The organism is Streptomyces sp. NPDC051364, assembly GCF_040682115.1.
Lineage (GTDB): Bacteria > Actinomycetota > Actinomycetes > Streptomycetales > Streptomycetaceae > Streptomyces.
The window spans coordinates 1-54,958 of sequence record NZ_JBFBAH010000035.1 but is presented as its reverse complement, the minus strand read 5'-3'; the positions used below and the strand labels follow the sequence as shown (position 1 = coordinate 54,958).

At 70.6% G+C, this 54,958-nt stretch carries 51 protein-coding genes and 22 pseudogenes (1 of these 73 cut by a window edge); 38 read left to right on the top strand and 35 right to left on the bottom strand.

Annotation, left to right across the window (positions count from 1 at the left end; translation table 11 throughout):
- The 4 genes and pseudogenes from AB0M76_RS37530 to AB0M76_RS37515 form a co-directional block, all read right to left on the bottom strand.
- Positions 1–254, bottom strand: the start of a protein-coding gene (locus tag AB0M76_RS37530) for an iron-containing redox enzyme family protein (protein ID WP_365957209.1). The gene continues 775 nt to the left of window position 1, outside the view; 254 of the gene's 1,029 nt are visible here — the first part of the coding sequence; its start codon is at positions 252–254; its stop codon lies beyond the left edge, outside the window.
- A complete protein-coding gene (locus AB0M76_RS37525) occupies positions 254–511 on the bottom strand; it encodes a CDGSH iron-sulfur domain-containing protein (RefSeq protein WP_365957208.1) in 258 nt (85 codons plus the stop codon). The genes AB0M76_RS37530 and AB0M76_RS37525 overlap by 1 nt, the downstream gene beginning before the upstream one ends.
- Before the next feature lie 356 nt (positions 512–867).
- Positions 868–1,440 carry a hypothetical protein gene (locus AB0M76_RS37520; RefSeq protein WP_365957207.1) on the bottom strand — a complete coding sequence of 191 codons (573 nt, stop codon included), beginning with the start codon at positions 1,438–1,440 and terminating at the stop codon, positions 868–870.
- 106 nt (positions 1,441–1,546) lie between these two features.
- A pseudogene (locus AB0M76_RS37515) lies at positions 1,547–2,054 on the bottom strand (hypothetical protein).
- 40 nt (positions 2,055–2,094) lie between these two features.
- Between AB0M76_RS37515 and AB0M76_RS37510 the strand changes: the two are divergent.
- A pseudogene (locus tag AB0M76_RS37510) lies at positions 2,095–2,433 on the top strand (hemerythrin domain-containing protein); the annotation flags it as partial.
- Positions 2,434–2,756: 323 nt separating this feature from the next.
- On the top strand, positions 2,757–2,918 hold the full coding sequence (locus AB0M76_RS37505; protein ID WP_365957206.1) for a hypothetical protein: 162 nt from the start codon (positions 2,757–2,759) through the stop codon (positions 2,916–2,918).
- 4 nt (positions 2,919–2,922) lie between these two features.
- Here the strand turns inward: AB0M76_RS37505 and AB0M76_RS37500 are convergent, their stop codons facing one another.
- The 8 genes and pseudogenes from AB0M76_RS37500 to AB0M76_RS37465 all read right to left on the bottom strand — a co-directional run bounded on the left by AB0M76_RS37500 (position 2,923) and on the right by AB0M76_RS37465 (position 10,796).
- Entirely contained in the window at positions 2,923–3,912 is a 990-nt protein-coding gene (locus AB0M76_RS37500; RefSeq protein WP_365957227.1) for an NAD-dependent epimerase/dehydratase family protein, read from the bottom strand.
- Positions 3,913–4,018: 106 nt separating this feature from the next.
- Positions 4,019–4,699, bottom strand: a complete 681-nt coding sequence (locus AB0M76_RS37495) for an HAD family hydrolase (RefSeq protein ID WP_365957205.1) — start codon at positions 4,697–4,699, stop codon at positions 4,019–4,021.
- Between the two features lie 167 nt (positions 4,700–4,866).
- On the bottom strand, positions 4,867–5,109 hold the full coding sequence (locus tag AB0M76_RS37490) for an RHS repeat-associated core domain-containing protein (protein WP_365957204.1): 243 nt from the start codon (positions 5,107–5,109) through the stop codon (positions 4,867–4,869).
- A 188-nt stretch (positions 5,110–5,297) separates the two neighbouring features.
- Positions 5,298–5,615 (bottom strand): STAS domain-containing protein, encoded by a 318-nt coding sequence (locus tag AB0M76_RS37485; protein ID WP_365957203.1) that lies wholly within the window; start codon positions 5,613–5,615, stop codon positions 5,298–5,300.
- Positions 5,616–5,720: 105 nt separating this feature from the next.
- A complete protein-coding gene (locus tag AB0M76_RS37480) occupies positions 5,721–6,245 on the bottom strand; it encodes a histidine phosphatase family protein (RefSeq protein ID WP_365957202.1) in 525 nt (174 codons plus the stop codon).
- A 382-nt stretch (positions 6,246–6,627) separates the two neighbouring features.
- Entirely contained in the window at positions 6,628–7,665 is a 1,038-nt protein-coding gene (locus AB0M76_RS37475; RefSeq protein WP_365957201.1) for a DNA topoisomerase IB, read from the bottom strand.
- Between the two features lie 36 nt (positions 7,666–7,701).
- Entirely contained in the window at positions 7,702–8,346 is a 645-nt protein-coding gene (locus AB0M76_RS37470; RefSeq protein WP_365957200.1) for a GPR1/FUN34/YaaH family transporter, read from the bottom strand.
- A 10-nt stretch (positions 8,347–8,356) separates the two neighbouring features.
- Positions 8,357–10,796: pseudogene (locus AB0M76_RS37465) on the bottom strand (nitrate reductase).
- Between the two features lie 117 nt (positions 10,797–10,913).
- Between AB0M76_RS37465 and AB0M76_RS37460 the strand changes: the two are divergent.
- The 7 genes and pseudogenes from AB0M76_RS37460 to AB0M76_RS37430 all read left to right on the top strand — a co-directional run bounded on the left by AB0M76_RS37460 (position 10,914) and on the right by AB0M76_RS37430 (position 15,629).
- Entirely contained in the window at positions 10,914–11,375 is a 462-nt protein-coding gene (locus AB0M76_RS37460) for a hypothetical protein (RefSeq protein ID WP_365957199.1), read from the top strand.
- A gap of 120 nt (positions 11,376–11,495) precedes the next feature.
- Positions 11,496–12,182, top strand: a complete 687-nt coding sequence (locus AB0M76_RS37455; RefSeq protein ID WP_365957198.1) for a HemK2/MTQ2 family protein methyltransferase — start codon at positions 11,496–11,498, stop codon at positions 12,180–12,182.
- Between the two features lie 47 nt (positions 12,183–12,229).
- Positions 12,230–12,370: pseudogene (locus AB0M76_RS37450) on the top strand (CDGSH iron-sulfur domain-containing protein); the annotation flags it as partial.
- Positions 12,371–12,425: 55 nt separating this feature from the next.
- A pseudogene (locus AB0M76_RS37445) lies at positions 12,426–13,448 on the top strand (iron-containing redox enzyme family protein).
- A 485-nt stretch (positions 13,449–13,933) separates the two neighbouring features.
- On the top strand, positions 13,934–14,602 hold the full coding sequence (locus AB0M76_RS37440; RefSeq protein WP_365957197.1) for a hypothetical protein: 669 nt from the start codon (positions 13,934–13,936) through the stop codon (positions 14,600–14,602).
- On the top strand, positions 14,599–14,853 hold the full coding sequence (locus AB0M76_RS37435; protein ID WP_365957196.1) for a hypothetical protein: 255 nt from the start codon (positions 14,599–14,601) through the stop codon (positions 14,851–14,853). The genes AB0M76_RS37440 and AB0M76_RS37435 overlap by 4 nt, the downstream gene beginning before the upstream one ends.
- Positions 14,850–15,629: a metallophosphoesterase gene (locus AB0M76_RS37430; protein ID WP_365957195.1), complete on the top strand. Its 780-nt coding sequence runs from the start codon at positions 14,850–14,852 to the stop codon at positions 15,627–15,629. The genes AB0M76_RS37435 and AB0M76_RS37430 overlap by 4 nt, the downstream gene beginning before the upstream one ends.
- A 457-nt stretch (positions 15,630–16,086) precedes the next feature.
- Here AB0M76_RS37430 and AB0M76_RS37425 read toward each other — a convergent pair.
- Positions 16,087–16,173: pseudogene (locus AB0M76_RS37425) on the bottom strand (transcriptional repressor); the annotation flags it as partial.
- A 1,737-nt stretch (positions 16,174–17,910) separates the two neighbouring features.
- On the opposite strand from AB0M76_RS37425, the gene AB0M76_RS37420 reads away from it, so the two are divergent.
- Positions 17,911–18,144 carry a DUF6479 family protein gene (locus AB0M76_RS37420; protein WP_365957194.1) on the top strand — a complete coding sequence of 78 codons (234 nt, stop codon included), beginning with the start codon at positions 17,911–17,913 and terminating at the stop codon, positions 18,142–18,144.
- A gap of 732 nt (positions 18,145–18,876) precedes the next feature.
- A pseudogene (locus AB0M76_RS37415) lies at positions 18,877–19,119 on the top strand (phosphoribosyltransferase); the annotation flags it as partial.
- A gap of 293 nt (positions 19,120–19,412) precedes the next feature.
- On the opposite strand, the gene AB0M76_RS37410 reads toward AB0M76_RS37415, so the two are convergent.
- The 4 genes and pseudogenes from AB0M76_RS37410 to AB0M76_RS37395 form a co-directional block, all read right to left on the bottom strand.
- Positions 19,413–19,739 (bottom strand): hypothetical protein, encoded by a 327-nt coding sequence (locus tag AB0M76_RS37410; protein ID WP_365957193.1) that lies wholly within the window; start codon positions 19,737–19,739, stop codon positions 19,413–19,415.
- Between the two features lie 216 nt (positions 19,740–19,955).
- Positions 19,956–20,279: a plasmid stabilization protein gene (locus AB0M76_RS37405; RefSeq protein WP_365957192.1), complete on the bottom strand. Its 324-nt coding sequence runs from the start codon at positions 20,277–20,279 to the stop codon at positions 19,956–19,958.
- A gap of 89 nt (positions 20,280–20,368) precedes the next feature.
- The gene (locus AB0M76_RS37400; RefSeq protein ID WP_365957191.1) at positions 20,369–21,073 is read right to left on the bottom strand and encodes a UdgX family uracil-DNA binding protein; all 705 of its coding nucleotides are present in this window, start codon (positions 21,071–21,073) and stop codon (positions 20,369–20,371) included.
- 717 nt (positions 21,074–21,790) lie between these two features.
- Positions 21,791–22,203 (bottom strand): annotated as a pseudogene (locus tag AB0M76_RS37395) (SRPBCC family protein).
- A 290-nt stretch (positions 22,204–22,493) separates the two neighbouring features.
- Between AB0M76_RS37395 and AB0M76_RS37390 the strand changes: the two are divergent.
- Positions 22,494–23,726 (top strand): cytochrome P450, encoded by a 1,233-nt coding sequence (locus tag AB0M76_RS37390; RefSeq protein ID WP_365957190.1) that lies wholly within the window; start codon positions 22,494–22,496, stop codon positions 23,724–23,726.
- A 59-nt stretch (positions 23,727–23,785) separates the two neighbouring features.
- Here AB0M76_RS37390 and AB0M76_RS37385 read toward each other — a convergent pair whose 3' ends face one another.
- The 8 genes and pseudogenes from AB0M76_RS37385 to AB0M76_RS37350 form a co-directional block, all read right to left on the bottom strand.
- Positions 23,786–24,283, bottom strand: coding sequence for a PP2C family protein-serine/threonine phosphatase (locus tag AB0M76_RS37385; protein ID WP_365957189.1), 498 nt, complete (start codon positions 24,281–24,283; stop codon positions 23,786–23,788).
- Positions 24,217–25,254: a hypothetical protein gene (locus AB0M76_RS37380; RefSeq protein ID WP_365957188.1), complete on the bottom strand. Its 1,038-nt coding sequence runs from the start codon at positions 25,252–25,254 to the stop codon at positions 24,217–24,219. Before AB0M76_RS37380 ends, AB0M76_RS37385 begins: the two co-directional genes overlap by 67 nt.
- Before the next feature lie 914 nt (positions 25,255–26,168).
- Positions 26,169–26,306, bottom strand: a complete 138-nt coding sequence (locus AB0M76_RS37375; protein WP_365957226.1) for a hypothetical protein — start codon at positions 26,304–26,306, stop codon at positions 26,169–26,171.
- A gap of 148 nt (positions 26,307–26,454) precedes the next feature.
- A pseudogene (locus tag AB0M76_RS37370) lies at positions 26,455–26,778 on the bottom strand (glutathione-dependent formaldehyde dehydrogenase); the annotation flags it as partial.
- 294 nt (positions 26,779–27,072) lie between these two features.
- A complete protein-coding gene (locus AB0M76_RS37365; RefSeq protein WP_365957187.1) occupies positions 27,073–28,119 on the bottom strand; it encodes a YihY/virulence factor BrkB family protein in 1,047 nt (348 codons plus the stop codon).
- Between the two features lie 146 nt (positions 28,120–28,265).
- Positions 28,266–29,546: a peptide ligase PGM1-related protein gene (locus AB0M76_RS37360; RefSeq protein ID WP_365957186.1), complete on the bottom strand. Its 1,281-nt coding sequence runs from the start codon at positions 29,544–29,546 to the stop codon at positions 28,266–28,268.
- 88 nt (positions 29,547–29,634) lie between these two features.
- Positions 29,635–29,880, bottom strand: coding sequence for a hypothetical protein (locus AB0M76_RS37355; RefSeq protein WP_365957225.1), 246 nt, complete (start codon positions 29,878–29,880; stop codon positions 29,635–29,637).
- A gap of 220 nt (positions 29,881–30,100) precedes the next feature.
- Positions 30,101–30,334, bottom strand: a complete 234-nt coding sequence (locus AB0M76_RS37350; RefSeq protein ID WP_365957185.1) for a hypothetical protein — start codon at positions 30,332–30,334, stop codon at positions 30,101–30,103.
- 322 nt (positions 30,335–30,656) lie between these two features.
- On the opposite strand from AB0M76_RS37350, the gene AB0M76_RS37345 reads away from it, so the two are divergent.
- From AB0M76_RS37345 to AB0M76_RS37310, 8 genes and pseudogenes are all read left to right on the top strand, one after another.
- On the top strand, positions 30,657–31,733 hold the full coding sequence (locus tag AB0M76_RS37345) for a mechanosensitive ion channel domain-containing protein (RefSeq protein ID WP_365957184.1): 1,077 nt from the start codon (positions 30,657–30,659) through the stop codon (positions 31,731–31,733).
- A 106-nt stretch (positions 31,734–31,839) separates the two neighbouring features.
- Positions 31,840–33,223: pseudogene (locus AB0M76_RS37340) on the top strand (FMN-binding glutamate synthase family protein).
- Between the two features lie 23 nt (positions 33,224–33,246).
- The gene (locus AB0M76_RS37335; RefSeq protein WP_365957228.1) at positions 33,247–33,426 is read left to right on the top strand and encodes a hypothetical protein; all 180 of its coding nucleotides are present in this window, start codon (positions 33,247–33,249) and stop codon (positions 33,424–33,426) included.
- A pseudogene (locus tag AB0M76_RS37330) lies at positions 33,339–33,620 on the top strand (thiamine pyrophosphate-dependent enzyme); the annotation flags it as partial. The gene AB0M76_RS37335 and the pseudogene AB0M76_RS37330, both read left to right, overlap by 88 nt.
- Positions 33,621–33,767: 147 nt before the next feature.
- Positions 33,768–33,929 (top strand): hydrophobic protein, encoded by a 162-nt coding sequence (locus tag AB0M76_RS37325; RefSeq protein ID WP_365957183.1) that lies wholly within the window; start codon positions 33,768–33,770, stop codon positions 33,927–33,929.
- Positions 33,930–34,045: 116 nt separating this feature from the next.
- Positions 34,046–34,402, top strand: coding sequence for a PRC-barrel domain-containing protein (locus AB0M76_RS37320; RefSeq protein ID WP_365957182.1), 357 nt, complete (start codon positions 34,046–34,048; stop codon positions 34,400–34,402).
- 404 nt (positions 34,403–34,806) lie between these two features.
- Positions 34,807–34,938 (top strand): annotated as a pseudogene (locus AB0M76_RS37315) (flavoprotein); the annotation flags it as partial.
- Positions 34,939–35,355: 417 nt separating this feature from the next.
- A complete protein-coding gene (locus AB0M76_RS37310) occupies positions 35,356–35,541 on the top strand; it encodes a hypothetical protein (RefSeq protein ID WP_365957181.1) in 186 nt (61 codons plus the stop codon).
- Positions 35,542–35,909: 368 nt separating this feature from the next.
- Here AB0M76_RS37310 and AB0M76_RS37305 read toward each other — a convergent pair whose 3' ends face one another.
- The gene (locus AB0M76_RS37305) at positions 35,910–36,080 is read right to left on the bottom strand and encodes a hypothetical protein (RefSeq protein WP_365957180.1); all 171 of its coding nucleotides are present in this window, start codon (positions 36,078–36,080) and stop codon (positions 35,910–35,912) included.
- Between the two features lie 440 nt (positions 36,081–36,520).
- Between AB0M76_RS37305 and AB0M76_RS37300 the strand changes: the two are divergent.
- Positions 36,521–36,712: pseudogene (locus AB0M76_RS37300) on the top strand (hypothetical protein); the annotation flags it as partial.
- Positions 36,713–36,853: 141 nt separating this feature from the next.
- Here AB0M76_RS37300 and AB0M76_RS37295 read toward each other — a convergent pair.
- Positions 36,854–37,159 (bottom strand): annotated as a pseudogene (locus tag AB0M76_RS37295) (STAS domain-containing protein); the annotation flags it as partial.
- 233 nt (positions 37,160–37,392) lie between these two features.
- Between AB0M76_RS37295 and AB0M76_RS37290 the strand changes: the two are divergent.
- The 5 genes from AB0M76_RS37290 to AB0M76_RS37270 all read left to right on the top strand — a co-directional run bounded on the left by AB0M76_RS37290 (position 37,393) and on the right by AB0M76_RS37270 (position 40,383).
- The gene (locus tag AB0M76_RS37290) at positions 37,393–37,668 is read left to right on the top strand and encodes an isoamylase early set domain-containing protein (RefSeq protein WP_365957179.1); all 276 of its coding nucleotides are present in this window, start codon (positions 37,393–37,395) and stop codon (positions 37,666–37,668) included.
- A gap of 441 nt (positions 37,669–38,109) precedes the next feature.
- A complete protein-coding gene (locus AB0M76_RS37285; protein ID WP_365957178.1) occupies positions 38,110–38,562 on the top strand; it encodes a phosphatase PAP2 family protein in 453 nt (150 codons plus the stop codon).
- Positions 38,563–38,685: 123 nt separating this feature from the next.
- Positions 38,686–39,162, top strand: a complete 477-nt coding sequence (locus AB0M76_RS37280; RefSeq protein ID WP_365957177.1) for a hemerythrin domain-containing protein — start codon at positions 38,686–38,688, stop codon at positions 39,160–39,162.
- A 71-nt stretch (positions 39,163–39,233) separates the two neighbouring features.
- Positions 39,234–39,599 (top strand): hypothetical protein, encoded by a 366-nt coding sequence (locus AB0M76_RS37275; RefSeq protein ID WP_365957176.1) that lies wholly within the window; start codon positions 39,234–39,236, stop codon positions 39,597–39,599.
- A gap of 82 nt (positions 39,600–39,681) precedes the next feature.
- Positions 39,682–40,383, top strand: coding sequence for a DUF6766 family protein (locus tag AB0M76_RS37270; protein WP_365957175.1), 702 nt, complete (start codon positions 39,682–39,684; stop codon positions 40,381–40,383).
- 13 nt (positions 40,384–40,396) lie between these two features.
- On the opposite strand, the gene AB0M76_RS37265 is transcribed toward AB0M76_RS37270, so the two are convergent.
- Positions 40,397–40,522: a hypothetical protein gene (locus AB0M76_RS37265; RefSeq protein ID WP_365957174.1), complete on the bottom strand. Its 126-nt coding sequence runs from the start codon at positions 40,520–40,522 to the stop codon at positions 40,397–40,399.
- A gap of 350 nt (positions 40,523–40,872) precedes the next feature.
- Between AB0M76_RS37265 and AB0M76_RS37260 the strand changes: the two genes are divergently transcribed.
- Complete coding sequence (locus tag AB0M76_RS37260; protein ID WP_365957173.1) at positions 40,873–41,094, top strand: hypothetical protein; 222 nt, start codon at positions 40,873–40,875, stop codon at positions 41,092–41,094.
- A gap of 191 nt (positions 41,095–41,285) precedes the next feature.
- On the opposite strand, the gene AB0M76_RS37255 is transcribed toward AB0M76_RS37260, so the two are convergent.
- On the bottom strand, positions 41,286–41,447 hold the full coding sequence (locus AB0M76_RS37255) for a hydrophobic protein (RefSeq protein WP_365957172.1): 162 nt from the start codon (positions 41,445–41,447) through the stop codon (positions 41,286–41,288).
- 154 nt (positions 41,448–41,601) lie between these two features.
- Between AB0M76_RS37255 and AB0M76_RS37250 the strand changes: the two genes are divergently transcribed.
- A complete protein-coding gene (locus AB0M76_RS37250) occupies positions 41,602–42,228 on the top strand; it encodes an NAD(P)H-dependent oxidoreductase (protein WP_365957171.1) in 627 nt (208 codons plus the stop codon).
- A gap of 230 nt (positions 42,229–42,458) precedes the next feature.
- Here the strand turns inward: AB0M76_RS37250 and AB0M76_RS37245 are convergent.
- Positions 42,459–42,762, bottom strand: a pseudogene (locus tag AB0M76_RS37245) (hypothetical protein).
- A 182-nt stretch (positions 42,763–42,944) separates the two neighbouring features.
- Between AB0M76_RS37245 and AB0M76_RS37240 the strand changes: the two are divergent.
- Positions 42,945–43,331, top strand: a pseudogene (locus AB0M76_RS37240) (transposase); the annotation flags it as partial.
- An 8-nt stretch (positions 43,332–43,339) separates the two neighbouring features.
- On the opposite strand, the pseudogene AB0M76_RS37235 reads toward AB0M76_RS37240, so the two are convergent.
- Positions 43,340–43,778, bottom strand: a pseudogene (locus AB0M76_RS37235) (helix-turn-helix domain-containing protein); the annotation flags it as partial.
- An 88-nt stretch (positions 43,779–43,866) separates the two neighbouring features.
- Here AB0M76_RS37235 and AB0M76_RS37230 point away from each other — a divergent pair.
- The 7 genes and pseudogenes from AB0M76_RS37230 to AB0M76_RS37200 all read left to right on the top strand — a co-directional run.
- A pseudogene (locus AB0M76_RS37230) lies at positions 43,867–44,115 on the top strand (aldo/keto reductase); the annotation flags it as partial.
- An 84-nt stretch (positions 44,116–44,199) separates the two neighbouring features.
- A pseudogene (locus AB0M76_RS37225) lies at positions 44,200–45,046 on the top strand (aldo/keto reductase); the annotation flags it as partial.
- 62 nt (positions 45,047–45,108) lie between these two features.
- Positions 45,109–45,725: pseudogene (locus AB0M76_RS37220) on the top strand (NAD(P)H-dependent oxidoreductase).
- 35 nt (positions 45,726–45,760) lie between these two features.
- Entirely contained in the window at positions 45,761–46,654 is an 894-nt protein-coding gene (locus AB0M76_RS37215; RefSeq protein WP_365957170.1) for a glucose 1-dehydrogenase, read from the top strand.
- On the top strand, positions 46,651–47,652 hold the full coding sequence (locus AB0M76_RS37210) for a PHP domain-containing protein (RefSeq protein WP_365957169.1): 1,002 nt from the start codon (positions 46,651–46,653) through the stop codon (positions 47,650–47,652). Before AB0M76_RS37215 ends, AB0M76_RS37210 begins: the two co-directional genes overlap by 4 nt.
- A gap of 151 nt (positions 47,653–47,803) precedes the next feature.
- The gene (locus AB0M76_RS37205; RefSeq protein ID WP_365957168.1) at positions 47,804–48,364 is read left to right on the top strand and encodes a hemerythrin domain-containing protein; all 561 of its coding nucleotides are present in this window, start codon (positions 47,804–47,806) and stop codon (positions 48,362–48,364) included.
- 194 nt (positions 48,365–48,558) lie between these two features.
- Complete coding sequence (locus AB0M76_RS37200; RefSeq protein WP_365957167.1) at positions 48,559–49,062, top strand: hypothetical protein; 504 nt, start codon at positions 48,559–48,561, stop codon at positions 49,060–49,062.
- 593 nt (positions 49,063–49,655) lie between these two features.
- Here AB0M76_RS37200 and AB0M76_RS37195 read toward each other — a convergent pair.
- The 3 genes from AB0M76_RS37195 to AB0M76_RS37185 form a co-directional block, all read right to left on the bottom strand.
- Positions 49,656–51,125, bottom strand: a complete 1,470-nt coding sequence (locus tag AB0M76_RS37195; RefSeq protein ID WP_365957166.1) for an ornithine decarboxylase — start codon at positions 51,123–51,125, stop codon at positions 49,656–49,658.
- Between the two features lie 272 nt (positions 51,126–51,397).
- Complete coding sequence (locus tag AB0M76_RS37190) at positions 51,398–52,582, bottom strand: zinc-dependent alcohol dehydrogenase (protein ID WP_365957165.1); 1,185 nt, start codon at positions 52,580–52,582, stop codon at positions 51,398–51,400.
- Positions 52,583–52,832: 250 nt separating this feature from the next.
- Positions 52,833–53,246, bottom strand: coding sequence for a CBS domain-containing protein (locus AB0M76_RS37185; protein WP_365957164.1), 414 nt, complete (start codon positions 53,244–53,246; stop codon positions 52,833–52,835).
- Positions 53,247–53,448: 202 nt separating this feature from the next.
- Between AB0M76_RS37185 and AB0M76_RS37180 the strand changes: the two genes are divergently transcribed.
- Positions 53,449–53,844 (top strand): hypothetical protein, encoded by a 396-nt coding sequence (locus tag AB0M76_RS37180; RefSeq protein WP_365957163.1) that lies wholly within the window; start codon positions 53,449–53,451, stop codon positions 53,842–53,844.
- Positions 53,841–54,230 (top strand): annotated as a pseudogene (locus AB0M76_RS37175) (endonuclease); the annotation flags it as partial. The gene AB0M76_RS37180 and the pseudogene AB0M76_RS37175, both read left to right, overlap by 4 nt.
- A 240-nt stretch (positions 54,231–54,470) precedes the next feature.
- On the opposite strand, the pseudogene AB0M76_RS37170 reads toward AB0M76_RS37175, so the two are convergent.
- Positions 54,471–54,809, bottom strand: a pseudogene (locus AB0M76_RS37170) (IS5 family transposase); the annotation flags it as partial.
- Positions 54,810–54,958 lie beyond the last annotated feature (149 nt).

The window sequence follows — 54,958 nt, the reverse complement described above, 5'->3', positions numbered from 1 at the left end:
CGCAGCAGGTCCGGGTCCCATTCCCGTTCGTCGTCCACGCCGTCGAAGCCGCGGTAGTGCAGCTCGTACAGCAGGTAGAGGGCGAGCTGGAGGTCCTCGCCCCACGGGTCGGCCCTCAGTACGGACCCCGGGGTGCAGTCCGGTGGGCTGTCCGATCGCAGGGCCTCGGTCACGGCCCGGGACAGCTCCCCACGCCCATCGACGAGGCGGGGGCCGGCAGCGGTCGACGTCGCGGTCCGGCTGGGAAGGGCCATCACGGATTCCTGTCCTCGGGCGGTGGGTCGGCCCGCTCGCGCCGACGGTGGCTGGTGTCGCACCAGGGAGGGGTACGGGTGCGGCGACAGGTGCAGATCGCGACCACGAAGCGTTCGGACCGGGCGACCGTTCCGTCGTCCAGAACGATCTCGACCGGACCCTCGACCAGGACCGGACCCTGCGGGACCACGGACACCCGGCGGGCGTGCGCCGCTGCGCAGGCCCGGCGGCGGCTGCTGTCAGAAGTATCGGGCACGGATCACCACCAGCTCTTCACGCTCCTCGGCTTCGGCCGCCAGGCCCCTCCGCTCCAGCAGGCCCGTCGCGAAGGCAGGACGGATCCCCACGGCACGGAGGCCCTGGCCGTCACTTCTGCGGCCAGACGCATTCCGGTCAGCCGGTCGACGCTCTGCCGGGCCCCGCACATTTCTGAGTGCACCGGGTCAGGACGCATGAGCACCTGGGCGAGCAGACGCGTGTCCGCCTGTGGCCGGTAGACGCCCGGCAGGGCGAGCAGGCCGTCAGGCAGTGCGCCCAGAGGAGTACCGGACATCGCGCACCTCCGCTCGGCGATTGAATGTGGCCCGTGCCGGCCCTGATCTGCAAGGCGTTTCAGAAGGCGCCACGGGGCAGGGAACGGACCTTTGCGGGGCCGGCCGTCCTGGCGGGGCCGGCGTGGCCGGGCACGAAGGCCCGTGCGGCGCACCGTATGCGCAGCTCTTCGAGCACCTCGCCCTGTTCCTCCGCCCGCGCCAGAAGCCACGCGAGCTGCGAGGTGTCGATGCGGCCGTCGTTTTCCGCAAGGGTGCGCAAGGTGAGCCAGCAGGACCGCTTGCCCTGCACGCCCAGCCGCATGGCCTCGAGTTCGAGGACGTCGCTGAGCGGGGAACGGAAGAACAGGCGTCCGTTGAGCTTGAGCCGTCCCGCCTTCTCCCCCAGCCAGCCCAGAGCAGCCCTGGAGCGGCGTTCGGACACGTCCAGGCTGCGCATGATCTCCTTCAGGGATTCGCGGTCCTGGGCGACCTCCCGCGCCAGGCGCTCCAGCTGGGGGCCGAAGGGCCTGCCGTGGTGGCTCTTGGCTGCCCGGTTCAGGAGCTCTACTCCGGTGCTGGAACCCGCCAGGTGGTCGTTGAGGTAGAGACCGAGCAGGTATTGGGCATCGTCGTGTGCCGATGGCGTGCGCATGACCGCACCTCCTGTGGGTCGGGTACCGGGAGGTTCCTCCCCCTGCGGCTACCCCCGCCCCGCCGTCCCACTCACGCGCGCCGCCCACCCCGTCGGGGCGGCTGAGTCAGCCCGTCGGCGCGGTGCCGGCAGCGGGCAGCCGCTGCACGAGCTCCGGGCGGTGCAGTTCGGCGACCGGGGCGAGGAGGTCCGGGTGTCGCAGCAGTACGGCCGCGTGGCGGTCGTACTCCCCGGGTTCGGTCGGGCGGCGGAATCCCGCCGCCATGGCACCGGTGTTCGGTCGACGCCAGGGCTTGCGCTGCGTACGCGGCAAGGGTCGGGGTGCTGCTCAGCAGGCAGGCCGCCCAGCTGGCGACGACCTCGTCGACCCAGGTGCGCCAGGCGTTCTCGGGCGCATCCCCACCCGGGGCCGCGGTGGCCGCGTCCGCTCCGGTGATCCAGTCGAGCCGGTCCGAGCCGCCCGGTCCCGAGAGCGCGACGAGCTGCGCGTCGAGGTCCGTCGGATAGCGCAGCCACGCCGCGACCGTGACGGCCTGCTGTGCCTGTGCTTCCGCCAGAGCGCGCTGGAATGCGCCGCCGGAGGGGTAGGCACGGTCCCATGACGGCCCCCTCAATCGGTGGTTGCGCCTTCTCGGTCCGCAGGATGCCGGGCCGTCGCGGAGGGAGCCGGCGGACCACGCCACCGCCGAGCAGACCATGAAGGACCCGGAGGGCTGCGACGCCGACGATCCTCGGTTCGACGCGCTGATGGGCAAACTCATCACCGTCATCCGGGAGCGCCTGACCGACGAGGAGAACGACTTGTTCCCCCGGCTCCGCGCCGCCTGCCCGCCCGAGGCTCGCCGAGCTCGGCGACGAGGTGCGCACCGCCAAGAAGACCGCGCCGACCCGTCCGCCCCCGACGAGCCGCCGGCCAACAAGCTCCTCGCGCCCGGAATGGGCCTCGCCGGCCGCCTCCGCGGCATGATGAGCGGCCGCGGCAAGGACTCCTGAACCCGACGGACCGGATCAGGCTTCCGTCTCCGTCACTGGGTTCGCTTCGCGTCCTGAGGCTCTCGCCGCCCATTGTCCGGCGGTACGTGGACGTCCAGGACGCACACGCCGTCACGGCGCGCGGGACGCAGGGCGGACACAAGCTCGGCCAGCGGCTCGGGGTGATCCCCGCCCATGGGCGGGGGCGGCGGTCTCCGCGAGCCGGTCGAGTCCCCCGTCTGTGTCCTCGCCCGACACCTTCATGAGCTGGTCTCGCGTGAACGCGTGTCGGACGCCCGTGCGGAAACGATCCGGAGGAGCACATCTCGGCCCTACGGAAGTACGTGGGAGCCGGCTTCGACGAGGCGTACGTCGGCCAGATCGGCCCCGCCAACGAGGGCTTCTTCGCCCAGTACCGCGACAAGATCCTTCCCGCGCTGACCGGCTGCCGGGCCCCGCAACGTGGCCGGGGACCGTCGCCCCTTCGTGACGGCTCGGGCTCGTGACAGCTCAGGCCGCCAAGGGCGCCGTGGCCATTCCGGCACCTTCACGCAGGCCGGCGAGGAATTCCTCGACGGCCTCGACGGATGTGTGCCGGGGCTCCCACTCGAGTACCTCGCGGGCTCGGGAGGAATCCATCAGGGGCAACCGCAGCACCGCGTCGAAGAGGTCGGGGGACGCCGGCACGAAGTGCAGGTGCCATGCGGTGGCGAGCGCCGCCCGTACCGGAGCCGTCGGCATGCGCAGGGGCCGTGCGTCGAGGATGGCCGCCAGGACCGGGGCGTCGAGGGGTGGTTCGGAGGCGAGGTTGAAGGCCCCGTGGACGGGGCGGACGGCCGCCGCCACGTACGCGGCCGCGGCATCGTCGGTGTGCAGGGCCTGGAAGCGCAGGCCCTGCAGGTCGGGCACGGCGGGGATCAGGCCGGGCCGGACGAGTCGGCCCGGGAGCAGCCGTCCGGCGAAGATGCGGCGCTGCTCGGACGCGGCCTCCCTCTTGAACAGGAATCCGGGACGCATCCGCACCACCCGGACGCCGGGGTGGGTCCTCTCGAAGATGTCGAGAAGTCGTTCGACGTACGCCTTCTCCCGGCAGTACGCGGCTTGCGGCCAGCCGTGCGTGGGCCAGGACTCGTCGACCCTGCGGTCCTTTGGACCAGGCGAGTACGCGCCGACCGAAGAGGCCTGGATGAGGGCGGGTACGCCTGCGGCGACGACTGCGTCGAAGACGCGGATGCTCCCGAGGACGTTGGTCCGCCACGTCTCGGCGGGATCGCGCGCGGGCTGGAACTTCCAGGCCAGGTGGATCACGGCGTCGGCACCAACGAAGTACGGGGCGAGTTCGCCTCCGCCGGGCTCGATGTCCACGGAACGCCAGTCGGTCTTGTCGGGCCGCCAGGCGGGGAGCCTGCGGGCCAGACCCAGGACGGACCCCACGGAGGGGTCGGCCGCCAGGGCCCGCACCACGCTCGTTCCCACGTTGCCGGTGGCACCTACGACCACGATGCGGGGGCGAGGGACGGGGCGGGAGCTGGCGCCGGAGCTGGAGCTCTCCGAGCTGCGCTCGGCGCGTGGGATCTGCGTCATCGGGCGGAATCCTTTCCGGGGATCACCGGTCCGCGCCCTGCGGCGCGTCGGCGAAGGGGCTGCGGTCCAGCCGGACGAGCAGATCGGCCGGGTCGCCGTATACCGCACGGGCTCCGGCCTCCTCGAGGTCGTGCCGGGGGATCCCGCCGCAGAGCAGGCCCACGCACGTGACCCCGGGCCGGGCGGCGGCCTTCATGTCCCATACGGTGTCGCCGACGAACACGGCGCGGTGCGCGGGCGCATCGGCGAGTTCGAGGGCGTGGTGGACGGGGTCGGGCGCCGGCTTGCCCTCCTCCACGTCGTCGGAGCTCGCGGTGGCGGTAGGGGCGTCGTCGGCGTCGATGGCCCGCCTGAGAGCCTTCGGCTCGCCACTTCCCGCGGAGGTGACGAGGACGACCCGCCAGCCCCTCCGGTCGAGCAGGCCCAGTAGTTCGTCCGCCGAGTCGAGCCGGGGCAGCCGGTCGAAGAAGGTGCCGTAGAGGGTCTCGTGCGCGGCGCTGAGCGCGTCGTCCTCGCTGCGGTCGCGGCCGTCGCCGAGCAAACGGGCGAGCAGGTCCTCCCCCGGCAGGCCGAGCGCCCGATGGATGGCGTGCACGGACACGTCGTGGCCGGCCTGTCGAAAAGCCTCCCACCAGGACGTGACGTGCAGGTGATTGGTGTCGGTGAGGGTGCCATCGACGTCGAACAGCGCGGCGCGGTTCATACGCCGCCTCCTCGGCTCGAGAGGATCGGAGATCCGGATCCCGGCGGGGAGCCGGATCTCGTATGAACGTCAGCGGGGACCCGGTGCGGGCCGTGGCAACGGCGCAGCCGCTGCGGGATGTGTCGGATGTGTCATACGCCGCGCCTACCCGCCTCACTCCGCGGCACTCACGGCGCTCTCCGGACGTTCCACTGCTGGGGGTCGCCCGCGTCGATGATGGGGTCAGGGCTGATGAAGCGGCCCGTGGCGGGGTCGTATTCGCGGGCGCCGAGGAGAGTGAAGCCGGTGGCCTTCTCCTTGGTGCCGCCGACGAAGCCCTTGTCGCCGGCCCAGGCGCCGGGGGCGGGCTGGGTGCCGCTTAGCGGTGGGCCCGGGTCGATGAGAGGGGTACCGCTCCGCAGCCCCGTCAAGCGAGGCTGGTGACGTTGAGAAGGTCACCGCCGCTGTCACCGAGGCGCGCGAGAAGCTCGACAAGGCTGTCATCCACAACAACGCCGCTGCCAACAGAAACCGGCGCTGGCCCAGAAGGTCTTCGACCTCACCGGATGAAACCGTAGCGGATTCCCGCCGGCCCCATATCGGCACCATGTTCAATGGCCTATCTATCGGTCAGTGCCAACAGCCGCAGCATCTGGTGGCTGGGCGCGGCCAGCCGCAGGACATGCCCCGAGTCCTCCGCTTGGCAGCGGGCGACCAGGAGAGCACCCAGGCCCGCCGAGTCGCAGAAGGACGAGTTCCTCAGGTCGACGTCGATGACGGCGCCACGCGGAGCCCGTGAGACGGCTTGGAACAAGGCGGTTCGCAGTTCGTCCGCGTGATCGAGGTCCATGTCGCCCCTCACGGCCACCAGGCAGGCTTCGGGGGCGGGGTCAGCGGACCCTGTTTCCGGGTCGTCGTCCTTGAGTTCGGCGGTCATGACGCACCTCCTCGTGCAGGAGGCGCCTGCCCGTTCGTCGGGGCCGTATGCGCGTCCCCGCTCTGCCTGCCCGCCCGCTCCGGCATCGGCCTCCAGGGCCGGCGGTCAGTCGCCCGGAGCCCAGAAGGCCACTAGCCGTCCGGCGCCGGGCGCGACCTCATGCCATTTTCCCGCAAGGGCCACGACCACGACGGCCGAGGTGGGGAATCCGTCATGGATCCGGCGCAGGAGGCGTTTGGGTCCCGTCCCGCACAAGGCGACGGCCAGCTCGTGGATGCCTGCGTTGTGACCCACCATCAGCAGGTCCGTGACGGCCTCGCTGGTCTCGGCCAGTACGGCCAGCAGGGCGTCGGTTTCCGCGTTGTACAGCCGGTCCTCATAAACGACGGGCGGCGGTGCGGTCAGCCGGGACGCCGCCAGCTGCCACGTCTGCCGTGTCCGCAGCGCCGACGAGCACAGCGCCAAGTCGAGGGGGTAGCCGGAGTCCTCGAGCCACTGACCCGCCTGCGGGGCCTCGTGCCTGCCCCGGTCGGCCAGTGCGCGGTCGAAGTCGGCGGCTGCAGCGTCCTTGGGGACGGACTTGGCATGCCGCACGAGCACGATCCGGCGTTCGCCTTGCGTCGCAGTCACGATCTTCTCCTCCACGCTCACACGAGGTTGTGAGGGCGTCTGCCGTCCTGCCGGTTACCTGGAGCGACCCCGCGGGCCTTGGGTTCGGCCTCCGTCTCGCCGGTCCGGCGTGCGGCCGGCGAGCCTTTCGTCCAGCCACCTACCCATATCGGGCCGCCACAGTCCGCACGGCGAGGGCCGACCGGTCGGCTCTCCGGAGGGCCCGCCCGCGCTCCCTCTCCGAATCGTGAGGTTGTCCCGCTCGGGCCCGGGTGGCCGCTCGATGACCCGAACCTTCCGCATCAAGGGACGCCCCGGCCAGCCGTCTCCCTGATCGAGGCGCCCTGCCCCCGGCGGGTCAGCGGCGGCTCACACGCCAGGGCCGCTGTCGGCTGTCGACCGTTTACGCGCCCCGCCCCGCATCGCCCTCGGTGAGCAGTTTGCGTACGGCTTTCTCCACCTCGCCGTGGGTCGCCGGGCGGCCGTCGTCGGCGTCCTCGCCGAGCCGGTCCAGAGCCGGTTTCACCGTCACGCCGTCCTCGTAGAGCTCCACGACTCGCGGATTGACGTAGGAGCTGCGGCACACGGCGGGCGTGTTCCCCAGGTACGAGCTCCCCTCGCGGACCGCCCGGGCCTCCGCCTCCTTGCGACGGCCCGGCGACCCGTCGGCCACGCCGGTGGAGACAGCCAGAGCCACGGCGGCCAGGACAGTCCCGTGCCAGGTCCGAAAGTCCTTCGCGGTGAGGTCCGTACCCGACTTGCGGCGCAGGTAATCGTTTACGTCATCAGCCTGGACCTCATGCCACGCCCTGCCCTCCCAGTACACGGACAGCTGCCGCCCGTCGTCCCGGCGCCAGAGCAGGGCCCGTACGACGGCGTAGGCGGCCGGGTCCACCACCGAGCACGTCTGCTCCTGGCCGGACTTCCCCCGGTAGCCGAAGCAGATCTCGCCCCGTTTGCATGTGGCGTGCTCGCGCAGCAGGGTGGTCAGACCGAACGCCTGGTGGTCGCGCCGGTACGAGACACCACCGATCCGAAAGAAGCCCAGGTCCAGCAAGCGGACGATGCAGGCCAACACCCTGTCCCGGGTCAGCCCGCGGCCACTCAGGTCCTCCTCGACGGCCCTGCGCAGCACCGGGAGCCGCGCGGCGGCCTCCTGGACGTGCCCGTGCTTGGCCTCCTCCTGCCGCTCCCGGAAGAGGTCGTGGTACCGGTACTGACGCCTCCCCGCCTCATCGACGCCTACGGCCTGAATGTGACCGCCCGGCCAGGGGCAGATCCACACATCGGACCAGGCGGGCGGGGTGGCCAGCTTCCGGATACGTGCGAGCTCCGCCTCCCCGGCGACCGGGCGGCCGCCCTCGTCCAGGTAACGGAAGCCCCGCCCGTGCCGCACCCGGCGGTATCCCGGGCGGTCGAACCGGCTCGTTCTCAGCCGCATGTCCCACCTCGTCTCACCCCCTCCGGCTCACGAACGTCAGAGCTCCGGGCGGACCCCCGGTTCAGCGCCGTTCTCCACCGCGCGGGCACCGCCGGCATGGCGGCCCAGGGGCAGCACCGGGCGGCCGCGGCCATCCTCGAGGGCGAAGGCCGCGGCGGCGTACAGGGCCAGGGCGGTGAGCACGACTCCGATCACCCCGGCCGCGTCCTCCCAGCCGATGTCGTGGGTCAGCTGGTGGATTCCCGCGACGGCCAGGCGCAGCGCGGCGCAGCCGATGACGGCGGAGGCGACGAGTTTCCCCGTGCCGGCCGCGGCGAGCGGGACCAGCAAGGCCGTCGCCGCGACGAGGAGGAACAGCCCGAGTACGTGAGAGACCTGGTGGGCGGAGCCGGCGGCCAGCAGCAGACCCTGGACCAGCCATCCTGCGGCCAGCACGGCCATGGCCGTTGCGAAGGCGGTGTCCCGGCAGCGGAATCCGATGATCGCCGCGAGGAGTTGCAGCGGGAAGGCGAAGGTGAACAGGACCAGCCCGGCCGCGTTCTGCTCCTCGACGGGTATCCAGCCGAGCTGCATGCCGGCGGTGACGAGGGCGCCGCCGGCGAGGCCGAGGAACCCTAGCGGTACGGGTGTACCCAGGGGGCGCAGTACGGTCGCCGTCATCTGCGGCGCGCCTTCAGTCATGACGGGCTCCTCACTGTTCTCCGGCCTGAGGTCCGGCCGGGGCCGAGGCGGCTTCGGTGGGTGCGGGAGCCGGGCCGGGCCGGTGTTCGATCAGGCGGATACGCGCGGCTCCTGCCTTGAAGAGCGGCTGTTTGGAGGCGGGATCCCAGTCGGTGGGCGTGAGTTCGTTGGCGGCCCTCCGGTGGCCGTCCGCGGTGCCGGTGTCCCAGTAGCCGTAGTGGAAGGGAAGGAACAGCCCTCCTTCTCGGATCCCGGTGATGCGTGCACGGGCGCGGACGGCGCCGCGCCGGGTGGAGACCTCGGCGAGGTCTCCCTCGTCAATGCCGGCGGCCGCTGCGTCGGCCACCGAGACTTCGATCCACATGTCGGGGGCGGCGGCCTGCAGTTCGGGCACCCGTCCCGTGCGGGTGCGGGTGTGGAACTGGTAGAAGGTGCGCCCGGTGGTCAACCACAGCGGATACGTCCCGTCGGGCGGTTCGCGAGGGGGAACGTAATCGGCGGTACGCAGGACGGCTTTGCCGTCGGGGTTCAGTGCCCGGTATTCGGTCTCGTCCAGCGGCGTGCCGGTGAGCAGGTCGCGTCCGTAGCTTTCGCAGTCGGACGGCGTGCTGCGGAAGTCACCTCGGGCATACAGGCGTTCGGTGCCCAGGGGGTGTTCGGCGGTGCAGGGCCACTGGATCCCGCCGCGCTCGCGCAGGAGGGCGTAGCTCAGGCCGCTGTAGTCACACGGGCGGCCCCGACTGCACTCCTTCCAGCCTTCGAAGACCTCCTCAGGGCCGTGCCAGGGAACGAGGGGTCCACCCGTCTCGTCGCGCAGATCCATCCGCTGGGCGAAGTCCAGAAAGATGTCGAGGTCCGGTCGAGCCTCGCCGGGCGGGTCGACCGCCTTGAGGGAGAGGTGGACGGTGCGGTCGGCGTTGGTGAAGGTGCCGGTCTTCTCACCCCAACCGGCGGCGGGCAGCACCACATCGGCGAACTCGGTCGTCTCCATCGGGAAGAGGTCCTGCACGACGAGGAAGAGCCGGTCCTGCCCGAGCACGGAGCGGATGCGCTCCAGCTCGGGCAGGGAGACGGCCGGGTTGGTGCCGGAGACCCACAGCATGTGCAGGGATCCCTCTTCCTCGTAGCGGATCATCTGCATGAGGTGGGTGGGCGGCCCCGTCGTGCGGGATGCGGTCGGGAGTGACGTTCCAGACCTTCGCGAGTTCCTCGACATGGCTGTCGTTGGCCCAGTTACGGAAGCCCGGCAGGTCCCCGTCGGCTCCGCACTCGCGGGTGTTCTGGGCGGTGGGCTGGCCGTTCATCTGCAGGACGCCGCAGCCGGGCCTCCCGAGCATGCCGCGGATCAGGTGCAGGTTGTTGACCTGGACGGCGGCCGCCGTGGCCTGGTGGGACTGGTAGAAACCCTGCAGGACCGTGGACAGCAGTCGGCCGGCCTGGCCGAGCAGACGCGCGGCCGCGCGGATCTGCTCGGCTGGTACACCGGTGACCGCCGCGGCGGCCTCGGCCGGGAAGCCTGCGAGGTGACGTTCGAGACGGTCGAAACCGGTGACATGGGCCTCGATGTACGAGGAGTCGGTCCAGCCGCCCGCGATCACCTCGTGCAGCAGGCCGTTCATGAGCGCGAGGTTGGTGCCGGGCTTCGGCTGAAGATGGATCGTCGCCACCTCGGACACCGGCCCCGGCCGGGGATCCACGCACAGCAGGACGGGCGGCTCGGGACCGGCGATGCGGTCCAGGATCCGGCTCCACAGGACGCCCTGGGTCTCGGCCATGTTGTGCCCGAAGAGGGCGACGGTGTCGGCGTGGTCGATGTCAGCGTACGAGCCGGGCTGGCCGTCGCAGCCGAACGACTCCTTGAGCGCCTCGGCGGCCGTTGCCGTACACAGCCGGGTGTTGCCGTCGAGGTGTTTGGTCCCCAGGCCACCGCGCGCGATGAGGGCCAGCGCGTAGTACTCCTCCAGGAACAACTGGCCGCTGGTGTAGAAGCCGATCGAGGCCGGGCCGTGATCGTCGAGGAGGCGGCGGGTGCGGTCGGCGATCCGAGCCATGGCGGTCTCCCAGTCCGTCTGCCGCAGTGCGCCGCCCTCCCTGATCAGGGGGCGGGTCAGGCGTTCCGGGGAAGCGAGCGCCTGCCAGCCGTACAGATCCTTGACGTCGAGCCGACCGCGATTGACCCGGTCTGCCGCGAGGCCCCGTACGCCCACCAGCCGGCCGTCCTTGACGGCCAGCTCCATCGCATCACCGTTGGAATGCAGGTTCGAGGCCGTGGGAAACCACTGGTCGACCTCCGCGGGGGTCAGGCCTTCGGCCAGGAAGCAGTCGACCCTCTCCGGCCACTGCTCACCCGCCCCGTACGGCGTACGACTCCCCCACGGCTCGGCGATCCGGTCCGGGGCCCCGGACGGTAGACAGCGACGATGCGTTCGATCACGGGGACGATCTGACATACCCAGCGACTGCCCCGTCCAGACTCTGGCACGCCCGGTGGCGGCCACATCTGTGAAAGCGACGGCCGAGAGCCCACGAGGCCGAGGAGCTCCGCCCCAGCGCATCAACACGGCACCGTGTCCGCCCGTGCAGACACTGGTATCGCGGTGGACGACAGGCTGCATCCGCGCCTTCCGTGCCCAAGGGGCAAACGTGAGATCAACACGGTGATCTACCGGCTCGACGGTGCTCTGGACGAGCCACGATTCATCGTCTACGACCTGCGGTTCGCTACGCCGGACGGTGCCCGTAACAACGAGACCGTGCTGATCTTCTGGCTCCCCGACCGTGCCACAGCCCAGCACAAGGCGGCGAATCGCGTGGGCTACGAAATTTCACTGACCCTGTCGACAGCGTCCGCGTACACGTCCAAGCCGCCGAGGTGTCCGACGCCGCGTACGAGGAACTCGTATCGCGAGCATCCTGACAGGCCTCCGCCCCCGCGATCGCGCACGGCAGGCGGCGATCTGATCATCACTTGGGCAGCGGAGCGAAGCGCCCAGGCCGACGACTGCGTCCCACGACGGAGGAAGCGGTAGTCGGGAACCGTCCGCGTGTGGCCATGTGCACCGCCACCGATACCGGGTAGGCGCAGCCCAGAATTGCGTCGTTCCCCGTCCCCCTTCGGCCGAGAGGGGGCAGCTGACCGAGGAGGTACAGTGCCGAGCACCGCTCCGACATTCCGCACCGGCGCACCCGGGCTGATCGCGCCGCCCGGCGTGTACCGCCCGCAGGCCGACACCCTGCTGCTCGCGGACGCCCTCGCCCACGAACCGATCGGGGCGGATTCGCAGGTCATGGAGATCGGGACGGGTACCGGGGCTCTTGCGCTGGACGCTGCGGCCAGAGGTGCTCAGGTGACCGCGGTCGACGTCTCATGGCCCGCCGTACTCGCCGCCCGCCTGAACGGCTTGCGCAAGCGCCTGCCGCTGCGCGTGCTGCACGGGGACTTCGCCACCCGCACCACGGGCCACCGGTTCGACCTGGTCATCACCAACCCGCCGTACGTCCCTTCGCCCGACGCCCGGCTGCCCGCGCACGGGCCGCAGCGGGCATGGGACGCCGGCACCGACGGACGACGCGTCATCGACCGCATCTGCACGGCCGCCCCAACCCTGCTGCGCCCAGGCGGGGTCCTCCTCATGGTGCACTCGGGGATGTGCGGAGCGGAGACCACCCTGCAGCTCCTGGCGCTGCGGGGACTGCCCGCACGGATCACGATGCGGGCGTCGGTGCCCTGGGGGCCGGTACTGCGCTCCCGAAGCGCCTGGCTGCAGAACCAGGGCCTGGTGGACGAGGGCGACGAGTACGAGGAGCTGGTGATCATCCGTGCCCGGTACCTCTGACCCCACAGCCGAGCCCACCCTTTCCCGCGTGCGGCCCCGCGCGACGCGTGTCCGTGGCTCCCTCGGGGCCGGTCCTGGTGGAGGGCCCCGTCGAAATCCTCGTGGACGACGGGACCGTGGTCCACTCGGACCGGTTCGTGGTTGCCGTGTGCACCTGTCGCCGCACCCGTACCTACCCCTGGTGCGACACCAGCCACCGCCCCCGCGAACGCCCGAAGCCCCCACGCACAAGAGAAGCGCGCCATGACGCTGCGAGCCGCCCCCGTCGCGGGCACGGCAGCCGGACCCGCCCTGGTGGAGGGGCGGGGCACTCTTTCCTCCGCCGTGGTCGAAGCCCTCGGTACCGGACGGGCACCCGTCTATGCCACCACGGCGGTTCTGCGGGCCGACCCGTGGGGCGAGGACCTGCAACTCGCCCTCTACCTCCTCTACGAACTGCACTACCGCGGGTTCGAAGGCGTCGCGGACGACCTCTCATGGGACCCGGACCTGCTTCGCGTGCGCCGAGCCGTGGAGACCCGGTTCCTGCACGCCCTGCGGACCGATCTGGCCGGTGGCCCCCGTTCCGTCGAGGAGGCGTTCGCCCGCTGCTCGTCGAACCGGTGGACCTCGGCGGAAGCCAGCCACCCCCTGGAGACCAAGGGCCAGCTGCGGCAACTGCGCGAGTACGCGGTACCGCGCTCCCTGTACCACCTCAAGGAGGCCGACCCGACCCGCACGCGTGGGTCATCCCCCGCCTGACCGGCCGCGCCAAGGCCGCGATGGTCGCCATCGAGTACGACGAGTTCGGCGCCGGCCGCCCCGAGCGGGTCCATGCCCGGCTCTTCGCCGACCTGATGACCGACCTCGGGCTGGATCCCACGTACGGCCGCTACCTGGACCGGGCCCCGGCGCCACTGCTGGCCACCGTGAACCTGATGTCGCTCCTCGGACTGCACCGGGCGCTGCGCGGAGCGCTCGTCGGGCACTTCGCCTGCGTCGAGGTCACCTCCTCCCCCGGCTCCCGCCGCCTCGCCGCCGCGATGGGGCGCTGCGGAGCCGGGCCGGCCGCCGAACACTGCTACGCAGGAGCACGTCGAAGCCGACGCCGTCCACGAACAGGTCGTCCGCCACGAGGTCATCGGAGGCCTCCTCGCCGACGAGCCCAGCCTGGAACCGGACATCGCCTTCGGCTGCGCGGCGACCGTCTTCTTGGAGGACCGCCTGACCACCCACATCCGCACGGCCTGGCAAGCGGGTCGATCGGCACTGCGCGCCGAGCCGTGACCACGGCCCGGTCGACCTAGACGGCAACCCTGTGTGTTCGCGGCTGCACGGCTCCAGGGCGGACCCGGTCACGGGCTTGGAGCGTGTATGGCACTGCCCGAACGCGGGCAGGCGCACATCATGGTTCCGGCATCCGGCGACCGGACCGAGCACAAGGGCCGAGATGTGCGGAAGCCGCTCCCCGATCGAAGCCGAAGGAAAAGCAGATGAGCGCCACAGGTCATGACCGGGAAGACACGTCGGCGGTGGAGAGGCAAATGCACCGGGGCGGTATCGAGGACGAACACGGGCGCGAACCGGCAGACCCTCCCGCGTCGGAACCCCTGGACCCGGAGCGCGAGCAGACCGGCCGGAGGCGACCGACCCGAAGGCGGGCGCGACGCCACGGACCGAAGACTCATCGGAGAGGGGATGAGCGGAAGACGATCGTCACCGCGCTTCCATGCCCTGCAAGTTGGTCCGCCGCATAGACGGTGAGGCACTCCATGAACCGTCTCAGCCTCGACACTCCAGGGGAAGACTCCCGACCGGAGCACCCGGGCCTGAGCCCCGCAGGACCGGACGACGACCAGCTGCCGAAGGATCACACCCAGGCGATCCTGGAGACCACCAAGCACGTCGCGGCGCTGCTGAAACGCTCCGGGCAGCCCTTCGCGCTCGCCGGCAGCGTTGCCGCGTTCGCCCATGGGCTGCCGGCCCACTTCCAGCACGACACGGACTTCTGTGTGCGGCCCGAGGACGCCGACGCGGCGATCAAGTCCCTGGAGGACGGGGGCATTGCGATGCGCCGCGCTCCGGAGGACTGGCTGGTCAAGGGCCGCTCGGGCGGGGAGCAGATCGACCTGATCTTCGAACTGGCCCGGCGTCCCGTGAATACGGAGCTCCTGGAACGGGCGAGCGTCAAGGCGGTGGACTCGGTGTGGATGCCGGTCCTCGCCCCCACCGACCTCATGGAGAGCCGCCTCACCGCGCTCTGTGAGCACTACTGCGACTTCGGCGACCTGCTGCCCATGGCCCGGATGCTGCGGGAGCAGATCGACTGGAAGCGGCTGGACCGGGACCACCGGTCCGCCCCACTGCCCGACGCATTTCTCCACCTGCTCCAACGACTCCACGTCATCGAACGCGAGGAAAGCACGGAGGAGGGGCCATGACAGCCACCGAGAGCATCGAGTACCGCATCGAGCACCTGCGCGACCGGCTGGCCCGCGAGGACATCGCCGAACTCGGCGTACGGATCGACACGCACGGCGCGCGGACCGTCGTCCGGGGCCGCGTAGCCGACGAGAAGTGTCTCGAGGCCGTCCTGCGGGTCACCGGTGAAGAGCTGGCGGGCACAGACTGGTACGCGGACCTCACGGTGAGCCACCACGGCGCGCCCGACCACCCAGAGGAGCTGTCGTGATCCGCGTGGCGGCAGTGGGTGACATCCACCTGGGACCGGACAGCGCCGGACTGCTGCGACCCGCCTTCGACACCCTCGGCGACTGCGCCGACCTTCTGCTCCTGGCCGGGGACCTGACCCGGCACGGCACCGCGCGGGAGGCCGGGGTGGTGGCGGGTGAGGTGGCCGGGCTGGCGGTGCCCGTGGTCGCGGTACTCGGAAACCACGACTACCAGAGCGACCAGGAAGGGGCCGTCACCCGGCAGCTCACCGGCGCGGGCGTGCACGTGCTGGAAGGCAACGGCGTGGTCCTCGATCTCGGCGGGACCAGGGTCGGTGTAGCGGGAACGAAGGGCTTCTGCGGAGGTTTCGCCGGCCGCAGCGGCAGCGAGTTCGGCGAACCGGAGATGAAGGCGTTCATCCGCCACGGCCGCACCCGCGCCGAAGGACTCGCGAGGGCGCTTCGCGAACTCCACGACGGGGGCAGCACGCTGCGCATCGCCCTCACGCACTACGCGCCCGTACCTGACACTCTCGCCGGCGAGCCACCCGAGATCTACCCCTTCCTCGGCAGCTACCACCTGGCAGAGGCGATCGACTCGGCCGGAGCGGACCTCGCCGTGCACGGGCACGCCCACCTCGGCACCGAGCACGGCATGACGGCAGGCGGTGTCCACGTCCGCAACGTGGCGATGCCCGTGATCGACCGGGCCTTCGCCGTGTACCACCTGTCCCCGGAACGGGCGGACAGCAGGGCGGACGGCGGTTCACGGAGCATGTGGACGAACGCGCCGTGAGCGGCACGTCGAACATGACCTACGTGCCGGCTCGGCCCTCGCACAGGTCGCGGACGTCCGTGGCGCCCGCCTGCTCGAGACCACCGGCCCACAAGGTGTTCGCCCGTGACGGACAGCAGCCGCAGGCGCAGCGGATTCAGCGAACCGGAGAGGAAGGCGTTCAGCCGCTACAGCCGCATCTGCGCCCGCCGAAGCGCTCGCGAGGGCACTGCGTGAACTCCTGACGGAAAAGCACGCTGCACATCGCGCTACGCACCCGTCTGCGAGGCACATCCCGGCCGCGGACGCCAGCCAACGACCCATGCCACCGCCTCAGACTTGACTCCGAGACCGCTGACAGGCCGCAAACGAAGGCGTGTACCTGCAACAGCGCGGATCCCCCTAATCCAAACCCGTCGGAGCCACGCACACCCCCACGGCAGTCGAAGGCTGATCCGCATAAGACCTCCACTGCGGGCACTGTGAAGCCGAACCACTCCTCCGCCGCGAGTCCGGCCAACGGGTCACCGGTCGGGCGGACGTCGCGTATACGGCCACAGCCGGAGCCTGAGACTGGTGCCGCGGTCGCGGTCGGCCGCTCACCGGGCCAACCGCGACACCACCACCGCGCCCGCACCCCGCGCACGGACCGGGGCGGGGGCCTGCACCCCGCGAGCGCAGGCGTGGGTCCGGGCAAGGCGGGTAGGCGCGGACGCCCTACTCGTGCTGGACATGACCGCGCCCCGTTCCGCCACACGGCCGGTCTCGAACCGTAAGGCGAATCCGCACGCACCCCGCCCGCCCCGACGACGAAGGCCGATAGGCCCTGCTGCCGGCTGCGGGTGCGGACCGACCGGGCACCGGGCAGCCGTGGCGGCCCGGCGCTCCGCCCCCGGCGCCGACCCGGACACCCCGGGCGCGGACATCCGCATCGGGTACGCCCGCTGCTCGCCCCTCGGACAGCGCCCGCCCACGGAAACAGGGGCCGGCCGCGGGTCATCACCGACGGCATGCTGCACACCGTGCTCGTGACGCTGGGGGCTTGGCCCTTGCGTTTTCCGGTGGCAATGATCAGGTCGGGCTGGATCTGCCCGACGGACTCGCCGTTCGCGCGGCGCCGAGCATCTACCACGCGCGCCGAACACGAGAAGAAGACTCAGGCGTACCCCGACGCTGTCGAGGCGGCTCACGCCGACTTTGCAGCCCTCCAGTCCGCCGCCGACGCCCCCGGCCCCGCTCAACCCGCATCCTCACACCGGACGTCGAGCCGTGACGACCGCCCGCACTCCAAGATCGTCCCGTGGCGGGCTTCTGGCACATCTGGGTCATGCCCCCTCAACGGATGGCGGCGGCTTGGGCTTTCACCCATCTGACCAGCGGGAGAGAGCTGACAGACCGGGGTGCGAGCCTGCCCTGAGGACGCCGTGCCGCTCGGGCCCGTGCATGGGGGCCACGGCCGGGCCGGCGACGGCTCACCGCGATGGATTCCCGGGCACGAGGGCTCTACCGTGGGACAGCGGGTTGGAGCGGCCATGCGCATCACGTCGTCCTCGGCCTGCCCGTCCTGGTCACCGAACCCGCCGACGACGCCGCCGTGCGGCCACCTCGCCGGCCGGGACAGCGGTCGTGACGGCGCACTCGCGCCTGTTCCGGCGAAATGAAATGACCGGATCTGGTGGGACGGACCGAATGTCGCCCTTCGGGTGAATGCGCAGCATGCTCCGCCGTTCCCGGGCCGGGCGCCGCTGGGGACGCGTCCGGGGCCTGGAGCTGCGGCAGCGCTCCCTCGGCTTCGCCGCGCTCGGATTCCTCACGCTGGTCCCCCTGCTGATCGTCGTATCGACAGCGGATACTCGCGGGGGACAAGGGCTCGCGCAATGGCCGGGAGACGGGCTCGGCGTATCGCCGGCTGCCCGAACGGAGACCGAGGCGGGTCTTCGCCTGCCCGGCCAGGCATGGCGAACCACGACGGCGTTCGGTTTGGCCCTGCTCGCCGTGTTCGGCCTGTCCTTCGGCACCATGCTGCAAAGCGGCTACGAGAGCGTGTGGGGGCTGTCCGTCCGGCTTGTGGTCCCGGTGGCGTCACGCACTGTGGCTCGGCGTGCTGGTCGGGGTCCTCTGCCTGTCGGCGGTCTCGCCGCCGTGGCGTGTTCCCCAGTCCGCGGGTTCGTCACTGCGCCGCCGTCCGTCACCGCCGCCGGTGTGACATCGCGCGCTCGAGGGGCTCGCCGATGAGGAGGGGATGGGGACCGGGCGCAGATTCAGGACGTGCAAGGCGCTCGAAACCGGGTAGCCGCACCACATGATCACCTCATTTTCCCTCGCAGCTTCGGGCTTGTCCCCCCTGCCCCTGATCGCTGCCGGCGTTATCGTGGCAGCGCTCCTGATCGCAGCGGTCTGGTACGGGAGCCAGCGCACCGCGCGGCGCAGCGACCCCGGGGCTCGGCCGGCCGACCAGAGCCCACAGGCGCGGGCCCGGCAGGACTCCTGGCAGACACCCGAAGACGACCCTGGCCAGCACTACCCCCGTCCGTGACCGCTCTGCAGCCGATCAGCGGAATGACACGCAGGGCCTGTTCGAGCGCCAGGTCTGGCTCCCCGCCCGGAGTGGCATCGCGGCAGCGGTCCGCACCATCAGCTGGGGCGTGACACCCGCCGCCTCGGCCGGGTTCAGGAGGATGCGGCGGGCGGTTTCGGCGGTAGAGAGCACGCCATCACCACGCCGGTCGCGCGCCCGAGCACGACCCGGGTGGTGACAGCGGCCGCGGCGGCGGCCGCGCCGACCGGAGGGCCGTGGGTGTCGGTGTCCGGTTCATCCGTCTGCCCCTCGGGCCGGTGTGGGTGAAGCCGCTGCCTAACACCTGCCTCCACGGCAGCCAACAGGACGGTCCCCCAATCTGAGGGGCTGGAACCCTGCCAGTTGACCCTCCCGGGTGACGCTCCCGCCCTGCAGCCGTGCGGTGCGCCGACTGAGCGGCTGACTTCCCACTCCCCCGCGCACGCCTGGGGAAGGGGCGGAAGGAGCGGGTGGTGACCTCACAAGCCGTGCCGTTCCGTACCGGTCGGCGGATCATCGCCGCCATCGCCGAGAACCTGGTGCTTCCTCCGCGGCTTGGCAGTGGTGACCTTCGCCCACGGCAGCGGCAATTCGCGGCACAGCCCGCGCAAGAAGCCCAGCCCCCGGTGCGGGCACCGGTCCTCATGATCGCGGGAGGCGCCGAGGAGGCCTGGCCCACCAGGATGCGATCCGTTCCCGAGGGGACTCCCGATGCTGTTCTACGACCACCGGCAGGCGGGTGAGCAGCAGCTCACCCTCCGGCTCCTCGAACGGGTGGGTGACGGCGACCTCACCGACACGGTCGACCCGGCACTGCCGCGCGGCGGGGTGCCGGTCGCCGCAGAGGTTGCCCGCGCCCTGCACGTGCCACTGGACGTGCTCGTGGCCCGCAAGATCGGCGTACCCGGCCATCCGGAAGTCGGCATCGGAGCGATAGCGGGAGAGGATCCTCCCTCTACGACGTGCCTCGTACCACTCTCCGACGGACCGGAACGGATCAGGCCGGTGCAGGCACACGACGTCGGATCCGCCCTGATCGTTTCCGCGGCTTCGGGGAAGAGACCGGTACGGCCAGGATCAGGCGGGCGGGACGGCCGGCGCGCGGGGACGCCGGTGACGAGCCCGTCGTCGACCAAGACCACCGTCCGCCCCTGATGTCGGGCGCGGGGCGTCCACTGCGGTAGAGCTCTTCCCGGCAGTGCAGTTCGGCCCTCTCCCGGGCCACGTCGGAGGCGAGGTCCCCTCGGTCAGGCCGAGCATCCCCAAAACGCTCGTAGCGCGTGGAGCCCTGTCGCCGCCTCGCGCACCAGGGCGACGTCCTCACCGGGAGGGTCGAGGTCGAACACCAACCGATCGGGGTAATCGGGCCGGTCGGCCTTGGACAGCAAGCGGTGGGGGTTATGCACGCCTGGTCGGCGAGGTGGAGCAGGGTGGCGGTGTCGTCGCAGGCCACATAGGTGACGGTGCCGCCCTCCTTGGGCAGCTCGGCGCGGTGGATCCAGTCGGGGCATGGTCCGGAAGGTTCTTCTGCATGAGGACGGGCCGTCGATGCCGTCCGGGTGCCGTTCCAGCATCCTCGGGGCGGCTGGGGGGACGGCCCGCCCGCCGGACGTCATCACGGTGGTCCGCGTCGGCTGCCGGTGCTGCATGGGCAAAGGCGGCCGCGCCGGGCGAGGCCGCCCCTACAGGGCACCGTTCGGGCGAGCCCGTCATCGTCACCGATGACGGCCTCGAGAGCCACGACATCACCTCGCGTGGTGACGGGGGTTCCCGCCGCCCTGGCGGCGGGTTCAGTGGCCGAGGGCCCGCTTGAGTTCGGCCTTGTCCATCTTGGAACGGCCCTCGATGCCCCGGTGCTTCGCCTCGTTGTACAGCTGGTCCTTCGTCGGACCCTGCGAGCCGCTGTGGGAGCGCTGGCCACCGCGCTTTGAGGACGACATGTCCTGCGTGGAGGACCGGCTCGCCGTCTTCGACTCCCCGGAGCGGGCGCGTTCCTTGTTTACGGTGCGCGCGGCGATCTCCTTCGCCCGCTTGGTGCTCTCACCGCGATCCTCGGCGCTCTCCTTGATGTGCTCGTACTGGCGTTCACGCTTGGGACTCGAACCACGAGGCATGGTCACTCCTCAACTCGCGTGCGGACGGGATGGGTGCGATCCCGCGGTACGCAGTGCGCCTGCCCGGGTGACGGCGGCTCATTCACAACTCACTCCAGTGCGGTGGCGGCCACGGACAGGTCCGCGACAAGACCCGAAAAGGCGGACTCCCGGTCGCCGGACCGCAGGACGGCCGACGGATGGATCGTCGCCAGCAGTTGCCCGGTCCCCGCGACCGCCTCCCCGCCGTCCAGGGCGGCCACCGGTGGCATCGGCAGCAATAGGCCGCGCTGCTCTCCCACGCGGAACGAGGAGCCGAGCAGCGCCTTGCCTGCCGTGCCTCCCAGCACGACCAGCACCTCAGGTCCCACCAGCCTCAGTTCCTCCATCAACCAGGGCCGACAGGCGGACATCTCGCGCAGGCTGGGAGCCTTGTGGATGCGGGGCTTGCCCCGTGGGGCCGACGTGAACTTGAAGTGCTTGACCGCGTTGGTGAGGTAAGCGTCCTCGTCCCCGAGCCCTGCCTCCTCGAGCGCCTTGCGCAGCAAGCGCCCCGCCGGGCCCACGAACGGCTCACCCTGCACGTCCTCCTGGTCGCCGGGCTGCTCACCCACCAGCATCAGCCGTGCGAGGGCCGGACCCTTGCCGAACACCGTCTGCGTGGCATCCCGGAACAGCGGGCACCCCCGGCAGTCGACCGCGGCCCGCCGCAACCCCGCCAACCCGCCGCGCGACGGCAAGTAGGGGGTCGCGTCGTACTCCCGTCCGGCCTCCCGCTCGCCCGCCACGGCAGCGGCTTCCGTGCGCGCCTTCATCGCCCGCCTCCGAAACTCTGTCCGGTTCCTGCGCTCCGGTCCGCCCTGCCTTCGACACGACGGGGCGGCAGTCGGCGTCTGCCCGGCACTCACGGCCCCAAACCGACGGGCCGACGGGCCCTGTGCGGCCCCTGTGCGGCCCCTGTGCCGAGCATCAGCGGCGAGGTGTCATCCGGCGGGGCAAGGGCTCGCGCGTGCAGGGCGTGCCGCAACACGTCGGGCCCGGCCTCCCGACCGGTACGCGTCGCGGGCCGCGTGAAAAGGAGGACCGGCGGGGGCGCAGTCTCCCGCCGCCCGAACCATCGCGGATCGTCGCGACGTAGGCGGCACGCTCAGCGGCCCAGGTGTGGACGGCAGCCAGGATGTCGTCGAGGTCCAGAACGAGGGAGTCGACGGCCGGGGGGATGAGCGCCAGGATCCGGCCGAGCCTCTCCCTGCGTCCCGGCATCCCGGCATCCCGGCATCCCGGCATCCCGGCAGCGCGGAAACGAAACCGTGCCCGTCGGGACCCAGAGTGACGATCGCGACGGGTCCCAGGAACTGCCAGGGCGGTACAGGGCTTCCGGCTTCCCCCCGCTGGGGGCGGCAGTCCTGGAGCGAGTCCGAAGACCCGAGTCAGAACACGGCGCGCACCGTGGACATGTCAGGGCGCAACGCCAACACCACACCGAGGCACCGACTGCACGCCGCGCCACGCAGCGGCTGCGCCTCCGCAGGTCAGCCCGCCGCGCCGTCGACGCGTAGGCGCACCTGCTGCTCCAGTCGCTCAAGGCTGCGGTCGAGGGCTTCGTTCACGGCCTGTTCTCCGGGGTCGTTCTCCTCGGCGAAGAACGAGAGGTGTGCGGTGACCTCGGTGGACCACCGTCAAGACCGGCCACCTGGAGCCAGCCAGTGTAGCCGCCGCCCTCCCTGGTGCCCCATTCGAGCCGCATCTGATCCTTCCGTGCGCGCAGTACGGCAGCCTTGTCATCCGCCGCACCGTCCTCGTGCACGGTCACGGCCGGCAACTCCTGCGCATGCACGTGCAGTCCGCCGGGGAGCCACTGACCCATCTGGTCGACGTTGCCGGCCTGGTCGAAGACGTGCTCGGGGAGGGCGGGCATCGTGCGGGATCGCTCGTATTCGGTCATCGGATCTTCACGCCTCTCGTCCGCACCGACTTGTTCGCCACCAGCGCCTGCCCAGCCTGACGGAGATCACGCGGACCGGGGCGGGCCGGGCGGCGGCCACCGATCGCGGCGCGGCCCGAGCCCGACCACGCCCGCGACGAGCGGAACGGGACTGATCAGCTCCACTGGGGGTAGCCGCCCTCTCTCCGCGGCTGAGGGGCCCTCCCGCGTGAGGGTGAAGGGCCGGGGCGAGCCGGGTGGCGACAGGCCGAGGGGCGTGTGCGGGACAACCAACCGGGTACGCGAGTTTCATGTTCTCTTTCAGTGACAGCACGCTCAGTCTCCTGACCCGCGGCTACGCCTGGCTGCCCGACCGGATGCGCACCGCTTCGGACGGCACCTTCAGGACTCGCCTGCTGGGCAGGCCGACGATCGCCCTGCAGGGCCCGGAAGCCGCCGCCTTCTTCTACGACGAACGCCACGTCCTACGCACCGCGGCCCTCCCGGATCCCGTCCTCGACACCCTGTTCGGACAGGGCGCCGTCCACACCCTGGACGGTGAGGCCCACCGGGTCCGCAAGGCGATGTTCATCGCCCTCCTCAAGGACGAGAAGGGCATCGCCACGCTCGGCGGCCACGTCAGCCGGCGGTGGCGCGAAGCGGTGGCCGGATGGCAGCGGGGCCGGGTGGTGCTCTTCGACGAGACCGCCAGGGTCCTCGCCCTGGCCGTGGGTGACTGGGCGGGACTCCCGCTGTCCGACGCGGAGGCCTCCCAGATGGCACGCGACTGCACGGCCATGGTCGACGGGTTCGCCACTCCCTGGCCCCGGCACCTGCGCGCACGCCGCGCCCGGGCCCGCCAGGAGAAGGCCCTCGCCGCGCTGGTCACTCGAGTCCGCGGCACCCAGGAGGCCGACACCAAGGCTTCCGCCCTGGAGACGGTGGCCTGGCACCGCGACGTGGACGGCGCCCTCCTGGACCCGCACACCGCAGCGGTGGAACTGCTGAACATCATCCGGCCCACGATCGCCATCGCCTGGTTCGCCGCGTTCGTCGCCCACGCCCTGCACCGGTGGCCCCACCACCGTGAACTCCTGCGTTCGGATCCCGAGGGGACCTACGCCGAAGCGTTCGCCCACGAGGTGCGCCGCTTCTACCCCTTCGCCCCCTTCGTCGGCGGCCTCGCCACCCGCGACCTGACCTGGCGGGGCGAAGACGTCCGCAAGGACACCCTGATCCTGCTCGACCTCTACGGGCAGAACCACGACCCGGCCCTGTGGGACCACCCCTACCGCTTCGACCCGCACCGCTTCACCAGCCCGAACGGCGCGGACGACCCGCTCGCCAACCTGATCCCCCAGGGCGGCGGCGACGCCGCCCGCGGCCACCGCTGCCCCGGCGAAGACATCACCGTGACGGCCCTGTCGGCAATCACCGCCGAACTCGCACAGCTCGACTACGACGTCCCCGACCAGGACCTCACCATCCCCCTGACCCGCGTCCCCACCGCGCCCCGCAGCGGCTTCGTACTGATCCGGTCGTGAAAGGTCTCGCTGCCGGCGAGGTTGAAGCCGGCCGTGCTCGCCTGCCCGGGTCTGCGCTGTCACTCCAAACGCAGAACGACGAGGCAGGTGTCGTCCTCGTGGTCCTCGACCGCGTAGCGGCTCATGATGCGATCGAGAGCCTCCTGGGCGGCGAGCCCGCCGCAGGTTTCGAATGCGGCCGGCAGGGCGTCGATGCCGTCCGTGATGTCCTCGCCCCGTCGCTCGACCATGCCGTCCGTGTACAGGAGCAACAGGTCGTGGGGCCGGAGCTGCACGTCCGCCGTGGCGTATGCGTGGCCCGGCATCAGCCCGAAGAGGGGTCCCCGGTGCTCGGTGCCGAGGACCGACGCCTGTCCGTCCCGCAGGAGGAGCGGCGCCGGGTGGCCCGCACACGCCCAGCGCAGCGTGCGCTCCGCGTCGATGTGCCCGATGATCCCCGTCGCGGTCTCCGCGCTGGGATCGGCGCACAACAGCTCGTTGAGCCAGGTCGTCAACTGGCCCGCGTCGGTGCCTGGGGCGTGCGCGAGGCCGGCGAGTGCGTGGCGCTGCTGGGCCATGCGGGCGACGGCGCCGAGGCCGTGTCCCGATGCATCACCGATGGCCGCCAGGACGCGCCGCGCCCGTCGGGCAGTCGGCGGCACTTGTACCAGTCGCCGCCGATCGCCTCGGATTCGGAGGGCAGGTACGCCGCCGCGACGGCGAGCCCGATCTCGGCGAGCGCCGTGGAATGCGTGGGCAGAAGTGCCTCACGGAGCACCGAAGCCACACGGCGTTCCGCGGCCGCCTCCTCCGCGAGCTGTTCCGTGCGCAGCCGGGTGACCGCCAGTTTCTGGCGGCTGCGCACTTGCGCACTCAGATCCCGGGCGATGAGGTGCAGGGCCCAGGGCAGCCCGTCCCTGGCGATGACGGAGTGCCCCACCAGGTGCAGGGTGAGTACTTCTCCCCTCACGCTGAAGCGAATCTCCGCACCCGGCGGCTCCTCCCCGTCCAGCAGCCCGGTGAGCAGCTTGCCGAAGCGCCACACGTCCTCCAGCAGAACGGCGTCGCACAGCTCTGCCAGTGAGAGGGTCCGCCCGGCCTCCATTCGGAAGATGGAGGCCATACCCTCCGACCAAGTGGCTTTGCCGGACAACAGGTCCCACGTCCCCCACCCCATGGAGGCGATGTACTGCGCGTCGAGTGAGAGCAGCTCCGTCCGGTTGCGGGCGGGCCGCCAGGTGACGAGCACGTGGCCCCCGCAGGACGCGGCGTCGTAGAGCAACTGTGTGCGGTGCAGCCCGTCCGCTCGCTGCTCCGTGTAGTCCACGGCGTACGACTCCAGGGCGTGCCCTCGGTCGAGGACCTCGGACAGGGCGTCGATCAGTCCTCCGGCCGCCGCGCCGGGCTGGACCTCGAGGAGCCTGCGGCCGGTACAGGCGGCGGAGCTCTCCAGCCACTCGGCCGCGCGGACGTGGTTCCCGGCCCGCACGGTGAAATCCACCGTTCGGCCCTCGCCGTCCCGTACCGGCACGAGAACGGCCGCAGACACCGGAATGGCGGGAAGGGTCGCGCAGACACAAGCCCACGGGTCGTCCCCGTCTCGCGCGGCTCCACACGCGTGCGTCCGGTCCTCGTCCCCTCCGCAGGGGCAGGCCACGGCGGAGGGGGAGGGGCCTTAGAGACCGGCGCGTCGTCGCTCCGAACGCCCGCACGGCGAGTGGCGGCAGCACGCAGCCCATCCACCTCACGCGCGATCAATCGCTTGAGCGTCTCGGGGTCCCGCGGGGTCAAGGGCATCGTCGGTCCTGGGCCTCTTCAGCACCGAACCAGCGCAACGGCGGAGCGGGAGAGGATTGAGTCAGCGAGCGCCCCTGGTCGAGCAGGTCGACGGTGTCGGACTTCCCCAGGCCGTCGTCCATCCGGCTGGGCCTCCGAAGGCTCTTCCCCGGGCTGGTGCTGGCAGACGTCATCGCCGCCGCATCGGACTCACTCATGAGCACGTGCCCTCCTCCTCGGACCGATCCCCTCGGGGGCTGGTTCGGGGCTCCCTGGGTGCCCTCCCCATCAGCGGATCACACCGGCCGGAGCGCCGCGAGCCCGATCGGGTTGTTCGCAAGGGGGACGGGCAGGGCGCGCGGGCGTTTGGGGGACGGCTGACGGGTGGGACGGGGATCGACCCGGGTCTTGTCCGCCATGTCCTGAAGGGACCTGCCGCACGCGCTGCGCGCGGGGCGTCGTACGGCACCGGGAGGCGGACTCGCTGGGTGGGAACGGCGCCGCCCCCTCGCCTGGGAGGGCGTGCCTCCCGCCCCCGGCGGCCGACGTCGCCTCGGCGTTCTGCGAGACGGCTGAACAGACCTTCCGGGCGGGCGGCGGCATGTGGGTGCACCCTCGGCTATGCCGGCGTGGCCGCCCCGACGGGTACCGGTCCCATGCATGCCCGGACCTCCCCGGCCGCCCGCGTCATGGCCTTGTCGTCCGTGACGTCCGCCTCCCAGTATGAGGCGGGTGGCGCAGCGTGCCGGCGACCTCCGCCAGAAGCGGCGCTTCCAGCCCCAACAGCGCGACGCTCGCCCCGTACCGGTCGCATTCTCTGGCCATGGCCGCGCCGAGTCCCCGCGCAGCGCCGGTCACCAGGACGGTCCGGCCGCGCAGTGGTCGGCGTTGATGTCCCATGAGGCCCTCCTCGCGCGAGTGCCACGCCGGCCCCGGGGCTGCGCCGCCGAACCCGCGAAGGCCGGATAGGGAGTCAGGGCTTAAAGAGGACCTTGACCGCGCCATCCCGCTTCTTCTGGAACATTTCGTACGCTGCCGGCGCGTCCGCCAAGGCCATGCGGTGCGTGGCGAAGCCCTCGACGCCCAGGGGGTCCGTGTTGGTGAGGAGCGGGAGGAGGTCGTCCACCCAGCGCCAGACGTTGGCCTGGCCCATGCGCAGCTGTATCTGCTTGTCGAACATGGTCAGCAACGGCAAGGGGTCGGCCGTTCCTCCGTAGACGCCCGACAGGGAGATGGTGCCGCCCCGCCGGACGAGGTCGATCGCCAGGTAGAGCGCGGAGAGGCAGTCCACCCCGGCGCGTACCGCGCAGAACGCGATGAGCGGACCTTCGCCCCAGCCGGGCTTCGCCGGCGGTGCGGCCCCCGCGCGGGGAGGTGGTGCTCGCTTCGGTAGGCGGCGTCCGGCCGGGCGGCACACCACCACCGCGGTCGAGCCCGGGAAGACAGTGCGGGTCGGGGCGGAGTGCCGGAGGGGCGTCGCAAGCCGCCACCACCAGGGAAGCCGACCGCGCCGCAAGGGTTTGGAGCGCTCAGCGCCGGGGGTGAACCGGTCATCCGCCCGATGTATCCCCCTGAGCCCCAGGCGCACGTTCTACTGTTTCATTCGGCGGCGGTCCCCGTCGCTCCAGGCACGGGTGTCCCGGGGTTCGGCGTAAGGCTCCTCGTCCTCGGGCATTCCTCCCGCCACCGCCCGCTGGCGGACCATCTCCGCGTCAAACTCCAGGCCGAGGAGAATGGCGAGGTTGGTGATCCACAGCCACACCAGGAAGACGATCACACCGGCGAGGGTGCCGTACGTCTTGTTGTAGCCGCCGAAGTTCGCCACGTAGAACGCGAACCCGGCCGAGGCGATCATCCAGATCAGCAGGGCCAGGAAACTGCCGGGGGTGACCCACTTGAATCCGCGGCCCTTGGCGTTCGGAGAGGCCCAATAGAGAAGCGCGATCATCATCGTGACCAGCAGGACCAGGACCGGCCACTTCGCGATGGACCACACCGTCAGGGCGGTGTCGCCGATGCCCAGCGCAGAACCAGCTTCCCGCGCCACACCGCCGGTGAAGACCACGATCAGTGCGCCGGCGCACGCGAGGACCATCAGCGTGACGGTCAGAGCCAGGCGCAGCGGCAGTACCTTCCAGACCGGACGGCCCTCGGGCATGTCGTAGACGGCGTTGGCCGTGCGGATGAACGCGGCGATGTAGCCGGAGGCGGACCAGACGGCGACGAGCAGGCCGACGATGGCGACCATCGACCCGACGCCGGCGTTGCCCTGGAGTTGCTGCACCGCGTTGGTGACCACGTCACGGGCGGAGCCGGGTGTCAGTTTCTGCAGGTTGTCCAGGACCTCCTTGGTAGTGGACTGCCCCGCGATGCCCAGCAGGGACACCAGCACCAGCAGGGCCGGGAACAGCGCCAGCACTCCGTAGTAGGTCAGCCCTGCCGCCCGGTCGGCGAGCTCATCGTCCTTGAACTCCTTCATGGTGCCGCGTAGCACGGCCTTCCAGGACCGATTCGGCAGCTCAGTGGGCTGATCGGGGGCCCGTTCCTCCACCTGCGGACCGGGTCCCGCTCCGCTCTCGCGGTCGGCGTCCTTACGCTCGTGTTCCCCGTCGGGGGCTGACTTCGGTGTGCCTGTCATACGCTGCGGCTTTCCACCTGGGCGCCAGTCATGTCAGCTGCGGCCGTCGGGAAACAGAGCCCGGCCCGGTCAAGCCGCTGGAGGAAGGATGACCATGGCCGTCACTGCCAACAGCTCGAACAGGCAGTTCTGCAGCCTGGTCGGGGTCAGCGGTCCTCGAATGCGAGGACTGCGGCCAACGCAGCTTCCTGTCCCTCCACGTCCCCGGCGTTCCTGCCGATCACCGCGTACCGCCAGGAACGGCCGTCGAGCGGCGCGTCCGCGTAGAGGACCACGCCCTCGCCGCGTTCCAGATCGAACGCGAGGCGCGACGCACGCAGCCGGGCAAGGGCTCCGGCGAAGTCCCACGGGCGGTGCGCCCAGCCTTTCGAGACCGACCACGCCGGCTGGCGGTTGGTCGATCCCGCGGTAAGCCGGGTGACCATGGTGTGGGGTGTGGTGGTTGCGGTACGCCGGATGTTGCTCTCACTCGCGTACGCGACGCCGTCCACGTCCACCAACGCGTCGAGGCCGAACGGCCCCGCGTAACCGTGGTCGCCCAGGTGGCGGCCCAGCGCCTCCCCCCACTCCGCCAGCTCGCCGGCCACGTGGACGCAGGAGGACGGCAGCGGGGAGGCGTACCCGGTGAAGGAGCCCTGCGCCGTACGCATCGCACCGCTGAACAGCGCGCGTGTCCCGGAGGTGGTGACCTCCCGCTGGACGCTGACCGATTCGGCCACGTCGAGACACTCCTCCACCACCCACATGCCCTCGGGCCCTCCGACCGCATCGAGCGCCAGGACGGCCCCGCCCCGCAGGTCTTCGCGGGACACGAAGCGCAACCCGTGCCCTCCCGCCGACCGGTCGGGCTTCACCACGACGCGCTCGTAGTCCCGCAGGAGCTCGCGAGACACCCCTTCCGCCTCCGACCGCCGGCACATCCGCCCCGCCGGCAGCCGCATACCCAGCCGTTCGGCCGTCCCGCGGAACCCGGTCTTCGTGTTGAGCAGCATGGTCGTCTTCAGGGCGCCCTCGGCAGCCTCGACAGTGGGGTACGGATGAACTGCGAGGCCTATGTGCCGGGCGAAGGCGATCGCCGACGCGTCCAGTGCCGTCGGCAGCAGCGCCGCGCCCCGGTCGCCGGCGAGGGCCCGTACGTGCTCGGCGAGTCCGGCCTCGTACACCGCCCGCGCCAGCGGCACGGCTCCGGCGGGCGGTACCTCGACGACCGCCACCGTGTGCGGGGGCACCCCCGTCAGGTCGTACACGTACCGCAGGAACTCCGGGCTGAGGGGCACGGGAGTGACCAGCACGTCACCGGGCCGAAGCAGCCACGCCTTCCGCGGCGCCTGCTGTGCCCACTGTGTCAGGACCTGCCCCTCGTTGAGGTCGACCGCCAAGTCCGAGAGGAAGTTCGCGAACACGACCATTGGGCCCGTCCCGGTCATCGCTGCTCCTCTGCTCGCCTGTCGACGGCGCCCTCCCCGGCCAGCGACGGAAGGACCCGGATGAATGACACGGCTCCGGCCCTGCTGGTCAGGCGGACAGGTGGTCAGCGGGGCGGCCATGGACCCAGCCTCTGCCGCACCCACCACGTCGGCACGCCCCGGCATCCGAACGGGTGACCGTCCACCGGCACCAAACGCCCCTCGGGGGCACCGACTGACGGCTGCCGGGCCGATCAGTGGGAGGCGAGTACCGAGTCGTCGAGAGGACCCGTACCGGCAGGTGGTGACGGGCGGCGATCAGGGCCGCGTGCACGTCCGCCGTGCCGGTGGCCACGCACAGGACTCGCTCCACGTCCTCGATCTGTGCACAGGCGAGTCGTCCTCCGCTGCGTCGAGTACGGACAGAGCCCAGTAACGGTCGACGAGGCCGGGGAGCACGGCCGGGTGAACCATCAGCATCGGTGGTTGCCTTTCGCCAACCTTACATTGCCTGTTCGGCAAGGGGCCTCATCCCACGCTGGCGTGGATATCCGCCAAGACGTCTTATCGATCTTTCAGACGTCGACCGTCAAGACGAAGCCGCTGCCGCGAGGCAGGCAGCCGGAGCCATTCGCCTCGGTCTGGGCGAAGGCCGGGCGCACGGGGGACAGGCCCCATCCGGCGAACGCCACGCCGATCAGCACCACCACCGCCGCGACCACGGGCAGGACCGGCATCCGCGTGCCGGCCGCCGCGGTGGCCTTGCCGAAGACGGCCAGCCCGCTGATGGCTGTCCCGGTAAGTCCCACGGCGGGCACAAGGTCGCGCCGGAGAGGTGTGCGGTGCCGCCGGATCCCGCTCCTGCTTTCCCTCAGTGCCATGGGTCAGTGCCTGCGGCCCCGTCCGCGGGCCGCCCACCCGTGGCCGATGCCGGCGACGTGCAGCGGCCGGATCATGAGCCGCTGCTCCGGCCGGAGGCCTCCCCGCAGGAGCGCAGGAGTTCCTGATGCGGCCCCGTGGCGGTCCCCCGCGGCACCCCGCGCGACACAACTGTCCTCGCCCTCCTGTGTCAGGTCCCTCCCACGGGGCAGTGGCGTGAACGTCCATGTCACCTACATCCGTTGAGGAGATATGAACAGCGCTCTTCGTGTGCTGACCGTCCTGGGCGGCTCGATCCTGCTCACCCTCGCGGCAGGTTGGGCCGTCGACCTGCTGCTGCGCCGAGCAGACGCACGCCACCCCGAAACGCCCCTGTGGAACCTGCTGCGCCGCTGCCGCCGCGCCCTGCTGATCGTGCTGCTCGCCGCGCTGCTCCGGGGGGCCTACCGGCAGATCGCCTGGCCGCCGCTGCAGGACCACGCGGCCGCCGTGGGCCGGCTCCTCTCGCTCACCCTGATCGGCGCGGGGGCCTGGCTGATGGTGGCCGTGGCCTCCGCCGCCGTCGAGTCGGGGTACGCCCGCTATGCCACCGCTACCCGCGACCCGGCCCGGCTGCGCCGCGTCCGCACCCAGGTGACCCTGATCATGCGGGTGGTGACGGTCCTCGTGGCCGTCGTCGCGATCGCCGCGATGCTCGTCACCTTCCCGAGCTTCCGCGCACTCGGCACCTCCGTGCTCGCTTCCGCCGGGATCATCGGGATCGTGGCCGGCATCGCCGCCCAGTCCACCCTCGGAAACCTCTTCGCGGGTTTCCAGATCGCCTTCGGCGACATGGTGCGCATCGGCGACACGGTCGTCGTCGCGGGTGAGTGGGGGGTGGTCGAGGACATCACCCTCACCTTCCTCGCCGTACGCACCTGGGACGAACGCCGCATCACCATGCCCGTCTCCTACTTCACCAACCGCCCGTTCGAGAACTGGTCGCGCGGCGGCGTCCAGATGACCGGCACCGTGTTCCTCCACTGCGACCACCGCGCGCCCGTGGACCTCATGCGCGACAAGGCCGAAGAGATCCTGCACACCTGCAAGCAGTGGGACGGCCGCGGCTGGGACCTCGCCGTCACCGAGACGACGCCCTCCACCATCGTGGTGCGAGTCATCGTCACGGCCAAGGACGCCGACGATCTGTGGACGGTGCGCTGCGCCGTACGGGAGCAGCTGATCGCCTGGCTCGCGCAGAAGCACCCGGAAGCCCTGCCGCGCATCCTGCTGGACCCGGAACCGGGAGCGGGCGCCGCCGCCATGGGTCGCCGTACAACGCAGCCATAAGCAACCGTCACCTCGCGGAAGCCCAGGCGAACGGTGACCCGACGGCCGCCGGTACCTCCGGGTTGGTTGACGCGCGGTCGTCGGGGCACAAGCGGGGCGTGATGAAGTGCTCACCCTGATCCTGCCCGGCGCGGCGGCGGTCGCCGCAGTCGCCGCCGTTCTCGTCTCGCCCTGGTGGTGGGCCGTGGCCGGCCGTTGCTGCTGCTCGTCCTGGTGGCCTCGTACGACCTCCTGCAACGACGGCATTCCATCCTGCGGAACTACCCCCTGCTCGGGCATCTCCGGTTCGCCCTGGAGGCGCTGCGGCCGGAGATCCAGCAGTACTTCATAGAGCCGAACACCGACCGCCGCCCCTTCGACCGCGACGCCTGCAGCATCGCTTACGATCGGGCCAAGGGCACCGACGCCGAAGAGCCGTCCGGTACCGAACTCGACCTTCACCGACCCGGTAGCGAATACCTCACCCCGTCCATGGCCCCGCGCCTGGTACGGACCGACCCGCCCCGGGTCCGGGTCGGCGGACCCGACTGCACCAAGCCGTACGACATGGCCCTGCTCAACATCTCGGCGATGAGCTTCGGCTCCCTGTCCGCCAGCGCCCTCCTCGCCCTCAACACCGGTGCGCAGTCGGGCGGTTTCGCCCACGACACCGGCGAGGGCGGCCTGTCCGAGTACCACCTGCGTCCCGGCGGGGACCTCGTGTGGGAGATCGGCACCGGATACTTCGGGTGCCGCACCGACGACGGAGGCCTCGACGAGCGGCAGTTCGCCGAGAAGGCGGCGCACCCACAGGTCAAGGGCGTGTCGCTGAAAATCAGTCAGGGCGCCAAGCCCGGCATCGGCGGCGTCCTTCCCGGCGCCAAGGTGAACGGGGAGATTGCCCGGGTGTGCGGTGTTCAGCAGGGAGAGACCGTCATCTCCCCCGTGTACTCCACCCCGCGCGAGCTGGTGGGCTTCCTGGCCCGCATGCGCGAGCTCGCCAGCGGCACGCCCGTCCCGTCCACAATGCCCTCGTCGGCTCCGGGCTGCGCGACCGCATCCGGATCGGAGCCTCCGGCAAGGTCGCCACCGGCAGCGACCTCGTCAAACGCCGCGCCCAGGGCGCGGACTACACCAACTCGGCCCGCGCCATGATGTTCGCGACGGGCTGCATCCAGGCCCAGCGCTGCCACACCAACACCTGTCCCGTCGGGGTCGCCACGCAGGACGAGCGGCGCGACCGCGCCTTGGACGTCGGCGACAAGGCGCAGCGCGTTCGGCGCTACCAGGAGGCGACGGTCAAGAGTGCGCTCCAGATCATGGCAGCCATGGGCGTCGACGACCCACGCGGCCTGCGCCCCCACATGCTGCTCCAGCGGGTGGGGGCTCACACCGTCCGCTCGTATGCCGAACTCCACGTCTGGCTCGCCCGCGGACAACTGCTCGCATCGCCGCCCGAAAGCTGGGCAGCCGACTGGTACGCGGCCGACCCCGACCGCTTCACCCGCTGAACCGGCAAACGAAGGGCACGCCTGTGGCACGCACCGTCGCCTACGTCATCGTCGACGCCCTCGAGGAACTGGGCGTCCAGCAGGAGCGGCTGGCCGATCCCGCCCGCGAGCACCGCTGGAACAGGAGCAGGCCGGTCTGCCCGAGTTCGGCACGGAACTCGACAATCCCGACTTCGCCGCGGTCGCCACGGCCCTCGGCCTGACCGGCATCCGGGTCACCGACCCGGCAGATCTCCACGAGGGCGTACGCCGGGCCTACGAGACGCCGGGAACGGTCCTGCTGGACGTCCTCACCAACCCGGATGAAGTGGCCGTGCCCGGCAAGCCGACCGTGGCCCAGGGCTGGGGCTTCGCCGTGGCGAAGGCCAAGGAGCTCCTGCCGGGCCGTGAGGGCTGACGGCCACCTCACAAGGCGGACGCCGCGAAGATCGCGGCCGACTTGCCGTAATGAGACCATCGGCCTTTTCACGTAGCGTAGTTGAAGGAAATTGGTCCGTGCAGAACGGGGAATTCGGGGCATACGCAGTTCAGGAGGTTGATAGCCATGGTTCCCCTGATACTCGTTCTTCTACTGGTCCTGGTCCTCTTCGGTCTGGGTTTCGCAGTGAAGATTCTCTGGTGGGTCGCGATCGCCGTTCTGTTCGTCTGGCTGCTCGGCTTCGTCGCCCGCCCCAAGGCCGGCAGCGGCCGCTGGTACCGGTGGTAGCGGTTGCAGTGGAGTTCGGCCGGAGATGAGAATTCCGCCGCGCATGACGTACGGAAAGAGAAAGGACGGAGAAACTTCCCTCGCCGTCCTTGAGTTCACCGGAGGAGTTGTTTCGCGTGACTGAGCATGTGTGGAGTTACAAGTCGACGTCGGGCCACCTGGCCGGTACCGACCTCACCGGCTACAAGGTCGAGGCGGTCGACGGCAGCATCGGCAAGGTCGACAAGCACTCCGACGAGGTCGGTGACGCCTACCTGGTCGTGGACACCGGTGTATGGATCTTCGGCAAGGAGGTGCTCCTGCCGGCCGGCACCGTGATCTCGATCGACCCGGATCAGCGGACGATCTACGCGGACCGCACGAAGGAGCAGATCAAGGACTCCCCGGAGTTCCACGGGGACAAGCGCCTCGGCGACGCGGGCTACCGCGAGCAGCTGGGCATGTACTACGGCGTCGGCGGCCCGTTCGCCTGACCGGCCACGAACGAGAAGGGGCCCGGACTCGACGAGTCCGGGCCCTTTCCCGTGCCCGGCATCCGGCATCCGGCAGCGAGGTGAGGTGAGGTGAGGTGATGCGGGAACGGCCGCCACGCCTTGCCGTCCATGCGGCCTGCCGCAGTTTGCCTGGGTTGCTGGTTGAGCTCCGACGGCCTGCCGGTAGGCCGCGTGCCCGCCCGGCGCACCGGTGAGTGCGACGGCTGACAGTCAGCGCGCGTCACCGAGGGCTACCAAGCTTCCCGGATCGCCCAGGACGTGCACCGCCCAGGACCTGGGCCGCCCCGAGGTCCGCGACCTGGTCGCCGACATGGCCGCGTGGGACCGACGTCGTACACTGCCAGAGCTTCACCACAGCAGTTGCCGATGGGGGGAGTGCCCGCGTGACTGAGCTGCAGCCGTCGAAGCCTTTTCTGGACGTCGTCCTCTGCGCTGCCGGGATCGCCGGCGATGTCGGCAAGCTGCTCACCGCAGCGCAGGAACAGTGCCGGGAAGTCGGTGTGGTGGCCACATTGTAGTGTCTTCCCTTCCTTGAGGTGGATCCTCGGAAGTGGACACCGGGTTTCATGCGATGAGTGACAGCGTATGTGATGTGGTAGTTGTTGTTCGAATTCGGTTGGTGTGAGGTAACCAAGGGCGGAGTGGCGGTATGCAGTCCGGACAGCGGGGCGGCGGGCTGCCACCTGCGTGCCGCGTGCGGCGTTCACTCGTTCAGCCCAACGACGTGATCCACTTCCGCCAACGGCATTGGGCCGGACGAGGACATGGCTGCCGCCATCTCCCCATGGAGAGCTTGGTCAGGGCTGCGCTCACCGGGGTTGCGTCCTTCCACACGCGCTGGAAGACCGCCCTGAACGCCTTCGGCATCACCTTCGACGGCCGACTCTCCATAGCCCGCCAGTAGCCCCAACCACTCCAGCTGCACCGTTCGTTTGACCCTGCCGGGGCGGGCCGTCGTCCAGGTCCTCCCCGAGGGGGCCGAGCACCGCACCGGGATCTGGATCGAGAACACCAAGGCCCGCCGTGACCCGCTCGACCGGGCGCAGCTCGCCGCGCTCGCCGCGCTCGCCGGGCTCGCCGGGCTCGGCGGGCTCGGCGTGGACTGGGCGCGATGTTGACCTGGGGGCGACCCCGGCCCTCAGTGGGCGTAAGTCCCGAAAGACTTCGAGACATGGCTCTGCGACCTGACGAGTTTTACGACCACGCGCTCGCCGCTGCGGATGGTGAGCGTCGGCTCCCGCTCGCGCGCATGACAGGGTGGGATATCAGCCCGTTCGAACCAGACGGGTTGCGCGTCGCGCCGCTGCGCCCCCCGGTTCTGCCCGAGCCCCCGCGACACAGCGAGGACCCGTCGAGCTGCGAGTCGTGCCGTCACCGAGACGAGGGGATCTGGCTCAACGACAGTTGGCGGCTTACCCGGATCACTGGAGTTGGTGTGCCGCTGGTGCTCATGCTGCATCCTCGTGACCACTATGACATGGCTGACCTACGCGATGAGCTGGCAGCCGAGCTGGGGGTTCTGTCCACTCACGTCGTCCGCCACGTGCAGGCCCTGCCACACATTTCGCGAGCCCACGTCTACCGCATCGGGGATGGGGGCGCACACCTGCACATCTGGTTCTTCGCCCGGCCCGAGGGACAGACCCAGCTGGGTCATGGATGCCCGTCTGGGACGATCTACTGCCGGAGTACCCGGCGGATGTTGCAGAGGCGGATGCGGCGATCGTGGCAGATGCCCTGGTCGCCTCCATCGGGGGTCGTCGCTCGTCTGCCAGCGAATCGCCGCACGACTGATCCATCAACGTCTCCCGAGATCCAGTACGGCGGCGAGGCCGTCCGCGAGGTCATCGAGGCCGTAGCGCTGCGGCATCACACCCGGTCTGGATAAGCCGGACGATGCGTACAGCCGCCACGTCGGCCAAGGGAAGCAGTGCCACGGTCTGGGGCCGGATATGGGGCGTCACCTCGATCCCGCAGCGGGCCGTTCTCGACAACCGGATCCGAGTGCTCACCCCCGTAGTCATCACCCAAGCGCGGCCAGAACCAACCGCGGCGCTCAGCCACACCAGCTACCGCTGACCGGGCGAGCCACTCGCCCTGCCTCGGCTGCGGACGCTGTTCACCTACCTGCGCGGCGAACTCGGCCGGGCCGAACGGGCGCTGAGCGCCGCGGAGGAGGCCGAGGCCCACGCCGCGCGCCGGCTTCCGCTGCCCGCCCCGCCCGCGTGGCTGATCGAGCACGGAATCGGCGCGGACCGGCTGCCGGTCCACGTCCACGCCGGGGACTGCTGGGACGCACGAAAACGCTGCACAGCCACGAGTGCCGACGAGGCGCGGCGGCGTTGGCCGAAGCGGTTGGAGCGTGTCACCAGCTCCCTGACGTGGGAGTTGCTGACCGAGTTGCCCGCCTGCCCGCACGGCGCCGGTGATCTCCAACAGGCGCATGAACTGCTCCCTGGGCGCGGCGAGGTAGAAGTTCTGGCCGCTTTCGGCGACGACGGCGCGCGCGGCCAGGAGGGCGTTGAGGCCCGAGGAGTCACAGAAGGACAGGTACTGCAGATCGACCACGACATCGTGAGGGAGCTGTTCGACGGACAGGGCCGCGAGGAGTACCTGGCGGAAGTCCTCGGCGCGGCCGATGTCCATCTCACCGTGCGGCCGCACCACCGTCGTACTGGCGTGGATCTCGACGTCGACGTCGATGTCCTTGCTGTCGTTGCTGCCGTCGTCGCGCACGCGCCGTCTCCTCTCGCCGGTCCCGGCCACCGTAGGGCTGGCGGCTGGCGGCAGGCGGCACAACACCGGCCGGCATCGGCCGATGTCCGGCGACCGGCGACCGGCCGAGCGGCGACCGACCGAGTGAGAGCCCCATGCCCTGCGGGCGTGTACAGCACCCGTCGCCAGCCGTCAGCCGCCAGCACAAAGATGCGGGAATCCGTCACCCCTTCCTTCCGGCTGGAGTCCCTCCCTTGCTCGAACGCAAGCAGTTGAAGAACCGCACCCAGGTCACGTTCGTCCTGCCCGAGGACACCCCGCCCGAAGCCGGCAGCGTGGTCGGAGACTTCAACCACTGGAACCCCGCGGCCTACCCCCTCGCCTCCCGCGGCGACGGCACGCGCGCAGCCACCGTCGCCCTCCCCGCCCACAGCACCCACGCCTTCCGCTACCTCGCCGCAGGCGACTACTGGTTCGCCGACGACGCCGCCGACCACCACGACGGCACCAACAGCCACCTCCACACCTGACCGCCCCCACCCACAAGCGATCAAAGCCGCTGCCCAGTGGCTTTGACCGCGGGGCTGGCTATCGGTGGATCATCGCGCGGCGTCCCAGTCAATCCGGATCAGCAGGGAGCTTGGCCCAGCCTTCGGCCGCGGCCATGAAGAGCAGGGTTCGAACCGGAAGCGGGGGCGGAGAGGGCGTATATCTGGTCCGCCACGCCCGCGGCGTGATGGTGGCCGCCTGAACTCCGGTTTCGCGTGCAGACCGCGGCATTGCGGGTGGGACACACGGGGCGCCGTATACAGAGGATCGCAAGGGACAGGCGCACGGCATGAGCCGACGTCCCGGCCGCGATCACAGCCGACCCGTGCCAGACCAAACAGGCAACCGCGCGGCGACTTCTCGGCCTCGATCGTTTCCTCACGCGTGTGGTGTCCTCGTGGGGAAGGAGCGGGGCGCAGAAGGTGCTGCCCGTGGTCGAGGAGGCGGCGGAGCACACCAAGCTGTGGCTGGCGGCCGCCGTACTGATGGCCGGGGCGGGCGGCCCCCGTGGGCGGCGTGCCGCGGTGGCGGGCCTGGCGGGGATGTGGACGGGCCAGGCCATCGGCGGCGCGGCGAAGCATCTGTGGGACCGGCGGCGCCCTCCGAAGCAGCTTGTGCCGCACGACCGGATCGGCGAACCGCCGGACACCTCTTCCTTTCCCTCAGGGCACACGGTTGCCGCCGTCGCCTTCACCGTCTCCGTCGCGGCCGTCTGGCCCGCGGCCGGTTCTGCGTGCGCGGTCTTGACGGCCGCGGTCGCCCTCGATCGGGTCCACGTCGGAGCCCGCTACCCAGCGATGTGGCAGCCGGAGCCGCCATCGCAGTGGCCTGCCCCGCCCCGGCGGCCCGACCCCTCGGTGGAGGGGCGTGGGTAGCCGGGAAGAGTGACGCGCCGCCGCAGTACGAGACGTAGCCCGCCGGAGGGGGAAGGCCCTCAGCCGGGCCCGCCGTCGGCCGGCTGGCCATCGCCGCTTGCCGCTGTACCGGAGGAGACGCTGTTGGACGCCATTGTGCTGCTGAGGGAAGACCACAAGACCGTCGAGGAGCTCTTCAAGCAGTTCGAGAAGACCGGTGACGAGGATGCCGCGGAGCGCCGCCGGATCGCGGACGAGGTGATCGAGGAGCTCACCGTCCATGCCTGGATCGAGGAGCAGTACTTCTACCCTGCCGCCCGCGAGGCCGCGCCGGACACCGAGGACCACGTCCTGGAGAGCATCGAGGAACATCACACGGTGATCTGGATGCTCTCCGAGCTCAAGGGCATGGATCCGGCGGACGAGCGGTTCAAGGCCAAGATGAGCGTGCTGATGGAGCAGGTACGCCACCACTTCGAGGAGGAGGAGACGGACTGGTTCCCCGACGTGCGCAAGGCCATGGGACGCAACCGCCTCCTCGACCTGGGCGCGCAGCTCGAAGAGGCCAAGCAGCAGGCTCCCCGCGACCCGCTGAAGGTCCCCAGCGCGGCATCGAAATGATCACTTTGACGCCATGCCGGGTCGTCAGGCCGTCGCGCGGACGCGGGTGGGGACAGGCCCTGGCGGCGGCCGTGGCAGTGCTGGCCGTCTGCGGGTGCGGGGGGCCGGGACCCCGCGAGGAGAGGGCCGAGTCCGCGGCGCGGGCCTTCGAGACCGCGTTGGGCGCGTCCCGGTACGGGCAGGCCTGCGCGCTTCTGGCACCGCAGACCCGCCAGGAGGTGGCCCAGGAGGAGGAATGCGGCCGCGCTCTGGCCGAGGAGGCACTGCCCGCGGCCCGCGGGAAGGCGGTGGCGGAGGTGTACGGGCGGCAGGCGATGGTACGGCTGAGGGGGGACACGCTGTTCCTGTCCCAGTTCGGCAGTGGCTGGAAGGTCGTCGCGGCCGGCTGCACAGCGCGCGCCGATCAGCCGTACGACTGCCAGGTCAAGGGGAGCTGAGGATGCGCGGACTGTTCATCGGATGCCTGGTCGTCATCCTTGTCGGGCTGGGCTACTTCACCACGATCGGGCTGCTGCAACGATGACCACGAGCACACAGCGGACCGGCGCGCGCAGGTTCTGGCGGGACAACAGCCTCACCCTGGCCTTCGGCGGCGCCTTCCTGGTCGTCCTGGCCTGCCAGGCCGTCGCGGGGCGGGCGGAGTTCAACCAGCAGCTCGTCACGGCCGGTCTGGAGCAGGTCTCCTTCCCGGAATATCTGACCTCGTCCGACTTCGCGGTCGACGTCACCGAGAACTGGCAGTCGGAGTTCCTGCAGTTCTTCCTCTACATCTTCGGCACCGTATGGCTGCTCCAGCGCGGCTCCCCCGAGTCGAAGGAGCTGCACAAAGCCGGCCCTGAGAGCGAACGTGAGCAGCGCATGGGCGAGCACGCCCGCGCGGACTCGCCCCGCTGGGCCGGGACCGGAGGCTGGCGCCAGGTGGCGTACTCGCGCTCGCTCGGCATGGTGATGGCGCTGCTGTTCCTGCTGTCCTGGCTGGCCCAGTCCGTCGCCGGCACCGCCGCCTACAACGCCGAGCAGCTACGGGATCTTTCCGAGCCCGTCAGCTGGGCCGCGTACCTGGTCTCGGCGGACTTCTGGAACCGGACCCTGCAGAACTGGCAGTCGGAGCTCCTGGCGGTGGCCGCCATGGCCATCCTCTCCGTCTACCTCCGCCAGCGCGGCTCTCCCGAGTCCAAGCCCGTGGGCGCCGCGCACACCGCCACCGGCGTCGAAGGCTAGCGCGGGTGCCCACTCAGCGACCGCGTGTGCGCCGCCAGCAGTACGCCAGTCCGTGCAGCCGGAGACCGCCCGTACGCTCGGCGGCGCGTACGTGGTTGTCGTTGACGTGGACGAACAGCACGTCCGCCGCCGTGATCATGTACGCGCGCAGCGAGAACTGCCCCCGCCACAGCCCGCCGGGACCGGTCAGGCACTTCGCTCACAGGGGCCGCCAGGGGCGGGACCGCAGATCGGGTCACGCTGACGCCGCAGACTCGAACTGCGAGGTGTGACCCGAACCAGAGACGGTGGGTACGGGGCGTCTGCCAGCCGCTGACGGCTGTCACGCCCGTTCCGTCGTGAGGACCCGCGACCCGGCTCTGCCTGATGCCATCAGGTTGCGGCGGCCCGACTACGCCATGGGTGGCATATGTCGGCAATAGGTGGGTAGCAGGTTAAGTCGTGCAGCCAGCGCGAGGTGCCTCCGAGGGTGCAGTAAAGGGGGGACTGATGGCGCAGTCCAAAGTTCCCGACTATGTCACCGGCCGGCATGGCCCTCATTGGACGCACGCGCTGCGGCGTGCTCAGGCGGCCGGGGCCGTGATCGTCACGGACGACACGGGCGAGGCCGTGGTTTATGCGCGGGTGACCAGTGGTCCCGGCAGGTTCAGGCCATGGACGACCGCCGACGGTCGTCGCTACGACAGCCACGATGTCCATCCCGAGTGGTAGCCGCCCGCCACCCTCCGTTTTCTCCGGCGCGGCCAGGCCGGGGGCCGCGACAGCGCCCCCGCGTGGCCGGAACTGCGGACCCGCGACGCGTTCGCCGCGGCCATCGGCACGGGAGCGTGGCGTTGGGCGCGCCCCCGACCGGGGGTGCGCCAACGCCACGCGCTACGTGAACTAGGCCGGCACCCGTTTCCCTACCAGCGGTACCAGCGTCCGCTACCGCTCTTGGGGCGGGCGACGAAGCCGATCAGCCAGAGCACCAGTACGGCGATTGCGATCCACCAGAGGATCTTCACCGCGAAGCCCGCACCGAAGAGAACCAGGATCAGCAGAAGAACGAGAAGCAGGGGAATCATGATTATCAACCTCCGGGCAGACGTGTGCCCCCACGTTCATCTCTCACACCCGCGAATCCATGAAAGCACCTGCATGCCGAGGGTGAATTCCCCGTGCGGCCGATAACCCGCCGAAACGCGGGATACAGGTCTGGCGTAGGGGTAGCCGGAGCTCATGGACACCACATCGAACACTCCGCTCCGTGCCGTCGCCCTGGTCTGCACCCTTTCCCCCTCCCCCGCAGCGTCCAGCTCCCAGCTGCTGGCCCAACAGACGATGGCCGCCCTCGCCGAGCACGGCGTCACCGGGAAGACCATCCGGATCGCGGATCACGACGTGAAGCCCGGTGTAAAGACCGATATGGGCGACGGTGATGCCTGGCCGAAGATCCGAGACACGATCCTGGGCTGCGACATCCTGGTCCTGGCCACGCCGATCTGGCTCGGACACCCGTCCAGCATCGCCCAGCGGGTCCTGGAACGCCTGGACGCGGAGATCTCCGAGACCGACGACGAGGGCCGCATGCTCACGTACGGCAAGGTGGCCGCGGTCTGCGTGGTCGGCAACGAGGACGGCGCCCACAAGGTGAGCGCCGACCTCTTCCAGGGCCTCAACGACGTCGGCTTCTCCCTCGCCCCGGGCGCCGTCACCTACTGGGTCGGCGAAGCCATGCAGGGCACCGACTACCAGGACCTCGACAAGACCCCCGAGAAGACCACCGCCACCACGGCGGCCCTTGCCGTCAACTCCGCCCATCTCGCCCGCCGGCTGAAGGCCGCCCCCTACCCGCCGTCCTCCTGACCCGGCCGGGTCAGGAACAGCACGAAGGAATCCTTGAGGTCACGTCAGAAAGCAGGAGCGCCTCGCTTCGCGCGGCTTCCGCAATTCCGCGGTGCTCGCGGACTCCGTAGTGTGCTCGTACTGACGCCCACGCTCGGGGATGGAGCCTCGGGGCACGCCTCCGTTCTGCTGCGGGGACCCAACGCCGCCCGGCGCCGCATCCGCCTGCACCGCCCGGCCGCGTCCGTCCCTTATCCCGCGGCAGGCCCGCCGATGGACTCGGGGCGGCTGCTCCGGCGGGCCTGCGTCAGGCCGGCTTCGTGGAGGTGGTCGCGTCCACCCGCAAGATCGTTGACGATCTCACGCTCAAGGTCCGCGAAGGGGCTGGTAGCAGGTGGCGTTGTATGCCTCGATGATCTGGAACGTCCAGCGCCCGGGGATGACGTTGCGACCCACAATCTTGCGCTCCACGAGCTCGGCCTGCTCGTGATACCCGGCCTCGCGCAGAAGCCTCACGCCCTCGTCGAGTTGCATCAGATGAGCGCGACCGCGCAGTCCGGCAGTGCTCCAACTTCGTGCGCTGGGCGGTTGCTGAGGATTTCGGGTTGTCGTCGGGTGGTGAGGGTTCATGATCCCTGCGGTATGCCGGTGGTATGAGGTATCCGGAGGGTGGGGGAAAAAGCCTCGCGGCGGACTACGGGGGCTGGATCATCTTCGAGGACGAGGCCGGATTCTCCATGACGCCGCCCCCCGCCCGCACCTTGGGCCGGCGCGGACACACCCCCGTCATCCGCGTCCGTGGCCGCTCCCGCAGGCGGACCTCGGTGGCGGCCCTGTGCTGCTACAAACCCGGCGAGAACAGCGGTCTCATCCACCGGCCCCGTGCCCATCTCCTCCTCAAGGGCGCACGCAAGAGCTTCTCCTGGAAGGACTACCACGACCTCCTGGTCCGCGCGCACATCCAGCTCGGCGGCCCGATCGTGGTGGTCTGGGACAACCTCAACACCCACTTGGCTGCAGGGATGAAGCAGTACGAGGCCGAACACGACTGGCTCACCACGATCCGCCTCCCGCCATATGCACCCGGCCTGAACCCCGTCGAGGCCGGCTGGTCACTCGTGCGCACAGCGATGGCCAACAGGTCCATGCTGCGGCTGACGATGTAGGCAGGGTTCGGGCGCAGGTGTTCCAGCAGCAGCTTGAGGTGGGGGCGCACGGTACGGCTGGGCGTCGGCGGTGGCTCGGGCGCGTAGCGGGCGACGCGGGCGGCCAGTTCGCGCAGGTGCTGGTGTTCCTGGTCGTCCAGGTGCAGGGCGCGGGCGCGGGCGTCGAGGACGGAGGCTGGGGCGTGTCTCCTTGCCGCGTTCCAGGCGCACATAGTAGTCGATGCTGATCCCGGCGAGGGTGGCCAGCGCCTCGCGGCGTAGCCCGGGGGTGCGGCGCAGCCCGGTGCCGACGGTGAGACCGGCCTTCTGGGGGCTGGTCTGGGTGTGGCGGGCGCGCAGGAAGAGGCCGAGTTCCGCGCCCTCGCTGTTGCTCGTCCGGTTGGTGGGGGTGCCCTCGGATGCCATGGCTTCAGTGTCACACCGCGCTGACCTGGTCGGCAGTGCGATGGGGGGTCCTGCTGATACCCCCGAACGGCCCGCCCTGCCTACAGAGGCCGACGAGGTCCAGGCCGTGGCCGCCAAGGCCGGCGCCACGCCCGCGCAGGTCGCGCTCGCCTGGCTGCTCGTTCAGGGCGACGACATCGCGCCCATCCCCGGCACCAAGCGCGTGGCCAGGGTCGAGGAGAACACCGCCGCCGACGGCGTCGAACTGACTGTCGAACAGATCGACCAGCTCAGCAGCTTGCCCCCCGCCGCAGGCGACACCCACACCGAAGCCCAGGCCCAGATGCTCGAACGCTGACCGGCACTCCCCCGCCCCCGGCGGCCCCTGACCGTACGGCCGCCCCGAGAACCCCGAACACCCGAGCGACAAGGAAGACACCCCATGCAGAGCGTCACCCTCAACAACGGCGTCAAGATGCCGGTCCTCGGCTTCGGCGTCTACCAGATCCCGGCGGAGCAGACCGAACAAGCCGTGTCCGACGCCCTCGCCGCCGGCTACCGGCTGCTCGACACCGCGGCCGCCTACGGCAACGAGGAAGCAGTCGGCCGCGCCATCAAGACCAGCGGCATCCCCGCGCGGAGAACTGTTCGTCACCACCAAGCTGTGGGTCCAGGACGCCCCCGCCCAGGACAACACCCGTCGCGCCTTCGAGACGTCGCTGAAGAACCTGGGCCTGGACCACATCGACCTGTACCTGATGCACCAGCCCTACGGCGACGTCTACGGCCAGTGGCGCGCCATGGAAGCCGTCAGCCTCGAGGGTCTGGCCAAGGCGATCGGCGTCGCCAACTTCTACCCTGACCGGCTCCTGGACCTGATCCTCAACAACGAGGTCACCCCGGCAGTCAACCAGATCGAGACCCACCCCTTCTTTCAGCGCACCGCAGACCACAACCTCATGCGCGAGCACGGCGTCCAGCACCAGTCCTGGGGCGGCTTCGCCGAAGGCAAGAACAACCTGTGCACCCAACCCGTTCTCAACGAGATCGGCAGGGCACACGACAAGTCCGCGGCCCAGGTCGTGCTTCGCTGGCTCATCCAGCGCGGCATCGTCACGATCCCGAAGTCGGTCAACCCCGGCCGGATGGCGCAGAACTTCGACGCCTTCGACTTCGAGCTCACCGACGACCAAATGGCCCGGATCGCTGCACTCGACACCGGCGCCACGCTGTTCTTCGACCACCACGACCCCGAGATGGTCGCCTGGCTCAGCAAGCGCCGCCTGGAGACAGACCGGTCTCGCCACACAGAGAGCGGGATACGCGGTGACGATCCGGGTAGCCGGACCACATGGAGACCACTACCGAAAGCACGCCGCTGCGCGCTGTCGCGCTGGTCTGCACGCTCTCGCCCTTTCCCAAGCGGCCCAGCTCGCAGTTGCTGGCCGAGCAGACCATGGCCGCCCTGGCCGATCACGGCGTCACCGGGAAGGTGATCCGTATCGCCGACCACGACGTCAAGCCGGGCGTCGAGATCGACATGGGGGAAGCCTGGCCGGAGATCCGCGACACGATCATGGGCTGCGACATCCTGATCCTGTCCACGCCGATTTGGCTCGGCCACCCCTCCAGCATTGCGCAGCGCGTCCTGGAACGGCTCGACGCCGAACTCGGCGAGAGCGACGACGAGGGCCGCATGCTCACCTACGGCAAGGCCGCGGCCGTATGCGTCGTGGGCAACGAGGACGGCGCGCCCAAGGTCAGCGCCGACCTCTTCCCGGGGCTGTACGTCGGTTTCTCCCTGGCCCGAACGCCGTCACCTACTGGGTCGGCGAAGCCATGCAGGGCACCGACTACCAGGACCTCGACAACGCCCTCGAGAAGACGGCGGCGACCCGGACCCTGGCCGCGAACACCGCGCACCTGGCGCTCCGCGTCAAGGCCGCCGCCTACCCGCCCTCTACCTGATACCCCGCCTCTGACCTTGTTGGAAGGAGACCGTGATGCCCTCCCACGAGCAAGCCCGCCTCATCGATCCGGTGGGGCTGCACCCGCAGCCCCCGTTTCCCGAGCAGGATCAGGACCATCCCGGCTCGACCGAGGCGATGCTTCCCCGCCCTGACCACGGCGAGGCCGACTACGAAGGCCACGGCCTGCTGCAGGGCCGCAGGGCGCTGGTCACCGGAGGGGACTCCGGGATCGGCCGGGCCGTCTGCCTGGCCTTCGCACGTGAGGGAGCCGATGTCGTCTTCACCCACCTGCCCGAGGAAGTGGACGAAGCCGAAGAGACCGCCCGACTGATCCGCGAGGCTGGCCGCACAGCGGTGGCCGTCGCCTGCGACATCCGGCACGAGGACGAGTGCACCGCCCTCGTCGACCGGGCAGTGGGCGAGCTGGGCAGCATCGACTTGCTCGTCAATAACGCCGCCTACCAGATGGCCCAGCCGGACGGGATCGAGGCGATCAGCACCGAGCAGTTCGACCGGGTGATGAAGACCAATCTGTACGGGATGTTCTGGCTCACCAAGGCGGCGCTGGCCCACATGCCGCGCGGCGGCTCGGTGATCAACACCGCCTCGGTGCAGGGCTATCAGCCCAGCCCGCACCTCCTTGACTACGCCATGACCAAGTCCGCGATCATCTCCTTCACCCACAGCCTGGCCCAGATGCTGGCCGAGCGGGGAATCCGGGCCAACGCCGTCGCCCCCGGACCGGTCTGGACCCCCTTGATCCCCGCGACGATGCCCGACCCGACGAAGTTCGGCGAGCAGTCACCGCTGGGCCGGCCCGCACAGCCGGCGGAAATGGCTCCCGCGTACGTCTTCCTCGCCTCCGACCGGGCCTCCTACATCACCGGCGAGATCGTCAACGCCACCGGCGGAACACCGCTGCCGTGACCCCGGACGAAGCTCTGCGTCGGATCGCCTTCCTCCTCGAATGGCGCGGGGCGTCCCCGTACCGGGTGCGGGCCTTCCACACGGCAGCCGAGGCCGTCCGCGACCTGTCACCGGGCCCGGTGGACGCTGCCCAGGCCAGACAGCTGCGCGGGGTGGGCCCGGTCACCGCCGAGGTGATCGCCCAGGCATCGACCGGAGCGGTACCGAGCTACCTCGCCCGCCTGGAGGCCGAAGCCGACCCGGCCGCCGGAGCCGGCTGGGACCTGGCGGCTGCGAGCACCGCGGACTGCCACCTGCACTCCGACTGGTCGGACGGCGGCAGCCCGCTCGAGGACATGGCCGACGCGGCCCGCGCCCTGGGCCACCAGTGGGCCGTTCTGACCGATCACTCGCCGCGGCTGACGATCGCCCACGGACTGGGCCCGGACCGCCTCAAAAGCCAGCTGAAGGCCGTGGCCGACCTGAATTCCAGGATGGGCCCAGCATTCCGGCTGCTCACCGGAATCGAGTGCGACATCCTCGAGGACGGCTCGCTCGACCAGGACGAAGATCTGCTCGGCCGTCTCGACGTCGTCGTGGCGTCCGTGCACTCGAAGCTCCGCTCGGAACCCGAGCCGATGACCGCCCGCCTGCTGGCCGCGGTGCGCAACCCGCACGTCGACGTCCTGGGGCACTGCACGGGACGGATCATCAAGGGGCGGGGGCGCCCGCAGTCCCGCTTCGATGCCGAGGCCGTGTTCGCCGCGTGCGCGGAGGCCGGTACCGCGGTGGAGATCAACTGCCGGCCCGAGCGGCGCGACCCGCCGGACGACCTGCTCGCGCAGGCCGCTGCCGCGGGCTGCCGGTTCGCCGTGGACACCGACGCCCACGCCCCGGAACAGCTGCACTGGCAGAGCTCCGGCTACGCACGTGCGGCACGGATCGGCCTGGGCGCGGACCGGCTGATCACGACCTGGACGCTCGGGCGGCTGCTGACCAGCAGAAGTGGGCGGCAGTAGACCGCCCCCCGCCCCCGCACAGCGGCCCGGCCCGAGACGGCTGTCTCCTCCAAGCGGGTGAGACGCCCCGTGCGACCGGGCGCCCGCACGTCCGGCGGGGAACCGATCGGATCGGGCCGGACAGGCCCGACCCGAAACGCATGGAGGCGACATGGGACACGGCGGGAACGTGATCGACGAGCTGATGGCCGACCACCGCGAGGTGGAGGGGATGTTCAGCCGCATCCAGGCCATGACCGGCACCGGGCAGGAGCTTCGCGATCTCATCGACGAGATCACCATCGAGCTGGTGCGGCACTCGGTCGCCGAGGAGCAGTACCTCTACCCGGCCGTACGCGAGCACGTCGAGGGCGGCGGGCGGATGGCGGACAAGGAGATCGAGGACCACGGCCGCGTCGAGAAGATGCTCAAGCAGCTGGAGAAGATGAGTACCGACGACGCACAGATGAGCCCGCTCCTGCAGCAGCTCATGGAGGAGGTCGCCGCCCACGTCCAGGACGAGGAGAGCAACCTGTTCCCGATGCTGAAGAGAGCCTGCACCCCGCAGCAGCTGGACGATCTCGGTGACAAGATCCGCCGCGCCAAGGCCATGGCGCCCACCCGCCCGCACCCTGCCGCACCGAGCAGCCCCACGGCCAGCAAGCTCCTCGCACCGGGCGCCGGTCTGGTGGACCGGGCACGCGACTTCGTGACCGGCCGCGGCAAGTCCTGAATTCCCACTCTGGGCGGCGGGCCCGCATGTGCGCTTCCGGGCCCGCCGCTCCGGGCGGACGGTGACGTGCGTCATGCCGCACGCCCGTCGCTTGCGGCTACGCTGGTCGGCCACGAGCGGAGCGGCGCAGCTTCGCGCCGCAGCTCGCGGACCCGGCCCGGGCCCAGGCGAGCACGCCCCCCGAGGAACCCCCTGTGTCCGCCGATCTCGCACCCGTCATAGCCGCCGGCACACGCTGGCTGCTCACCGCCTTCCCGCCCTCCGCGGGCGCGTTCAGCCAGGCCCTGGCCGAGGCCCAGGCCCGGCAGGCCGTCACCCTGGCCGCCGCCCTGCGCTACCCGACCCCGCTGGACGCTGAGCTGCTGGCTCTCCTCGGCCCGGGCGGAAGCGCCCGGCTGGACTGGCTGACCGGCGCCGATGACGGCGGCGACGCCGACGCCGGCTGGCGGACGTGGGTGGACGAAGCCGTCGTCAGCTGGGCCGCCTGCCTCCTCGCCGCCCCCGCCCTCGCCGTCGAGGCCCACCGCCTCGTCGAGCGCGGCCAGGCCGGTGATACTGCCCGTCTCACCCGCCCCGGCGACCACGAACACGAGGCCGCGCCCTTGCTGCGCCACCCCGATCTGCTCGAGCCGGTCGCCGCCCTCCACCGAGCGCTACTGCTGGACCTGCTGAACAACGAGAACGCCGCCCTGGGGTAGGGCAGGCTCTACCGATCATCCGACGACGCCCCGGAGGCGAGGACCTGCCGGTGGACGGACGAACCGACCGGTGGGGTCAGTCGGCCGGTGACCGGAAGGCAGCCAGGCTCCCGCTGCCCGGGGACAACCGCTCCCAGCCGCCGAGCAAATCCATCACCACCACGCCCGAGGTCGGGAAACCCGCCCTCACCCGCTCCAGCAGGTCCGGAGGGCCCTCCCGCACAGGCCGACGGCCAGCTCGTGGATACCTGAGTTGTGGCCGACCAGGACCAAGGAGCAGAGGCCCGGTCCCCGTTCCGCCAGTACGGCAGCCAGCATGCTCGGCGCCGCGCTGTAGAGCCGCTCGTCGCACACTGCGGGCGGTGAACCCTTCAGGGCGGGGACCGCGAGCTGCCAGGTCTGCCGCGTCCTGCGCCTTCGCGTGCCGCACCAGCAGCAACCGGCACTTGGCCAACCTGTCGGGGGCTGAGGACGCCGGCCGGGGTGCGAGGGCCGGGAACATGGCCGTCTCCTTCCGAGTGCGTGCGGCCCGGGGCCGTTCGTCCGGGGCCGTTCGTCCGGCCCCGTCCGGCCCTGATCCCGGGCTGGCCGATTCAGCCCTCCTCGCGCAGCACCCTGATGCTCGTCACGTTGGTGTCGACGGCATCGGGGACGACCATGCCGGCCTCGACTCCGGTGCGGAGGTAGCGCAGGACGTCTGCGGTCAGGCGTTCGCCGGGTAGCGCGGCGGGGATGCCAGGCGGGTAGGGAGTGAGCATTTCTGCGGCGATGCGTCCTTCGGCCTGCTCCCACGGGGTTTGTTCGGTGCGTCCGAAGAACGCGTCCCGCGGCAGTAGCGCCTGCTCCAGGCGGAGTTCGGCGGGCGAGGGGACGTGCACGGGCTGTCCGGTGCGCAGTCGGGGGACGTGGGCTGCGAAGTCGGTGAGGGCGGTGAGCAGAATGCCGGCGGTGTGGTCGTCATCGGCGTGGGTGAGCTGGGCACTGATGCGGCGGTGGTCGGAGACGTGAAGGTTGATGCAGTGGTGCCGGCGCAGCCAGTCGGCGGCCCGGTAGCCGGTGACCTGGCAGGCACTGATGTCGATGATGATCTGGAGCGGGTCCAGGTCGGTGGCCTTGCCGGGGCCGCAGAAGTCAGTGCGGTCGTGGACGTGCAGGCCGTCGATGCGGGAGATCCGATCGCGGGCCTGGCCTGCGAGGGCGAGCGCGTCGTCGTAGAGGGCTTTGCCGTGCTCGACCATCTGGCGCCGCCAACCATCGAGAGCCGCGTACACGAGCACGGAGGGGCTGGTGGTGCCCAGCAGGTCCTCACGGCCCTTGAGCACTTCGGGAGCCACCAGGTCGCCTTGGAGGTGGAAGACCGAGCTCTGTTCGAGACCGGAACCCATCTTGTGCACCGAGGTGACGCACACATCGGCGCCGGCGTCCATCGCCCAGGTCGGCAGATCGGGGTGGAAGGGCAGGTGGGCGCCCCACGCCTCGTCGACGATGAGGGGAACGCCGCGGCGATGGCAGACCTCGGCGATGGCGGCCAGGTCCGAGCAGGTCCCGTAGGGGGTGGGGGTGGTGACCAGCGCACCGCGAGCGTCGGGGTGCCCGGCCAGCGCCTCCTCGAACGCCTCGGCCGACGGCGGGTGGGCCAGGTGGCGTTCGGCGTCCCACCGCACGTCGACCCAGATGGGGCGGATGCCGGACAGGACCAGCCCCGAGACCACCGACTTGTGGGCGTCCCGTCCCACCACCAGCTCCTCGTGCGGCCCGGCTACCGAAAGCATGGCGGACTTCACGGACAGCGAGCTGCCGCAGGTGGAGAAGAAGGCGTGCTCGGCGCCGACGGCCTCGGCCATGAGCGCCTGTGCCTCCTCGACGACCCCCTCGGAAGAGGTACGGTCGTCCAGACCACTGGTGGCCAGAACGTCCGAACGGAAGACGGCGTCGCCCAGCACGGCGCGCACCCGGGGGTCAGCCCCGCGTCCCTGCTTGTGTCCCGGCGGAGTGAACGGCGTCTGACCGGACTCGTGGTAGGCGGCCAGCGCGTCCAAAACGGGCGTCCTCGACTGATCCATACCTGCCCGCCTGCCCATCCCAAAGGCGCGGAAACGCCGCCCCGCGTCCTCAGGCAGTACCGGCCATAAGGCCCGGAGAGGATCTCGGAGACAGCCTCACCCGCCTCGTCCGCGCGGTCACCGCCACACCCCCGACTGACCCCAGCCTCGGAGACCTGGTGACCGCCCTCGCAGCCCCAGGCGAACGCCGGGACGATGTATGCGTCCTCCGCATCACCTCCAGCCAGCGCAACAGGGCAACGGGCGTTGACGCGCCCCGACCGGTTCAGCCGTCAGGGACGGAAGAGGACCTTCACCATGTTGTCCCGCTTCGCCTGGAAGTCCGCGTACGCCTGCGGAGCGTCGTCCAGTGGCAGGTGGTGGGTGGCGAAGCCTTCGACGCCGAGAGGATCGCCGTCGGTCAGCAAGGGCATCAAGTCGTCGACCCACCGGCGGACGTTGGCCTGTCCCATGCGCAGCTGGATCTGCTTGTCGAACATCGTGAGCAGCGGGAGCGGATCGGCGGCGCCGCCGTAGACGCCGGCCAGGGAAATGGTGCCGCCGCGCCGTACGAGCTCTATGGCCAGCTTCAGGGCGCCCAGGCGGTCGACCCCGGCTTTCTTCATCAGTGCGGAGGCCACGGCGTCCGGGAGCAGGCCGGTCACGGTCTGTACGGCCGTGGCGCCGACACTGCCGTGGGCCTCCATACCGACGGCGTCGATCACGGCGTCCGGGCCTCGGCCGCCGGTGGCACTGCGGACCGCGTCTACGAGCTGGTCTCCGTAGTGGGACAGGTCGTAGACCTGGACGCCGTGGCCTGCGGCGCGGGCGAGCCGTTCGGGGACCAAGTCGATGCCGATCACCTTGCCGACCCCTCGGTGGGCGGCGATGCGGGTGCACATGTCGCCGATGGGCCCGAGGCCCAGGACGGCGACGCTGCCGCCGGGCGGGATGTCGGCGTAGACGACGGCCTGCCAGGCGGTCGGCAGGACGTCCGACAGGTACACGAACCGTTCGTCCGGCGGCCCTTCGGGAACACGGATCGGGAGCGTGTCGGCGAAGGGGACGCGCAGGTATTCGGCCTGCCCGCCGGGCACCTGCCCGTAGAGCTTGGTGTATCCGAGCAGGCTCGCGCCGCTGCCGTGCTCGTGGACCTGGGTCGTCTCGCACTGCGAGTGCAGTCCCCGCTCGCACATGAAGCAGGTCCCGCAGGCCACGTTGAACGGCACGACGACCCGGTCGCCGACCTTCAGTTCCCGGACCTCTGGCCCGACCTCGGCGACGACTCCCATCGGCTCGTGTCCCAGGATGTCCCCCGCGTCCAAGAAGGGCCCGAGCACCTCGTACAGATGCAGGTCCGATCCGCACAGGCCCGTCGTCGTCACTCGGATCACGGCGTCAATGGGATCGGCGATCTGCGGGTCCGGAACGGTTGCCACCTCAATCTTGCGGCGGCCCTGCCAGGTCACGGCTTTCATCACGCCTCCTGGGTCACGTATGCGTATTGCTGCACCTCGCGGCCGGCGCCGCAGGATCAGTGCGCTTCGCCTCCGCGGGAGGCGCCCTGGAGGGCGACGCCGATGACGGCGGCCGCGTGTCTGATCCCACTGGGACGTCGGCTGTGCCCCTCGTGGCCGGTGTCGGGCATGCCCTCGCCTCCGTCGCAGGCCTCGGCCTGCCGCTCGCCCGGGCGGCCAGAGCTCTTCACGAGCCGCCCGGGGGTGAGTGTCAGCTGGAGAGGGCTTCGAGGAGTTGGCCGACCTGCGGATCGGGCAGAGAGCGGGCGACGTCGGCCTGGGCTACGACGCCGACGAGGGTGTGGCCGTCGATCACGGGCAGGCGGCGAACCTTGTGCTCGGTCATGGTCCGCAGGATCTCGGCGGCGTCGTCGTCGGCGCCGATGGTGACCGCCTCGCCCTGGGCGAGCTCACCGGCCGTGCAGGTGGCGGGGTCCTTTCCGGCGCCGAGGACCTTCACGACGATGTCGCGGTCGGTAAGCATGCCCTTCAGGAGTTGATCGCTGCCACAGATCGGCAGCGCACCCACCCCGAGGTCGGTCATCTTCTTCGCCGCGTCGAGGATGCTGTCGTCGGCACCGATGCAGGTGGCGTCCGGCGTCATGATCTCGCGTGCGGTAGTCACGATGCGTCTCCCGAGACTCGATCGGCCACGCGGCCGGTCCCGGTGGCCTGGTATCCGCGCGCCTGCCCGCTACCGGGTCCGCCAAGCAGCCCACGCCCGGCTCATTCGACACGGCACGGTGAGCTGATCGGCGAAGAACGCCTCATCGACACCGTCGTCCCCGCGATTCTCCTGGCGCAATGGCACCCGCCGCTCTCTGCGGGTGTGCGACGGACGCACGCCTTTCGACGACGTACGCGCCTTCGCGCGCGGTGTCGCCGACGTCCTGGCCAGCCGCCACCCTGACCAGTTCACCACCGAGCCCAGGAAGAAGGCCCGCCGCGGCCGCCTCTACCTCGACATCGGGCGCAACGCCTACGCCCAGACCGCCGTCGCCCCCTACGCCGTCCGCGCCCGCCCCGGCGCCCCCGTCGCGGCCCCACTGGTCTGGCGCGATCTCGACGATCCAGACCTCACCTCCCGCCGCTGGACCCTCTCCACCGTCGACGACCTGCTCAAGGAAGACCCCTGGCGAGACCCTCCCCGGCCCCACTCCCTCCGAAGGGCCCGCAGCCTGCTCACCGCACTGACCCGTGACGAAGCGAGCCCGACGCCATGACACAGCCACGACACGCGACCATACGAAGGCTGATGGACACGTACGGGCGGACCCCTGCCGAGGAAGCCGGCATCAAGCTGCGGAACACACCGGCGCCCCTCTACCAACTGCTCACCCTCTGCGTGCTCTTCTCCGTACGCATCAAGGCCGACATCGCGGCGGCCGCCGCCCGCGAGCTGTTCGGAGCCGGGATGCGGACACCGCGGGCGATGACGGACTCCTCCTGGCAGGACTGGGTGGACGCACTCGGCCGCGCCCACTACCGCCGCTACGACGAGAGCACAGCCACCGCGCTGGGCGCCGGAGCGGAACTCGTCCTCGACCGGTACCGCGGCGACCTAGGCCGGATCCGCGAACTGCTGCGGGAGATCCCGCGGATCGGGCCACGAATCTTCTCCAGAACGGGCTTGAACTGCGTGCACTCGGCCTGCTGGCCCGCGGTGACGATCAGGAACAGCGGCAGCGGCCGTCCGTGCTCAGATGGAGCTTGGTGGTGAACCCGCCGCGCGAGGCCCTCACCGCCAGCACCACCTCACCAGGCGGGCGAGGAGGCTCTGCCAGGGCGTTTCATCCCGGTGTTCCGCTGGTTCGGCCCCCTTTGAGGCAGGGGCCGGTGGCGGATCGGTACGGGCGCCGGCCGCGTGCTGATGCGCGCGGACGATGGTGGAGTCGAGCGAGATGTCCCCGTCGATCTCACCTGCCGCGTCGGCTGCGGCCTGGACCTGGAGCAGTCGCTCCCAGGTCCCGTCGGCGGACCACAGGCGGTGGCGTTCGTAGACGGTCTTCCACGGGCCGAAGCGTTCGGGCAGGTCACGCCACTGAACTCCGGTCCGAACCCGGTGCAGAATCCCATCGATCACCTGCCGGTGATCAGGCCACCGGCCACAACGCCGATTGCTGACCGGCAGGAACGGCCGCAGCCGTTCCCACTCGGCATCACTCAGATCGCCCCCCCATGTCCACAACAACGACTCGGGAGCGGAGCAGTCACATGATCGGCCGGACAAGTCCTAGGCGGAACTAGGGTCTGTTGCGAAAGTGGATCTTGATCGGTGATGATCATGGTGTGGCGCGTGGAGATCTGACGGATGCACAGTGGGCAAGGCTGGAGCCG

What these genes read in the sequence shown, in the direction of transcription:
- AB0M76_RS37520 (WP_365957207.1), bottom strand. Translation starts at nt 1,440, where the DNA reads ATGCGCACGCCATCGGCACACGACGATGCCCAATACCTGCTCGGTCTC.
- AB0M76_RS37495 (WP_365957205.1), bottom strand. Translation starts at nt 4,699, where the DNA reads ATGAACCGCGCCGCGCTGTTCGACGTCGATGGCACCCTCACCGACACC.
- AB0M76_RS37485 (WP_365957203.1), bottom strand. Translation starts at nt 5,615, where the DNA reads ATGACCGCCGAACTCAAGGACGACGACCCGGAAACAGGGTCCGCTGAC.
- AB0M76_RS37475 (WP_365957201.1), bottom strand. Translation starts at nt 7,665, where the DNA reads ATGCGGCTGAGAACGAGCCGGTTCGACCGCCCGGGATACCGCCGGGTG.
- AB0M76_RS37470 (WP_365957200.1), bottom strand. Translation starts at nt 8,346, where the DNA reads ATGACTGAAGGCGCGCCGCAGATGACGGCGACCGTACTGCGCCCCCTG.
- AB0M76_RS37440 (WP_365957197.1), top strand. Translation starts at nt 13,934, where the DNA reads ATGAACCGTCTCAGCCTCGACACTCCAGGGGAAGACTCCCGACCGGAG.
- AB0M76_RS37435 (WP_365957196.1), top strand. Translation starts at nt 14,599, where the DNA reads ATGACAGCCACCGAGAGCATCGAGTACCGCATCGAGCACCTGCGCGAC.
- AB0M76_RS37420 (WP_365957194.1), top strand. Translation starts at nt 17,911, where the DNA reads ATGATCACCTCATTTTCCCTCGCAGCTTCGGGCTTGTCCCCCCTGCCC.
- AB0M76_RS37410 (WP_365957193.1), bottom strand. Translation starts at nt 19,739, where the DNA reads ATGCTGGAACGGCACCCGGACGGCATCGACGGCCCGTCCTCATGCAGA.
- AB0M76_RS37405 (WP_365957192.1), bottom strand. Translation starts at nt 20,279, where the DNA reads ATGCCTCGTGGTTCGAGTCCCAAGCGTGAACGCCAGTACGAGCACATC.
- AB0M76_RS37400 (WP_365957191.1), bottom strand. Translation starts at nt 21,073, where the DNA reads ATGAAGGCGCGCACGGAAGCCGCTGCCGTGGCGGGCGAGCGGGAGGCC.
- AB0M76_RS37390 (WP_365957190.1), top strand. Translation starts at nt 22,494, where the DNA reads ATGTTCTCTTTCAGTGACAGCACGCTCAGTCTCCTGACCCGCGGCTAC.
- AB0M76_RS37385 (WP_365957189.1), bottom strand. Translation starts at nt 24,283, where the DNA reads ATGGCCCAGCAGCGCCACGCACTCGCCGGCCTCGCGCACGCCCCAGGC.
- AB0M76_RS37375 (WP_365957226.1), bottom strand. Translation starts at nt 26,306, where the DNA reads ATGGCCAGAGAATGCGACCGGTACGGGGCGAGCGTCGCGCTGTTGGGG.
- AB0M76_RS37365 (WP_365957187.1), bottom strand. Translation starts at nt 28,119, where the DNA reads ATGACAGGCACACCGAAGTCAGCCCCCGACGGGGAACACGAGCGTAAG.
- AB0M76_RS37360 (WP_365957186.1), bottom strand. Translation starts at nt 29,546, where the DNA reads ATGACCGGGACGGGCCCAATGGTCGTGTTCGCGAACTTCCTCTCGGAC.
- AB0M76_RS37345 (WP_365957184.1), top strand. Translation starts at nt 30,657, where the DNA reads ATGAACAGCGCTCTTCGTGTGCTGACCGTCCTGGGCGGCTCGATCCTG.
- AB0M76_RS37325 (WP_365957183.1), top strand. Translation starts at nt 33,768, where the DNA reads ATGGTTCCCCTGATACTCGTTCTTCTACTGGTCCTGGTCCTCTTCGGT.
- AB0M76_RS37305 (WP_365957180.1), bottom strand. Translation starts at nt 36,080, where the DNA reads ATGACCCAGCTGGGTCTGTCCCTCGGGCCGGGCGAAGAACCAGATGTG.
- AB0M76_RS37270 (WP_365957175.1), top strand. Translation starts at nt 39,682, where the DNA reads ATGACCACGAGCACACAGCGGACCGGCGCGCGCAGGTTCTGGCGGGAC.
- AB0M76_RS37265 (WP_365957174.1), bottom strand. Translation starts at nt 40,522, where the DNA reads ATGATCACGGCGGCGGACGTGCTGTTCGTCCACGTCAACGACAACCAC.
- AB0M76_RS37260 (WP_365957173.1), top strand. Translation starts at nt 40,873, where the DNA reads ATGGCGCAGTCCAAAGTTCCCGACTATGTCACCGGCCGGCATGGCCCT.
- AB0M76_RS37255 (WP_365957172.1), bottom strand. Translation starts at nt 41,447, where the DNA reads ATGATTCCCCTGCTTCTCGTTCTTCTGCTGATCCTGGTTCTCTTCGGT.
- AB0M76_RS37250 (WP_365957171.1), top strand. Translation starts at nt 41,602, where the DNA reads ATGGACACCACATCGAACACTCCGCTCCGTGCCGTCGCCCTGGTCTGC.
- AB0M76_RS37215 (WP_365957170.1), top strand. Translation starts at nt 45,761, where the DNA reads ATGCCCTCCCACGAGCAAGCCCGCCTCATCGATCCGGTGGGGCTGCAC.
- AB0M76_RS37205 (WP_365957168.1), top strand. Translation starts at nt 47,804, where the DNA reads ATGGGACACGGCGGGAACGTGATCGACGAGCTGATGGCCGACCACCGC.
- AB0M76_RS37195 (WP_365957166.1), bottom strand. Translation starts at nt 51,125, where the DNA reads ATGGATCAGTCGAGGACGCCCGTTTTGGACGCGCTGGCCGCCTACCAC.
- AB0M76_RS37190 (WP_365957165.1), bottom strand. Translation starts at nt 52,582, where the DNA reads ATGAAAGCCGTGACCTGGCAGGGCCGCCGCAAGATTGAGGTGGCAACC.